Raw genomic sequence first — 57,671 nt, forward strand, 5'->3', positions numbered from 1 at the left:
AGATTGCCAGTATTAATTACACCTCGCGCTTTCGTCAACGGTTCAAAACCGAAGCGCATCTGGCTCTGGAAGCTGAAATCGAAAGCTACTTTACAGACTTGATGGACAGCTTCGCCGTCTCGGAAGGCGATTATTATGATCTGGATATCAATACCTTTCTGGATGCCTTGTTTGAAAAAGCGGAGGCATTGCAATGCTGGGACGCGCTGGAGCGTTACCTGAAAGCCCAAATTCAGTGGCTGGATGAAAACAGCGAAGGGAACGCCTGGTATTTTGATCAGACAACTTATGGCAATTACGCCGCAGAAGCCTTGTTACGCCATGACGCAAGTTATGGTCCGCTTTATGCGCAATACCTGACCTCATTGCGTCTGGCTGTGCCAGAAGAAACTGTGGGTGAATTTCTGCGCGAGATCATCCCTGAGCTGGGGATCAGCGCAGACACTTATCCGATCATTCTTGCCCGTCTGACGTATGCTGAAGGCCAGTGTGGCTGGGAGGATGTTGCACATTGGTGTGAGGTGATTCCAATTCGTGACTGGCTGTATCAGAACAATAAAGTGGGTGATTTCATTGCCGTTGTTCAGGCTGATGCCGAGAGATATTGCCGCAGCGACGCGGATGCCAAAGAGCGTGTTGATGCGGTCAAAGAGATGCTGAACATTGAGGATCCTGCTCAGCAGGCACTCCTGAGAGAACATTCCCAGGCTGAGTTATTACAATCACTGTATCTGCAGCGCGATGAACTTTATCAGCAGGAACTCAGCCGGATTGCCGCGATTGACTCTCCAAAGGCGATGGCAGCAGCGCTGAGCCGCTGGCAGGAAGAGCTTCGTCATCCTGATGCGCGTGTCTCACTGGATCCTCTGTGTTACGACTACGAAAAACGGTTTGAACTGCGATTCATGGGACAGGAGATCCGCCAGTTGGAGCAATCCATGGATAAAAGCCTGCTCGAACAGCTCGATCTGAAAAAGCCGCGTGTTTATGGCGAGGCGATATCGTACTGCCTGTTTGACAAAGCCAAAGCGTTGGGTGCCTGGGAGGTGCTGGAAGCCTATCTGAAAGATCAAATCCGCTGGTATCAGGACAATCAGGTCAGTTCAGCGTTTTACATCGAAGAGCTGCCTTATGGTCATTATGCCGCCGGTATGCTGGCCGAAGCACACAGCCGTTACATTCCGCTCTATGTTGAATACCTGAAAGCCTTGTCTGTCATCACTGAGTACAAAGGGACCGGAGAGCAAATTGATGATCTGTTTGATCACTATTGCCGATACAAAGAGGGGATTCACGGCGGCTTTGAGGTTTTCCTGCCGGTGATACAAGCCAGACTGACTCATGCGCGGGGCGAGTGCTGGGCGGAGAGTGTCCGAGACTGGTATGAGGATTATGGGTTAGCCGAATGGCTGGATAGCAACCGGAAAGCTGCAGAAAAGTTGCGCGAACAGGTTCAATATGAACTGATGCAGCAGGGGTATGATCAGGATGATATCAACAGTACCCTGGCGTTAATCGGCCAATCCGGTTGATGGTAATTCTCCGGGCGAATTGAGCTGTATTACTTCAGATTAGGGCAGATCTTGTTTTCAGCGTTGGACAGAAACAGGATTTGCCCGCTATCAGACATTATCGTCCCCGAATATTCCTGAACAGTTCTTCACTCAGCTCGCGCAAGACACCAGGTGCGGGGCAGGTGTGCGAATAGGCGCGAATGCCGTAAATACCCATCACCAGATAGCGGGCTAATTCTTCCGCGCTGCGATTACCCGCGATTTCTCCATCGCGAATCGCCTGTGCAAATTTGTGGGCGAAGCGTTGTTCCCAATCTTTCAGTTTGTGGCTGATCAGTCGCTCAATTTCTTTATCGTCCTGCGCCAGTTCGCTCAGGGCTTTCTGCAACAGACAATCTTTAATCTGTTCCTGCTCGCATTCGATCACCATTTGTTCCAGATAAGCAGCAATACCCGCCATGGCGGACGGCTGATTCTCAAACAGTGCCTGAAACGCGAGATCACGCTCTTTTTGGTACTGTTCCAGTGCCGCCACCAGCAAGCCGCGCTTATTGGTAAACGCACAATAGATAGACCCCGGATGCAGACCGGTAGCCTGCTTGAGATCCTGCATGCTGGTTTTGCTGTAACCCTTGGCGATAAAGGCATCCATCGCGGAATGTAACACCGTTTCGCGGTCAAATTCGGCGCTGCGCATTAATTTTCTCTTATCCATGTGGCCTGCAGGGATTTTATCCGATCTTGAATGCGCATTCAAAAAATACTTGAACGTCCATTCAAGATCGACTAATTTGAATGAGCATTCAAGAATTACTGACTAGGTGTAGTGACAATGGATAACTTGTTTCAAGCTGTAGCACTGAACGCTTCAATCACGCTGAAAAATCGCCTGCTGATGGCGCCTTTAACCCGCTGTATGGCGGATGATGAGCTGGTGCCGACTCAGGCGATGGCCGATTATTATGCTCGCAGGGCGGATACTGGTTTGATCATTTCTGAAGCGACTATCATCCGTCCGGATGGGCAGGGTTACCCGAATACACCCGGGTTGTACACCCCGGCACAAATTGCGGGCTGGCGTAAGGTGACCGATAAAGTGCATGACAATGGCGGCAAAATTTTTGCTCAGTTATGGCATACCGGGCGTGTTGCACACCCTCATTTCTTCGGCGGCGATGATGTGCTGGCGCCTTCTGCGCTGGGTGTGGAAGGTACAGTACCGCGGATGCGCGAGCTGACTTATGTCGTGCCTAAACCGGCGAGCAAGGAAGAGATCGAAGAGCTGATTGCCGATTACGCCCAGGCGGCGATTAATGCGCTGGAAGCGGGCTTTGATGGTGTCGAGATTCACGGTGCGAATGGCTATCTGATCGATCAGTTCCTGCACTACAGCAGCAACGTGCGAGAAGATGAATTCGGCGGCAGCCCAGAAAACATGGCGCGCTTCCCGCTGGCCGTGGTCGATGCCGTAGTGAAAGCCATTGGCGAAGATCGCACAGCACTGCGCCTGTCACCGGGCGCTTACTTCAATATGGATGCTGATGCCCGCGATCGCGAGGTGTTTGATTATCTTCTGGGTGAGCTGGAATCCCGTAACCTGGCGTTTTTGCATGTGGGCGTGTTCGACGACAGTATGGCATTTGATTATCTGGGCGGCACGGCTTCTGAGTATATGCGCTCACGTTACAGTAAGACGCTGGTTGGCGTGGGTGGTTTTACACCGGAAAGCGGCAGCCAGGCGATTGCCAGTGGTAAGTTCGACTTGCTGGCGATTGGCCGTCCCTTGATTGCCAATCCCGATTATGTCGCCAAAGTCCGAGCCGGCGAAGCACTCACCGAATACTCCGATACCATGCTGGCCGAGCTGGTATAAGCAAAGTTTTACCTTGTTATATAAATCGAACGGAAGGCTTTGCCTTCCGTTTTTTGTTGGGTGAGCAAAAATGACTTTTGAATCTGACCCGTCGCACTTTTTCCATCGGCTGCTTGAATCGGTCACAGGGAGAAGCCGTGCAATGATTGGTAATGTGTATAAAGTGAGTCACGCCAGTCTCCCCCGGTAAGCCACACTCAGTCATGGGTTCTGTAACTGATATAACAAGGATACCAAGATGAGTGTTTTACTGGCTCAAGCAAGACTGTTTTTCGAAGCGTGTGAAACAGGAAAAGGCTGGCAAGTGTGTAAAACCTATTGTCATTCAGATGCGACTTTCTCATCGCAAACAGCGGTGCTTGCTGAGGTGAATTCGCTGCAGGCATATACTGAATGGATGAAAGATCTATTCACGCCGTTACCGGATGGCCGTTATGATCTTAAGTTTTTTGCGGAAGATGAGAAACGGTCATGTGTTGCCGCTTATGCCGTTTTCCATGGCACCAGCAGTGGTCCGGGTGGACCGGTTGATCCGACAGGAAAAACGGTTGAAGCAGACTATGTCTATGTGATGCAATTTGAGGGAAATCTGATTCGGCATATGACGAAAATATGGAACGATGGCATCAGTCTCCAGCAGTTGGGGTGGATGTAATGCTGGTAACGAAAGGCAGTCACCGGCGGTTAAAGGCAACAAAATTGAGGTTCATTAGGGAATGATGACAGTGATAGAAATAAAACGGCCGCAGGATCTGGCGCGTTTACGGCGCCTGGCGTTGGCTGCACAGGGTTTACTTCAGGCTCAGCCTTATGGGCGCGGCCTGACCGGAGCACGCAAAGCGATTCACCACTTAGGCTATGTGCAGATAGACACCATCTCTGTGGTGGAGCGCGCACATCATCATGTCATTCATTCCAGAGTACCTCAGTTTAAACCCGAGATGACCAACCAGATGTTGCTGAACGGCGACATTTTTGAATACTGGTCGCATGCGGCAGCGTTTCTTCCCATGGCTGATTTTCGCTTTTCCCTGCCTTATAAACAGGCCATCAAAAGCGGGCAGATTCACTGGTACCGGGAGCGGGATCAGAAACTGATGGGGGAGTTGCTGGCCCGTATCCGTTCGGATGGCCCGCTTCGCTCCAGAGATGTCGAGACCAAAGCGAAGAAACGAGCAGGCTGGTGGGACTGGAAACCTGCCAAAAAAGCCCTCGAACAGCTGTATATGGAAGGTGACCTGATGGTCAGTAGTCGCGAAGGCTTTCAGAAAACCTACGATTTAACCGAGCGGGTGCTGCCCGCCCACGTGGACACCCAAATGCCAGAGACGGCGGATTTCGCAGCGCATTTGCTGGAGCGTCAGTTGTGCAGCCATGGGTTGATGTCCATGAAAGGACTGACTTATCTGCGCCGAAGCACCGAACTGCGCAAAGCGGTGAAAGATTTAGTGCAGGAAAAGCTGGCGCTGGGCGAGCTGGAACAAGTGAAAGTCAGCAGCGGAGAAATCTTCGTGATGGAAGCCGGCGCACTGGAGCGTCCGGTTCCCCGGCTGAATCAGCGCATGCTGATCCTGTCTCCGTTCGATAATGCAGTCATTCAGCGCGACCGTCTCAAAGCACTGTTTGACTATGACTATCAGATTGAATGCTATGTGCCTGAAGCCAAACGAAAGTATGGCTATTTCTGCCTGCCGCTGCTCTATCGCGGTGAGTTTATTGGGCGGATGGATTGCAAAGCGCACCGCAAGATCAGTCATCTGGAAATTAAATCTCTGCATATCGAAAACCATCGCTTTGATGAAGAACAGCTGATTGCCGCCTTTGCTGTGGCTGTCGCGCAGTTTTGTGATTTCCAAGCGTGTAATACAGTGTCTTTGACTCAGGCTTCTCCCAAACCACTTGAGTCACAGTTACAAAGTGCGCTGAAGGCGCTGAAAGATGAGCAGGAATCCGCAACAGATCGCTGAAAAAGCCACAGGTCGCTGAAAAAGAAGGGCAGCCGCCTGCGTATGAAGATCAGGTTTTTGTCGTTCATAGGCAGGTCGCTGCAAGATGCTCAGGCAAAGGTACTCAGGTAACGATACTCAGGTATAGTTAGCCACAGCACTTTTTGTATTTTTTACCGCTGCCGCAAGAGCAAGGATCGTTGCGGTTGGGTGTCTTTTCAAAGGTGATGGTGGCGGGCTTGTTCAGCAATGTATCCAGCGCAACCGTGTTCTCTGCCTGAGCGGCATCGACAACAATATTGGCCACGATCGCGTGTTCAGCAACGAGCGCCTCAATCTCCGCTTTACGTGCTTCCGTGTTCACTACAACAGAAACGGGCGCTTCTTCAGTGCCTGTTTTGACGTCACGGTTGACGTTATAGCCCGACTGCGCATGATTTTGCATGACATCTCTGCGGCCTTTGAAAAAAAATTTTGACATTGAAACTCATCACTCTTGGTATGACGTAACGGAGCGGCGATTATACGCATAAATGGTCATTGATAAAGCAGTGATCAAACAAACCTGTCAAGAAAACGCTCTTCAGGGAAGGCTGCAAAGGTGGATTGAAAACGTTGATTGAAAACGTGACCTCCTGCTTCAATCTTCGGTCGTTTCTGCTGGCACTCAGGCCGGGGGAAGGCCATCATCGGTATTGAATCAAGAATAAGGAGAGTCAGTTATGTATCAAGGCCAGTGTCATTGCGGCAATGTCCGGTTAACCATTGCGCGACTCACCGAAACCGCCACGCGCTGTAATTGTTCGCTCTGTCACCGTTATGGGGCATTGTGGGGATATCTGACTGAGTCTGAGGTGGCGGTTCAGGTGGGGGAATCCGGTACCGAATATTATGAACATGGTGATAAGTGCATTCATTTTCATCGCTGCAAACGCTGTGGCTGCGTGACTCATTATTCCTCGGCGCCAGCTTCCGGCAGTGATCGGCTCGCAGTAAATTACAGTATGTTTTCAGCCCGGGAGATCAGACCGATTCGTATCCGGTTGTTTGATGGGGCGGATACCTGGCAGTTTATTGACGAGTGAGTGAGCCATAGCGCACTGATCAGGTCAATTGAACGAGCGCCAGCGCATTGAGCCTGATTCAGCAGACTGGCTGATGTGACAGACCGCAATAAAAAGGAAAGTGACTTTACTGTGACTTTCCTTTTTTCTTTTCCGATTGTCTCAAAGGATGGTACTGAAAAGTGAGCCGGAGTGCGGCTCAACCGAATGCTATTGATGGAATTGTTTTAACTTATTGTTTTTATTGTTATTTACTGTCATTTCTGTGACGTATTTTTGAAATAAAACTGTCATCTGACCGGTGTAAATTTCCTGACTCAAATCTGTCATGATTCTGAAAATAATTTGTAACGTGAAACAATAAAAACATGGAGTGTCTGATATGTCAGTTTGCAATTTATTGGAATTTTCAGAGTCTGGTGGCTGCGGATGTAAAATCCCGCCTCAGATGCTGACGAATATTCTGAAAACAACACAACAGAAAAACACCGTTAAAAATAACGATATTTTATTGGGCTTTGAAACCTCTGATGACTGCGCCATTTATAATTTCGGTGGTAAAAAGCTATTATTTTCGACTGACTTTTTTAGTTCAACTGTCAGTTCTCCCTATCTGTTCGGGAAAATAGCTGCAGCCAATGCACTGAGTGATATTTATGCGACCGGCGGCCGTCCTTTAATTGTCAATTCCATCCTGGCTTTTCCACCTGATGATATCCCCATGCCGTACATTGAAAAAATGATTGAGGGCGCCCAGGAAGTGATGGCGGAATGCGGGGCAACTGTGGTCGGTGGCCATACCATTAAAAATGCGCAGCCCTTGTATGGCTTTGCGGTGATTGGTGAAGTTGAGGATGCGCATATCCGGCAAAATAATACCCCCCGAAATCATGATCTGGTGATTATCACCAAACCGCTGGGGATTGGCATTATTTCAAACGCCCTGAAAGTGGGGAGATTGAGCGAAGCAGAGTTACCCGAGTCAACGCTCGAAATCATGAGTCGTGTGAATCGGATTGGTTACACTTTGGCTCAGTATCCTGGTGTCAGTGCGATGACAGATATTACCGGTTTTGGTCTCGCCGGACATTTGAGTGAGCTGGTGGACAACACTGGGTTTAACGTCAGCATTGATGGGGATGCGGTGCCTGTCATTGAAGGTGTGGAAGCTCTGAGCCTGGCGGTGACGAAGAATCCGAGCGGTACTTACAACAATATCAGCCGTTATGCCCGGTTTGTGAAATATGAAGCCGACATCAGCGATGCGCTTCGTCTGATTCTGCACGATCCGCAGACGAACGGCGGATTATTGTTTACCGTCGACGAGGAAACCTATCGGGATCATATTCTGCCGCTGTTTGAAGCGGAACAGTCTGACCATTATGTGATCGGGACAATCAGCGCAGGGCAAGGGCAGATCATCATCAAATGAGTCAGGAAATTATCGTTGGCCTGTTAGGGACCATCACAGGCAGTTTGTCGGGTTTACTGGGTATCGGTGGCGGCATTTTGCTGGCACCTTTACTGATTATTTGCATGCCCTGGCTAAACGGAATCGCACTGCCGATGGTGACCATTACCGGATTGACGGTCGCCCAGAGCTTCTTTGGTTCCGTCAGTGCCCTGTTTCATCACTCAAAATATCAGCAACGGGATAAAAATCTGATTTACCGTTTCGGCGTCCCTATGGGCGTCGCCAGTCTGGCGGTTTCTTTATTCACGTTTCATTTATCCGACCAGGTGATTTTAATCACGTTCTCTGTGCTGGCGATCAGTTCCGTGGTGATCACGACCTTAGGCCCGGAATTCTGGCGAAAGTGGCTGGGCGAAATCCGGTTAGATTCTATGGTATTGCCGATCATGGGTCTGTTGCTGGGGTTTACTTGCGGGATTGTCGGCCAGGGTGGCGGCTTTATTTATCTGCCGGTGATGATTGCTTTCTTCGGCTGCCTGCCCAAACTGGCTATTGCGACAGCGCCTGTGATCGGGATTATCTCTTCTTTTTCATTGTTTTTCGGACGTGCGGCTTCAGACACTCTGGACTGGACGCTCTGTGGTTATCTGGTGGCGGGCATATTCGTCGGCGCAAAGCTCGGTAGCTACCTGTATTTTCGGTTGAACGAAAAGATGCTTGCGCGTTGCGTGAATATTTTCGTGCTGCTGAGTTCTATCAAAATCATGTCGATGGCTATCGGCTGATCCAAACCGATTGGTGGAAAAATGATTAATGCGGATGTAAGCGGGTCTGACTGGATCAAGCCCGAGGTTTTTGATTACCTGAAACAGCAGTTTTCAGAACAACGTTTTGGCAACCCGAACTCAAATCATTTCATCGGAAACAGATTGTTTCAGGAGATTGAGATGGCGAGGGGGACATTGTGCGGGGTATTGTCCTGTGACAGCCACCAGCTGATCTTCAATGGTGGTGCAACCGAAGGGATCAGAAATGTGTTTTTCAGTTTCTTTGAGCACCACAGTTATCAGGATGCAGTGATCCTGCATTCGCCCTATGAACATTCTGCGACGCTGGAAAACATTCGTTACTGTCGTGCGAAAGGTGCTGATTCTATTGTCCTTGCGCATGAACAAAACGGGCTGCTGGATTTGGCCGGGTTACAGGCCGCACTGAAAGCCTGTCAGGGGAAAGCGGTTCTGGTGGCGGTGATGGCCGCGCATAATGAAACGGGGGTGATTCAGGACTATCAGCAGATTGCTGAATTGTGCCATGCATATGATGCGGAATATCTGTGTGATACCACGCAACTGATTGGCAAGCAGTCGTTTGATTTTGAGCGAAGCGAGGTGGATTACGCTGTCGCTTCCGGTCATAAGTTTGGTGCTTTACCCGGCACTGGATTTCTGCTGGTGAAAAATTCCTGGCATTTCAGCCCGCTTTTGCTGGGCGGCGGACAGGAATCCAGCCTGCGGGCGGGCACCCAGAATTATCTGGGCATTGCTTCTATGGCCATTGCTTTGCCGCTCGCGCATCAACGGATGGCGAACCAGGCGGAAGTCACCGCGGTGCAGCGACGCTTTGAACAGGCGCTGAAGCACCACTTTCCCGGAACGGTCATTATCGGAGAAGCGGCACCGCGTGTTCCGGGGCTGACTTTCTGCGCCATTGGTGGCGTCAGCCGGGAAGCTTTGCAGGCGGTTCTGGAAGATGCCCGCATCATGGTGTCGTCCGGCTCGGCTTGCTCAGACCGGAAATCAGCCTTGTCGAAAGTGGCAACCGGGCTGGGGTATAGCGATGATGTGGCAAAAAATACCCTGCGTTTCAGTTTGGGGTACTCCGGGACGGAAGCAATCTACGCCAGTCTGGCAGAAACACTCCGGCGTGTTGAGCCCAAAGCGCTGGTCGCCTGATGTTCATGGATGATGTTTGAGCAAAGCGCCAGCTGAAGATGCTGGCGCTTTTTGTTTTCACTGTTTCAGTACGACAGCGATCATCGTTAAACCCGTGCTGATGGTCGCCCGGCGGCGGGTTTAGAGCCACTACGAGAAGAAGCTCGCCGTCAGAATTAATAAAACTTGTCTCATATCGATTGATGATGCTCCGCCATGCGCCGCTTGCAGGCGCTGAATCCCGGAAGCATTGCCGGTGAGTGGCCGGCGGTGAAAGCGAATCTGCTCAGTAAGCTCAGAAATTAGGGTAGGGCTCGATAGAACAATGGGGGGCGGTTTCAGTCGGTCCGGTAGGTTCAAGTGCGGACATTTCAGTTTTCAGCCACGCCATGAATACCTTTAATCGCGCCAGTCTGGCTGAGTTCGGGTCATAGACCATATAGCGCCTGACCGGATTCGGGTGAGGTAACTGAAAAGGGATCACCAGCTGCCCGGCGTCAAGCTGGCTCTGATATAAATAGGGGACGGCCAGTGTAACGCCATGGCCGTTTAACACCGCCGTCAGTGCCATATCGGTACTGTTGACCCGGGTCCACTTGGCGTGCTGTTTGCTGGCTGGCACACCTGTGTGTTCAAACCAGCTTTGCCAATCGTAGGCGCCGGGGTGTTCCAGGGTAACCAGCCAGGTGGACAGCAGATCTTCGGGGAAACTGAAAGCCAGATCACGGGCAAGTTGCGCAGAACAAACCGGATAGACGGCAGATTGACCGAAGTACTCACAGGACAGGTTGTCCGGTGCGTGTTTTTCCACTTCAGTGCCGAAACGAATCGCCAGATCAATATGTGCTTGCCTGAGATCATCAAATCCCGCGGACGAAACCACGCGAATCTGGATATCAGGATGCAATTCGGAAAAGCGTTGCATCCTTGGCATCAACCAGAGTGTGGTAAAAGCCTGTGTTGAGCTGATGGTGAGCTCCCCTGCAATTTCTTCCTGATGAATTTGGTTCACTCCCTGCGAAATGATCGCCAAAGCTTGTTGCGCGCACTCGAACAGGCTTTGTCCTTGCTGGTTCAGCAGCATGCTTTTGCCTTTCCGGATAAATAATCGGCATCCTAAATGCTGTTCCAGTTGCCGCATTTGCTGGCTGACGGCAGCCTGGGAAATACAGAGCTCATGCGCCGCCAGACTATAGCTGTTGTGTCTGGCTGCGCATTCAAAGGTGACCAGTAGATTGATATTTTTCAGCAAAATAGGGGCGTCTTGTCTGTGTAGGGGCTCAGTATTATAAGTTTTTCTTATATTTAAAGTCGATTTGTATCGTTGGTGTTGAACTGCGTCGGCACACAAAATGGGCATGCAGGGAACAGCCCGGCCCATTCGTGGTTTTCCAGTCAGGAGACAGACATCATGCAAGAATTTAAGCAGTTACATCAGCAAACGACGCCTTTCATCATCGGCAATGTTTGGGATGCTGCCAGTGCCCGTTGTGCTCAGCAGGCCGGTTATCAGGCGTTAGGGACTTCCAGCGCAGCCATCGCGAGTTTACTGGGCTATGAGGATGGTGAACACATCCCGTTTGCTGAGCTCGTTTTTATGGTTCGGCGCATTGCCGCAGTCAGTAAGCTTCCCCTCAGTGTGGATATTGAAGCCGGGTTCAGCCGGAATCCGGACGTGATCGCCCATCATATTCAGCAATTAGCGGCGTTGGGTGTGGTCGGGATTAATCTTGAAGACAGCCGGGTAGACGCAGAACGAACTCTTGTTCCGGCGGAGGAATTTGCGGCGATAGTGTCGGGCGTGAAAGCGATCCTGCAACAACATCAGACAGAGGTCTTTCTCAATGTTCGCTGCGACGCATTTTTACTGGGTTTAGACCATGCTTGCGCCGAAACGGTAAAGCGCGCTCAAATCTATCAGAGGGCAGGTGCTGATGGCTTATTTGTGCCCTGTATAACTGAGGCTGACGATATCAAGGCCGTTGTTGCAGCAAGTCGGCTCCCGGTGAATGTGATGGCAATGCCTGAGTTGCCTGCCTTTGATGAATTAGCGGGCTTGGGGGTGAAACGGATCAGTACCGGTAACTTTGCTCATGATGCGATGCACAGATATCTGCTCAATCTATGGGGTGAGATAAAACAATCGGGATCGTGCGAATCACTGTTCGGTACGGGCACGGCCGGATGAGCGGTTTTGCTGCTGCTGTTGATCCAGTTCAGAATGGGAGCGGAGAGCGCGATCTCGGATGAGGACGTTGAGTTGGTGTGAAACACATTCAGGTTTATGGCTGCCGACCGCATGATGCGGCCGGCGTTTTTGTTAGATGTCAGATCGGCATTTAAGCCTGGTTTGCAGCCTGCTTGTCGGTCAGTGCTTTCATCACTGCGTCTTTATCATTCAGATAAGACTCCAGACCTTCACGGCGCAGATCGCAAGACGGGCAGTTGCCACAGCCGTCACCAATCACACCGTTGTAGCAGGTCAGGGTCTGGTTGCGGATGTAATCCAGCTTCCCGTGCTGATCGGCCAGTGCCCAGGTTTCGGCTTTGTTGAGCCACATCAGCGGCGTTTCAATGCGCAGCGGACGATCCATACCCAGTACCAGGGACTGATTCAGTGACTGCACAAATGCATCGCGGCAATCCGGATAGCCGGAGAAGTCGGTTTCGCACACACCGGTAATGACGGCTTCGGCGCCTATCTGGTAAGCGTAAATGCCTGCCAGCGTCAGGAACAGGATGTTACGACCCGGCACAAACGAATTGGGTAAGCCGTTATCTTGCAGCTCATGAGACACCGGAATATTGTCACGGGTCAGTGAACTGATAGCCAGTTCGTTGAGCAGGCCGACGTCCATTACCTTGTGGGCGGCAACGCCTAAGTCTTTCGCAATGGCCTCTGCCACTTCGATTTCCAGTTTATGGCGCTGACCATAGTCAAAGGTGATGCAATGCACTTCATCATAATTGGCCATAGCCTGAATGAGACAGGTGGTCGAGTCCTGTCCGCCACTGAAAACGACAACGGCTTTGCGCATGGTGTTGCTCCGAATCTGGTTCAAAAAAGAAGGCACATCCTACCCTGAGAGTCAGGATATGCCAAGTGAGCCGTCCCTTCACACATGCTTATCAGGCGTGAAGACTCAGCTGAGTTGTCCTGTCTGTTCGAAGGCAGCCAACTGATCGAGATAGGGCTGAATATTACCGATGTTAGTGGCGACCCAGTCGGCGTCGAAATAGGTATCCAGATAGCGTTCGCCACTGTCGCACAGCAAGGTCACGATTGAACCTTGTTCACCGCGGGCTTTCATGTCGCTGGCGAGTTGCAGCACACCGTACAGGTTGGTGCCGGTAGAGGCGCCGGCTTTGCGGCCCAGCAGTTTTTCCAGCCAGTGAACGGTAGCGATACTTGCCGCATCGGGAATGGTGCGCATCTCATCGACCACATCCGGAATAAAGCTGGGTTCGACACGCGGACGGCCAATCCCTTCAATGCGGCTGCCACGCTCCCCTTTCAGGGCCGGATCCCGGGTGAGGTAGTAATCGTGGAAGACCGAATGCTCAGGATCCACTACACACAGTTGGGTGCCGTGCATCTGATAGCGAATATAGCGGCCGATAGTGGCGGAGGTGCCGCCTGTACCGGCACTCATGACAATCCATGTCGGGACAGGGTGTGCCTCTAACTGCATCTGCTCAAAAATGCTCTTGGCAATATTGTTATTGCCCCGCCAGTCAGTGGCACGTTCCGCATAGGTGAACTGATCCATGTAATGACCGTTCAGTTTTTCAGCCAAACGACGAGATTCGTCATAGATCTGGCAAGGGTCGTCTACAAAATGTGCCTGGCCGCCATAGAATTCAATTTGTTCAATTTTTTTACGGGCAGTCCGGCGCGGTACAACGGCAATAAACGGCAGGCCCAGCAGCCGGGCGAAATAGGCCTCAGAAACTGCAGTGCTGCCTGATGAGGACTCGATGATCGTGGTGTGCTCGCCAATCCAGCCATTGCACAGGCTATAAAGGAAAAGAGACCGGGCCAGACGGTGCTTCAGGCTGCCGGTGGGGTGGGTGCTTTCATCTTTCAGATACAGGTCGATCCCTTCGATGGCCGGAATATCCAGTTTGATGAGATGGGTATCGGCAGAGCGCTGAAAGTCGGCTTCGATTTTTCTGATGGCCTGGTTCACCCAGAGTGGATCGTGACGCATGAAACATCCTTGAAAATGGCTGATTAACTGAGTGAAAGTTTACGCGAACGAGCGGAAATTTCTTTGCTATTATTATTGTTGCTTTGATTAATTATAGAAATTTTTTCTTCATAATGGATTTTTCAGGGAAAAATATGGCCGAAAAAAAGATAGCGGAGATAGATACCACGGATCGATTATTGCTGGATTTGCTGCAAATGGATGCCAGTCTGTCACTCAACGATTTAGCCGACGCGGTTAATCTGACCACCACACCATGCTGGAAACGGCTAAAACGGCTGGAAGAAGCGGGAATCCTGAAACGGCGGGTGGCCTTGCTGGATCCGGTCAAATTAGGCCTGTCATTCATTGCCTTTGTCCAGATAAAAACCAGCGATCATTCACAAGAGTGGTATCACCGTTTTGTTGCGACCGTGAGTGAATTTCCGGAAGTGATGGAGTTCTACCGCATGGCTGGTGAATATGACTACATGATGAAAGTGCAGATGGCAGATATGGCTGCGTTTGACAGTTTTTATAAAAAACTGGTCAACAGTATCAGCGGATTAACCAATGTGACTTCTACCTTTGCGATGGAGCCCCTGAAATACACCACAGCGTTACCTTTATAAATCTCTGATTTGTATTGAAAAAGCACTGTATGAAAACAAATATTCCGTTAACACCGTAAAAATAGGCAGCATCACCTGCTGTTTTGCTGCCATTCCTTACATTTGGGTTGATAATTAGCCTGTCTTTTTGCCAATATGTTGCTCAATTGTCACTTCAGTGTGACGGGCGATTTTATCCTCTCGATCCACCCGAATTTATAATATTTTTCTGTTCTTCCGCTTACTTCTCGTGAGCAGAGCGTGTTTTGCTGGAGGAAACATGCAGGTTTTTTGGCAACTCAGATGGTACTTTCGGCAAGAATGGCGGCGCTATGGCGGCGCAATTGCGATTTTTGTCATCATTGCCTTTTTTGAACTGATCCCGCCCCGGGCCGTGGGTTGGATCGTCGACGGTGTGGTCGAAGGGCAAATGACCATCAACACCATGCTGATGTGGCTGGGCGGACTGGCCGCGATGTGGGGGCTGGTTTATGTGCTGCGGATCGTCTGGCGTCTGTGGTTGTTTGGCAGTGCTGCGAAACTGGGCACTGTGCTCAGAGACAAGCTCTATCGCCATTTTACCCGGCAGGCGCCGAATTTTTTTGAGCGCCACAAAACCGGCGATCTGATGGCCCGCTCAACCAATGATGTCAATGCGTTGGTGATGACCGCCGGCGAAGGCGTACTGACCGCGGCGGACTCGCTGATCACCGGCCTGGCGGTTTTGCTGATCATGACGACCCAGCTCAGCTGGCAGCTGACCATTTTGGCGCTCCTGCCGATGCCCGTGATGGCCTTGCTGGTCTCACGTTTTGGCAGCCAGTTGCATGACAGGTTCAGCGAATCGCAGGCAGCTTTTTCTGCCCTGACAGACACCACCCAGGAGTCGCTGAACGGCGTCAGGATGATCCGCGCCTTTGGTCTGGAGCAACGGCAGCAGGCCGCATTTGAGAAAGTCGTTGACCATGCCGGGGAAAAGAACTTCGGTGTGGTCAAAGTAGATGCCAAGTTTGACCCTGTGATCCAGTTAACTATCGGAATGTCTTTTTTCCTCAGTGTCGGCGGCGGGGCTTATCTGATTCACCAGGGCGAGCTGACTCTGGGCGATCTGACCGCGTTTACCCTCTATCAGGGCTTGATGATCTGGCCAATGCTGGCCATTGCCTGGTTGTTCAATATTCTTGAGCGCGGCTCGGCGGCATGGAAACGCCTGCAGGAGATCCTGGAGCAGGCCCCGACGATTGTCAGTGGCACCCAGGCACTGCCGGACACCCGTCAGGCGCTGGATATTCGGATCGAGGCGTTTTCCTGGCCGCAGCAACGCCAGCCCGCGCTGCAGGCGCTGGCGATCCAACTACCGGCGGGTCAGATGCTGGGGCTGGCCGGACCGGTCGGTTGCGGCAAGTCTACCTTGCTGGCGCTGTTGCTACGCCAGCAGGAACTGAGCCAAGGGAAAATTACCTATGGCGGCGTGTGCATCCGCGACGCGGTACTGGAGCAATGGCGCGGCCGTTTTGCTGTGGTCAGTCAGAGCCCGTTTCTATTTTCCCGCTCGATCGCCGAAAACATTGCGCTCGGCAAGCCGGATGCCAGTCTGGATGCCATACGTCACGCTGCCGGATTAGCCTGTATTGATGAAGACATCATGCTGTTTCCCGAAGGGTATAACACTCTGGTTGGAGAGAAAGGCATCACGCTGTCCGGTGGTCAGAAACAGCGTATCGCGATAGCCCGGGCGCTGCTGCTCAACGCTGAAATTCTGGTGCTGGATGATGCGCTGTCGGCTGTCGATGGCAAAACAGAACACAGGATCTTGCATAATCTGCGCAATCAGCCTCAGCGGCAGACCGTGATTGTCATTGCCCATCGCCTGACCGCGCTGGAGCAGGCTGATGAAATCGTCGTGCTGCAACAAGGCCAGGTGAGCGAGCGCGGAAAACACGCCGCTCTGCTGAGCAACGATGACTGGTACGCCGAGATGTACCGCTACCAGAAACTGGAACAAGCCATTGAGGAGGGGCAATGAAAAGACAGGCAGTTAACCGGGCGGTACTCCAACGGCTGCTCAGATACGCGCTGGACGATAAGCGCAACCTGTTCATTGCGATTGCGCTCTTGTTTGTGGCCTCTCTGGCGGATGTGTCCGGTCCCTGGTTGCTGCAGCGTTTCATCGACCATTACATTGCTGTTGATCAGTTTCCGGTGGCTGATGTGGCGACACTGGTGGCGGCGTATATCGCGCTGATGATTCTGGCGGGTGTGTTTAAGTATGCCCAGTCACTGCGTTTTAATCAGATTGCCATCGGCGTGGTGCAGAAAGTCCGTAAGCAATTGTTTGCCCGGGTGATGAATCAGCCTTTGTCGGCGTTTGATTACATGCCCAGTGGCAAGCTGATTTCCAGACTGACCAATGACACTGAATCCATTAAAGATTTTTATGTTTTCGTCATTGCGACTTTTTTAAAGAACGTCACGCTGATTGTGGTGATGCTCACTGTGATGTTTATCATGAGCTGGCGTCTGACGCTGGTGGTACTGGCGTTGTTGCCGGTTGTGGTGGGCGTGATGGTGGTGTACCAGCACAAAAGTGCCAGTGCTTATCGACGCATGCGCGATTTGCTGGCGGACATCAACTCTTCGATGAGCGAGTCCATTCAGGGGATGAGTCTGATCCAGCTCATGCGACAGGAAAAAGCGTTCAGCGCCTACTTTGCCGGGCTGACCGATCAGCACCTCAAGGCGCAAATCGGCGTGACCAAACTGAACAGCGTACTACTGCGGCCCCTGATTGATTTGCTGTCAGGGATAGCCTTGCTGACGCTGGTGGCGCTGTTTGGTGTGGGTGGCACCGAGCTGATCGGGGTCGGGGTGTTGTATGCATTTCTGAGCTATCTGGGGCGGGTCACCGAGCCGCTGATCGAAATGACACAGCAGTTATCTTTGTTGCAGCAGGCACTGGTAGCCAGCGAGCGCATTTTTGCGCTGATCGATTCACGCCAGCAAGCGTACGGTGAAGATGAAAGGCCACTGACCAGCGGGCATCTGGCGTGCCGACGTCTGAGTTTTAGTTATGACGGCAAGCAAAAGGTGCTGAACAACATCGATATTGAACTGCCGCATCAAGGGTTTCTGGCGCTGGTGGGTCATACCGGCAGCGGCAAAAGTACCCTGGCCTCGCTCATGATGGGGTTTTATCCCAGCTCAGAAGGTGGCGTCGAGTTAGACGGCCGCCCATTGGAAAGCCTGAGCCGATCTGTGCTGCGTCAGGGCATTGCCATGGTCCAGCAGGATCCGCACGTACTGAGTGACACCGTGAGAGAAAATGTCAGCCTGGGTCGGGAGATGACCGATGATCAGATCTGGCATGCCTTAGAGACGGTCGGCCTGGCCGGACAGATAAAGCAGTATGAGTTCGGTTTAGACACTGTGCTGGGGGGCGGAGAAGTGAACCTGTCGGCCGGACAGAAGCAGTTACTGGCGCTGGCACGCGTGCTGGTCGAGCAGCCGAAAGTGCTGATCTTGGATGAAGCGACCGCCAATATAGACTCAGGGACAGAGCAAAAAATTCAGCATACGCTTTCGGTGCTGCGTCAGAACATGAGCATTGTGGTGATTGCGCACCGGCTTTCAACCATCATGGATGCTGATGAGATTGTGGTATTGCACCACGGCGAAGTGATTGAAAGAGGCACGCATTTTAGTTTGCTTTCTGAGCGAAAACAGTACTGGCAAATGTACCAGTTGCAGCAGGCGAGTGATCACCTCCACCATTTGGAAGAAGCATCCACCGAGACAGCAGAAAATTGACATCACCCTGACAAAAATGTACAAGTCATTCACTATAAATGGCTCCCGGGACAATGGTGGCATATCGCCAATCCGGGAGCTTTGCCGTGAGTGAGTACTTATGTGCTGTGAGATGAATGTCTGTCTGATGAATCAGTCTTCACGCTTGCGCATCAAACCTTCCTGCACGGCGGAAGCAACCAATTCGCCGTCACGGTTATAAATCTCCCCCCGGACCAGACCGCGTGAACCGCTGGCTGATGGACTGTCAATGACATACAGCAGCCAGTCGTCCATACGAAACGGGCGGTGGAACCACATGGAGTGATCGATGGTGGCCACCTGCATTTTCGGGGTCAGTAAGGTGACGCCATGGGGTTGCAGGGCAGTGACCAGAAATCCCCAGTCAGAGGCATAAGCCAGCAGATACTGGTGAATGCGAGGATCGTTCAACATTTCACCATTGGCTCTTATCCATAGGTATTGTTTGGCCGCCTCTGATTGAGGATGGAGCGGATTGATCACTGTGACCGGACGCACTTCAATCGGTCGCTCGCAGCCAAAGGTCTCGACAAATTTGCGGGGCAGCTGGTCTGCGATGGCTTTGACATGGTCTTGTTCTGATTTCAGCGATTCGGGTGGTGGCACATCTTCAGGCATCGGAAACTGGTGATTAAAGCCGTCTTCCAGCGCCTGATAAGACGCGGTCAGGTAAAAGATAGGGCGACCGTTCTGAATCGCTTTGACCCGACGGGTGCTGAAGCTTTTGCCGTCACGCAGGTTTTCGACATCGTAGATAATCGGTTTTTGCGGATCGCCCGGCAGCAGGAAGTAGCTGTGGAAGGAATGGACAAACCGGTTCTCCGGCACAGTTTCTTTTGCTGCTGAAAGGGATTGTCCGATGACCTGACCACCATAGACCTGGGGTAAACCAAGATGTTCACTCTGACCGCGGAACAGACCTTGTTCCAGTTGTTCTAAGTGCAACAGATTGAGAAGTTCGTTCAGTTCTTTGCTCATCGGAGCTCCAGTTATAATGCTATTATTAGCCAAATTTTTACAGTTAGTTATCCATAAACTCAAGGTGAAAGGTTCCGAAGTGTTAGAACCATCAGTTTGTGGGAGGAATATCAAGGGCAGGGTACAACGATGAAAAAGATGTTTGCGTTACTAACCTTATTGGTCACGGCTATGGTTATCTCAGCATGTACAAATATGATCAATAAAGATGCAGGTGTCGGAAAAGTTGAAGGTAATCTGACTTATCGTGAGCGTATGGCGCTTCCTGATGATGCGCTGATTACGGTGACCTTGTCAGATGTTTCTCTGATGGATGCGCCCGCGAAAGTGATCAGCCGCCAGTCGTATCTGGCTGCAGGCAAGCAGGTGCCTTTTTCGTTCAGCCTTCAGTATATGGAAGAAGAGATTAAGCCATCTCATACCTATGCTGTGAGCGCTCGAATCGAAGTGAACGGTCAACTGCTGTTCATCACAGACACCGCCAATCATGTGATTACCGATCCGGCCAAAACTACTCAGCTGGATCTGATGCTGGTACGCGTCAGCCAGTAATCTCTGAATCAGAATCCTCAAAGCCCGGCCATCGCCGGGCTTTTTGCATTTGGCCATTCCGGGCTGTTGCTCTTGTTCCTCCCCTTGAAATGGAGAGGGAAGAGATCGGTATTTAATGTCGGGTACTTTGCTCTTGTTCCTCCCTCTCGTGGCGGGGGAGGTCAGGAGGGGGTCTTCAGGGCACCAAGTTTCGGGGGATTTTCTTACCGCTATACCTCCGGAAACCCGTCCCAGCGGTAACGCTTCAAAGAAATCCTGCCCGTAACAGAAACCTCAATGCCATCAGCAATCAGACATTGTCGCTGGCGCAGGAAGTCATCACCCTGCTGTGAGATTTTCCCCTGACTGTTGATCACCCGGAACCAGGGTAGCGTAGAACCTTCCGGCAACTGGCCTAACAGTTTTCCCACATGACGGGCATAACCGGGAAAGCCTGCAAAGCGGGCAATATCACCGTAAGTTGACACTTTGCCAAAAGGAATCTGCGCGATCTGGCTGTAGATTTGATGCTTAAAGTCGTCCATATTGGGATCCTGGGTAACAATTTGTGCAGGGAGGTGCAAATGTTATATACCACAATCCTGGCTGTCATGAGCATGTTACTGACCATTGTCGGGGTCAGCGCCCTCGGGCTCGCACAGCATCATTTAACTGTGCTTGCGGTAGCTATCCCCGCGCTGTGGCTGTTGCCGCAAGGTGGTCTGCCTGCTGTGTTGCTGCTCATGGGCATCGGTATGTTTGGTGCCGTATTGCCTTTTCAGCCACTCGCGCTTTCAGTGAGTCTGCTGATGATGCTGCCTGTCCTGACGATCTCTTTCTCACCCCGGGGAAACTGGCAGGTTGCGGCGTTACTCTTTGCTGTGGTGATCGCCATGGATGCCGGCTTGCTGGCCTTGCAGGGCGAAGCAAAGCTGGCGGGGCAGGCTGGTTACACCTTGCTGCAGGTGCTGGCGGTGTGTTTCATCTGGCTTGCCGCCCGTTACTGGCAACCGGTTCGAGCGAATTATGGCTGGCCATTACTGCTGGCGGTGCCTTTATGGCTTGGTGGGCTGGCATCGGCCGCATTGGTTGTCCTGTGTATCATCGGGGTCATCGTCGCACTTCAGACCCTCTATCAGCAGAATCAGCTGGTTTGGGTATCCAGACTCAATTGGGTCTTGCCGGCGATCGCGTTTGCTACCTTAGTGGTGATCCCTGAATTTGATGTGCCTAATCCTGTTTTAGTTGCCTGGCTGCTGGTACTGGGCAGTGCCTCACTGGCCGAATACTTACTGAACGAATTCGAAAGCAGTTAAAGGAAAACCGGCAGATGGGCAATATTCCAGCAGTCAGTAACACGCGCCCTGGCAATGCCTTGCATTGTCTTTGGGGTTAGTGGATAATCCCTCCCGTTCTCGCAATGACCTGAACGGTTAACCGTGAGAGATCGAATCTATGGAGGCCCCCATTGGTCCTCCCGCAACACTAACTCGTGAACCCGGTCAGGCCTGGAAGGGAGCAGCCGCAGCGAGCGACGTGTGTGCCGGGATGTGGCTGGTGGGGGTCTCCACCCATCTGGTGTTTGTCAATTTCCTGCTTCAAAAGTGACTTCTTGATTCTTTGAATTTCTCTGTGTTGCGATGTCCGCAGTCTGTTTATTTGTGTGTCTGTATATCTGTTCAAGCTAATCATCGATGCATGGTTTGTCTTTGGTAACGGTGCGGTAACCTGTTATTGGCCCCTTTTGAATTTTTCAGGTCCAGAAGAGCCGTTCCACAGGACTATTATTCCAGATGCAGCCAATGCCTACTCATGCCTTGTGTAATCCGGTAGCGCTATGGCCGTTGCCGGAGTTTACGCTTGATGTCGCGGGTAACCCAACCTCCATTGCTTCGGCAGCTTCTTTATTGCTGTAACTTGAGCAAGCACCAAACATAGCAGTTCTAATCAGGTGGCTAAATTAGCTATGCCACTACATCTTTGCTCCCCTCAAAGGTGTTTTTTATAAGCATTAAGTTTCATTTTTTATTATTTAACCGAATTGAAGGCGTCTCAATTATTAATTGGGTAGAGGTCCAAAAATAGGTTTAAGCTATAAATCTGGGCTTCTGAGGGGGGAGTGGGCATGTCCATACCACACAATAGTTCTAGGCGTAGGTTCATTAAACAATGCGTGATTGGTGGCGTTACCATTTATAGTGCTCCAATGTTGCTAAGCAGTGTCCATGCCTCGGAAAACAACCAGATAGAAAAATTTCGGGCGAACTGGAAAAAAGATAACAAACCACATTTTCGGTTCGATGCCATTGAAAAGGTCACGGGGCAAAAAATCTACGGTCGGGATTACCGTGCTGTTGATATGCCAGGCTGGCCTGATGAGCAGCATCACGCCTTGATCATCCGCGCCTCCATCGCAAACCGTGTTTATCAGGGGTTTGATATTTCTTTCCTGCCAAGCGACATGCAGCCTTATAAGGTCATTACTGCTGAAGATCTTAAAGCGCATCATATTGATTGGATTGAAGAGTTTGGCGGCAATATGTTGCTTGAAAAGGGGCGTACACCAGATTATCTCGGTCATGAAATTGCGGTGCTTTTATTTGATTCGTTTGACGCCTTCAATAAGGCAAAAAACCGCATTCAGTTCAATAAAGATGTGGTGCAGTATGGTGAAAAAACACCTTTGGTGGCCGCATCCCGAGATCCTTACGCTTCCTGGCGTATCATCCGTGAGCAAGGTCTGTCGGGGCAAAATGATCGTTACAGCGCATTACAAGACGGCTTGTTTTTTCCTGATTATGTAAAGCACAGACCCGTATGGCCGGATGCGGAAAACAGCCCGGATGATAACGGTAAGCGCGGCATGTTCTATGCGCAGCAGTTACACAATGATATGGCTGATCAGGATGAGTGGTTTGTTCTGAATCGTACCTATCATACTCAGTCGATTGAGCCGATGGCATTCGAGCCCGAATCCTACAATGGCTGGTATGACAAAACGTCTAAGACCATGCACATCGTAATCTCAAGCCAGTCAGCACAACATTTTTACTATGAAGCAGGAAAAGCCATCGCCAAAAGTTCACTGGCCAGTGATATTCAAAACGTGGTGGTGCATACGCCCTATATTGGTGGCGGTTTTGGCTCAAAGGACCACACCCATTTTCCTTATTACGGCATCCTGGCCTCGCTCTTTGCGAAAGCCCCGGTACGTTTGGCAAACGACAGATTCGAGCAGTTTCAATACGGTCTGAAACGCCACCCATTTAAGATGGTGAACCAACTGGCCTTTGATAAAAAGACCAAGAAAATTGCTGGATTGGTTTCTGATATGGAAGTGGACGGTGGTGGCCGGATTAATTTCTCGCCTTCAGTGACTATGGTTGGTGCCAGCGCGCTTCAGGGGATCTACTACATTCCACGTAATGATATCGCCGCGGTATGTTACCCGTCACAAACGCCTCACGCGGGGTCGATGCGCGGCTATGGCACATTACAGTCGATGTCAGCAATGGAAATGATGTTGAATGAAGCAGCAGCCGAGTTAGACATCGATCCGATAGAACTGCGTAAAATCAACGCCCTCAGGCCGGGAGAGAGAAATACACAAGGCGCACGCCCGAATGGTGATATGCGTTATGTTGAGATGCTGGAACTGGCTGAGAAGCATCCGACCTGGGTGAACCGGCAGTCGGCGAAGAAAGCGTTTGAGGCCAAAAATCCGGGTAAACTTTACGGTGTTGGCTTTGGTATCGTCTCTAAAGATTATGGGACGGGCGCAGCTGCACCTTCATCCAGCGTTGAGCTGACCCCAGAAGGTAAGATCATCGTGAAGACCTGTTCTGTGGAAATGGGGACAGGTATTGATACATCGCAAGGCTCGCTGGTGTCTAAGTATTTAGGGACCGTTGCTGATGAAGTGCAAATGGCGGTCACGGAAGAATTTGATGCCATGGAACTGTTCGCCACCGATAATCCGTATATCACTTCACAGGAACGTCAGGATCAAATGTCGAAAAATCCGCGCTGGACGCCCGTCGTTTCTATGTCAACAGCGGCCAGTATGTCGAGCTTCTATCAGGCCCAGACCACAGAGAATGCAGCGCGTATCTTGTTTGAACACTCCTTGTTCCCTGCAGCGGTCGAGATTTGGAAGAAGCGTTATTTTAACGGCGAATTAGCCACCCCGGATTTTATCGATATTACAGAGGCACATTGGAATAAGGACGGCCTGACGATCAAAGGTTACCCGCCCATTGATTTAGTGACTCTGGCAAAAAAAGCACACCTCGATGGCATGATCACCGCTGTCATGACTCATGCGTTTAACCGCTGGGCCTGGGCAACGGCTGAGTTCGAAATCAATGGAGAAACTAAGCGCTACCCCTTAGACGCGATAGCCGTCAAACGCGGCATTGGCGCCCGGAATGTGGCAACGAACCGCTTTGGGTATCAGGTGATTGAACGCAAGAGTGTCGATTACCCCAGTACTCAGCTGAACAATGCCATGGTGACCTATTACGCCCCTTGCGCCACCTTAGCTGAAATCTCGGTAGAAAAAGCCTCGGGTAACGTGGAAATCTTATCGACCCACACTTGGTTAGAGCCGGGTAAAGTACTGGTTGAGCAGCTCGTTGAAGGTCAAGTCGAAGGCGGCCTGACGATGGGGGTGGGTCATGCGCTGTATGAATACCTGCCAAATGATGAAAACGGTGCAGGCAATGGTACGTGGAACCTGAACCGTTATCAGGTGCCGCTGGCTAAACATAATGGTGTGTGGCACCTCACACACACCATGCTGCCGCCGTTATCTGAGTCAGATCCTGCCAAAGGTATTGCGGAAGTGGTCATGATCCCTGTGGTGCCTGCATTGATAGAAGCGATTTATCAGGCCACCCATATCCGCTTTTACCATACCCCGGTCAGGCCACAAGATATTATCGAGGCAATGAAGTCATGAGTATGATCAGTTTAACTATCAACAATCAGTTGTACGGTCCGCTGGAGGTTGATCCTGAAGTGAAAATGACCGACTTTCTGCATGAGTTCTTAAACTTAACCGGCACCAAATTCGGCTGCGGCCAGGGGGTCTGTCAGGCTTGTACCATTATCGTGGATAATGACGATGGGACCAGTGACACAGTGCGAACCTGCATTACGAACGCTGTGGTCTTTAATGGCAAGAAGCTGCGTACAATTGAAGGCCACGCGACAACCAATCAAGCCGGAGAAATTATTGCACTGCATCCGGTACAAGAAGCTTTTGTGACGAATTTTTCCTTCCAGTGTGGCTGGTGTACATCGGGCTTTACCAATAAAACCGTGGCTTTAATTGAGAAACTGAAACGCAATCCGATTCCCAAAGATCAGGTTCAACAAGTCATTGAGGCTGAGCTCAAAGATCATATTTGCCGCTGTACTGGCTATGTGAAGTATTACAAAGCGGTGAAAGCGCTGATCTTAGCGACTGAAGGAGCGACGGTATAATGCAGAAATTGGTCACTCTTGCTCTGTTATTCGCCATCAGCCGGGTGGCCGTGGCCGATACGGACACCGAACTTATCAAAAAAGGCAAATACTTATCAGAGATGGCTGACTGCTATGCCTGCCATACCGCGGAGGGGGGAGAACCGTACGCGGGCGGATTAGCATTTAAAACCCCGTTTGGCACCATTTATTCAACCAATATCACCTCAGACAAACAGCATGGTATTGGCGACTACAATTTTGAACAGTTCGATAAGGCTGTGCGTTTGGGTGTTGCTCCGAAAGGTAATTTATATCCGGCCATGCCTTATACCTCTTTCGATAAGATCACCCATGAAGACATGCAAGCGCTGTACGCGTACTTCATGGACATCAAGCCCTCACCGCAGCCAAATCCGGATAATGATGTGATGTTTCCGGCGAATATCCGTATGGGATTGAAAGTATGGAATTTTTTCAATCACAGCCCGCAAAAGTATGTGATGGATAACAGCAAAAGTGAAGTCTGGAACCGAGGGAACTATATCCTTAACAGCTTTGGGCACTGCGGTGAATGCCATACTCCCCGGGATATGACTTTTGCTATGGAAGAAGACAAACATTATCAGGGGGCCATGATAGGCAATGTATGGGCACCGGATATCACGTCAAAAACGTTGGTTCAACAAGGCTGGAGTACTCAAGATGTGAAAGATCTGCTCCGTTCCGGTTCTTCCCGCAAGGGTACCGTTGTGGGTGAGATGTATACTGCCATTTATCACAGCTTGAGTAAGTTTGATGATCAGGACTTACAAGCCGCGGCGGTCTATTTACTCGATAGTGATGCAGAGGTGGCAGGTAAAGATCTGGTTTCAAATACAGAGGCTAACCAGGGTGAAGGTTACCAGCTTTACATGGGGTACTGCGCAGGTTGTCACGGCATCGAAGGAAAAGGTAAGCCCAATTTTGCCCCGGGCCTGGCGGGCAATGGCTCTCTGGCTCATGACAATAGTATCAATTTGTTAGTGGCGACGTTGTACGGCATCAAACCCCAGCATTACTCCACTTTAGTGTCGTTTGATGATATGCCTGCCTATGGGGATAAGCTCAGTGATGCCGAGCTGACAGAGCTGGTGAACTATCTCAAGGCAGCCTTTACCGACTCGCCTGTTCGTTACTCCGTGGCACAAATGAGCTCTCTGCGCAAAGAAGTCGAGGAGAATCAGAAACAAGCAACCCACTGATATGAGTTTGTTGAAATGCTGAGTTATGCCCCGACGCTCTTATCCTTTCGGTTGATTCGGCACTTATTTGAGTTGATTTCAGAAAGGGACGACGTTTGATTTCAATGTACCGAGTTTAAATACTTTTGGGAGCAAGCATGTCTAATCATTTGTTGTCTTTGCTGACCCAATGGCGTGATCTGAAAGACGAAGCAAACTGGGTTCTGGGTACCGTATATAAAACGGAAGGGCCGGCTTACCGTAAATCAGGGGCCATGATGTTGTTCAGTGATGCAGGACATCAGCTGGGCATGCTGAGTGGGGGCTGCCTCGAATCAGATATCCATCTGCACGCCCGGAAAGCAATCGTCAGTCAGCGAGCTGTCACACTGACCTATGATGGCAGCGATGAAGACGATGTGGCGTTTCAGCTCGGCATCGGTTGCGGCGGAACTGTGTACATTCTTTTGCAGCCGTTGACAGAGCGCAATCAATACCTCGGGCTGCTGCAGGTTGTCGATGCACTGCACGACTATCGCAAAGGTTATTATTTTCAAAAAATCTCCAATAAAGACATTGTTGCCCGTTTCATGGCAGAGCCGATGCACAGTGATCACCCTAGTTTACGCGCTCAGCTACTTGTACAGGACGATGGTCTGTGGCTGTGCACCCCGATTAAAGCCCCGCTGCATTTGCTGATAGTCGGCGGCGGTATTGATGCCAGACCGGTTGCTCAGCTGGCGCATCAACTCGGATGGCGCGTCAGCTTATGGGATCCAAGGCCAGCGAATGGCCGCCGGGAATATTTCCCGCATCTGGCGCAGCGACTGAGCGGAGAGGCCCGTGAACTCAGTGATTATTGTCTGACACATCATGTGTCGGCGGCAGTCTTGATGAGCCACAATGCAACGTTAGATGCCGAGGCACTGGCGGCACTGGCGGCACTGGCCGGGGCTGAGCTCAAGTATCTTGCACTTTTGGGGCCGGTGAACCGCCGTGAACGCGTGATTGAACTGTCTGGCATCGATACAGGCAAGTTGCCGGTACCGCTATCAGGACCCGCCGGGCTGGATGTGGGGGCTGAACTGCCTGAAACGATCGCGCTGTCGATTCTTGCTGAGTGCCAGGCTGTCATCACGCATACCAGTGCCCGATCGCTAAGCGGGATATCAACAACTGGCGAGATGAGACGGCATGGAATTTAAGAGATGCAGATCGCTGTAATGATCATGGCTGCCGGAGAGGGAAAGCGCTTTGGTGGCTGTAAACTGCTGAGCGAGCTGGATGCCAGCCACAGCATATTGTCTCATGCCGTTGAGATGGCCACGGCCAGCCAGATAGGGCCGGTGTTTGTGGTCACCGGCCGGTGGCATAACGAGATTGCAAAAGCACAGAGGCTGGGGCTTCTGGCTCAGGTACCTTTGTATTACTGTCCTCAGTGGACGCAAGGATTAGGCAGTTCAATTGCTCATGGAACCCAAATACTAGCCGCTGATTTCGACGCAATGATGATCACTCTTGCCGATCAGGTGGCACTGAGCAGTCAAGACTTTAAACAATTTGCGATATCCGCCACCCCTGAACACATCGTTTGTGCAAGATATAACAACAGGCGCGGGGTGCCTGCACTCTTTCCTGCCAGCTGTTTTTCACAGCTAACACAATGTGCCGGAGAACACGGTGCCCGTCATCTGTTGCGCAGTCATTCCTTCCCGGTACATGAAATTCTACTGCCCCACGCCGCGTATGACATTGATACGCAGGAAGCACTCGCTGACTGGCGGCATCGCTTGCAACGTTAAGCCTCTGTCACACCGCTGTTAAGACGCGGATTGTAAATCGCCACATTCAACGACGAAGAGAGGCGGTGAAGCCTCGGCTCTTGCTGTGAGTTTTTACGCTTTTTTTACGCGAACTCTCAGGGGCCATTTGCTAGAGTGTCCGCACTGATTGTTTACTGACTCCGTACTATGTTTACTGATTGGCGAAGCAGCCATTTTCTGTTTTCTTTCATTGCGTTGGCGAGTGCGCTCATGGCTTCGTGGCTGATTGATCGGGCGCTGGGTTCTACGATAGCCGTTCTGCTGATTTTACAACTTGCCGTTGTGGTCGTGGCCTTGCAATGCACTTCGCGTTTTGCCTATGGCTTTGCGGTGATAGAAGCAATGAGTTTCAATTTCTTATTTACCACACCGCGTTATTCACTGCAGATGTTCCATGCGGAAGATATGATTAATCTGGTTGTTTTTATTATTGTGGCACTGACAACCAGCCAGCTTGCAGAGCATTATCGCCGCCAGCAGGATGAGCTAAAGAAAACCAAATTGCGCAACAGTATTTTGCTCTCGGTGTCCCATGATCTTCGCACGCCGCTGGCGACGATTATTGGCACACTCACCACGCTCAACGAATACCTGCCCAAACTCAGCGAGGGTGAAAAAAGGGAGTTGCTCAACAGCGCTACCGCAGAAAGCCATCGCTTACATCAGTATATCGAGAACCTTCTGCAAGCAACTAAGCTGCAGCATGGTGCGCTGAAAATCACCCGTAATGACGAGTCTCTGGCTGATATTGTTCATCAGGTGGTTGCACGATTACCCGATGCCCAAAGCAGGGGCAGGGTGCAGGTACAAGGTCAGGTATCGCGCGTTTTGGTAAGCGGTGTGCTCATTGAACAAGCCTTGTTTAATGTATTGGATAATGCGTTACGTTTTTCACCTGCGCATCAACCTGTCATTGTCACACTCTTTCAGGAACCCGATGTTATCCGGATTGATATTCAGGACAGCGGCGACGGCATTGCGGCTAAAGATGCGGAGCAGATTTTCGATCTCTTTTATTCAAACTCAGGCAAGAAAACGGCAGATTCAGGCACAGGCATAGGTTTAGCGGTCGCAAAAGGCATTATTACCGCGCATCAGGGTCATATTGAGTCTGTGCCTGTGTCAGAAGGCTGCCTGATCCGAATCCGCTTACCGAACGATCAGCCCACAAGCAGCCCTTAAGGTGAAAAATCATGAGCTATAAAATTTTAGTGGTGGATGATGAACCTCAGATTCACACCTTTATCCGCATATCCCTTGCCGCTGAGGGATTTGACTATCTGGGGGCCGATACTCTTCAGTCGGCAACAGCGTGTTTTGAGGCGCATGCTCCCCATGTGGTCGTTCTGGATCTCGGTCTGCCTGATGGCGATGGCGCGGCTTTTCTGGCCCGTCTCCGCACATCTCATAAAACCCCGGTACTGATTCTGACAGCCCGGGATCAGGAAGAAGAAAAGATCCGTTTACTTGAAGCCGGCGCCAACGATTATCTGAGCAAACCCTTTGGTATCAAGGAGCTGATCGCGCGCATTAAAGTGCTGGTCAGAGATTTGGTCGATGACCAGGTGACCAATGATGAAATGATCTGCGGCAGGCTGAAAATAGTAAAAAGTACCCATCAATGCTGGTTAGACGGTCATGAAATACCGTTAACAAAGAAAGAGTTTGCCTTTATTGAGCAGCTTATTCAGCAACCGGGCAAGCTGGTGAAACAATCGTCTCTGCTCGATGTTATCTGGGGAGCGACCCATCGTGATGACACGCATTATTTGCGTATTTTAGTCAGCCAGCTGCGCAAAAAACTCAATGACAGTGCAGACGAGCAGCAGTTGATTAAAACGGAATCCGGGCTCGGTTATCGGTTGGTTTCTGGCCCGTCAGATAGCGGTTAACCCCTGATTTATCCGCCGTATCGCGTTCTTTACGGGACTGGCGAGTTTTTTCCCTCATTGTTGGAATAAATAACTAAGGTATTGTAATGGCACATTTTACAGTCATTGGCTTAGGACGCTTTGGCGTGTCCGCCAGCCTGGAATTGATTCATCTCGGGCATACAGTAACAGGGGTAGACAGAGACCCGAAAATTGTCGAGAAGTATATCGAAGAGCTCACGCAAGCTGTGATTTGCGATTCTACCGATGAAAGCGCGTTAAGGGAGCTGGATCTGACCAGCAGCGAAGCTGTGCTGGTGGCTATTGGTCAGGACATGCAATCGAGCCTGCTGTGCACGCTGGCGCTGAAAAATCTCGGGGTAAAGGAAATCTGGGTCAAAGCGAGTACCAAAGCGCACCATACGATTGTGTCGAAACTGGGCGTGCAACGCATTATTCATCCGGAAGAAGAAATGGGGATCCGCGTTGCACAGTCGCTCAATTATCCCATGGTCAATAACTACCTGGCGATCGGGCATGGGTTATACGTGGTGGAAATTCATGTGAAACCCGCGCTGCATGATGTGCCGGTTTCCCGGGTATTAGGCGATGCGAGAGGCAGTGTGCAGGCTGTGTTGGTGAAGCGGGAGCAGGAGGTGTTCACCAGCATTAACACGAACTTTGCACTCAAAGAACACGACATACTTTTACTCTGCGGCACTCGGGCAGAACTGAAGTATATCGCGCCAAGGTTGGTGTAGCATGGTATTGTGGCATCCCTCCGTCTCTCCCATCGAGCGTCGCCCCAAGGCCGGTAAAAAGCTGCTGGGCGCACCGCCTTTCATCCTGAGTGCCAGCTTTATGCTGTTAATTCTTATTGGTGCCGGGCTGCTGAAGCTGCCGATTGCGACTCACGAGCCTATCAGCTGGGTGCAAAGCCTGTTTACGGCAACCTCGGCGGTAACGGTCACCGGACTGGTAGTGGTTGATACCGGCACTGTGTTTACGCCATTTGGCCAAACTGTGATTGCCCTGCTTATTCAGTGCGGAGGGCTTGGTTTAATGACCTTTGCGGTTGTAACCCTGATTGCACTGGGGGGAAAAATCGGCTTTTTAGAGCGTACTGTCGCCCGGGAAGCCTTTAATCAGACCGATTCATCGACACTGGCTGCCACGGCGAAATCGGTACTGGGGTTTGCCCTGATCGTCGAGCTGATAGGTATCACTGTGCTCACCCTGTACTGGCGGGAGGAACTGGGCTGGCAAACGAGCCTGTTTCACGGTTTTTTCTATACCATCAGCGCCTTCAATAATGCCGGATTTGCGTTAAGCGCAGACAGTTTAATGCCCTATGTGGATGATCCTGTTGTGAATATCACGATAACCGGCCTGTTCATTATTGGCGGTCTGGGGTTTTCGGTCTGGATGGATCTCAGGCGCAATCGCTGCTGGTCGCGCCTGACGGTGTACAGCCGGATGATGATATCAGGTACAGTCATCATTAACCTGGTGGCATTAATCGCCATTTATCTGATTGAGTACGACAACCCGAATACCCTGGCCCCTTTGAGTGAATCCGGCAAGTGGCTGGCATCCTGGTTTCAGGCGGTGACGCCGCGCACGGCGGGTTTCAATACACTGGCGATTGACCAGCTGGAAGATGCAACTACCGCAATCATGTTAGTGCTGATGTTCATTGGTGGCGGCTCTCTGAGTACCGCGAGCGGGATAAAAGTGGTGACCTTTATCGTGCTTATTTTAGCCACCTACGCCTATTTACGGCGCGATGAAGCGGTGGATGTCTTTAAACGCGAGATCACCAAAGAAACCATCAGCAAGGCGCTGGCGCTGACGTTAATCTCTGCCGGCGTAACCTGGCTGGCCATTTTTGCCCTGTTACTGAGTGAAAACGCGCCCATGCTGGATATCGTCTTCGAAGCGGTGTCTGCGCTGGGCACTGTGGGCCTGTCGAGAGGACTCACCGGTAATCTTTCCGCCGCGGGGGAGTTTATCATTATCTTTATGATGTATATGGGCAGGTTAGGACCGCTGACACTGGCGTACTTTTTAGCCAGCCCCAGAAAGAAAAAAATTCGCTACGCTGAAACCAAACTGGCGATTGGCTAGTGTGGGCTGGTTGAGTGAATGCTTGTTTCTCCGTTGGCATCACAGTCGCCGAGAAGTCTGACGCCATGGTCGGCAACTCTGAGGATATTCATAGTGTTGGATGAATAAAAAGTGGGTGAGATAAAAATAACCTGATGATTTCCCTGATTTGATGACAGTGTGTGACGAGGTTATAAATACGATGTATGAACAATGTCATTTATTTCTTTAAAGGGGCGAAAAAGTGGCATTGTTTTTATAATAACAATGCCGTTTTTATATCCAATATATACTACTGGCATCGTGTTGAAGTTTAAATGTCATTCGGCGCTGTTTAATTTTATTTGATATTAAAAATCAACATCTTAATATCATTATGCAGTGTTAAATATTAAAAGACTGCATGCATATGCATTTGGGTTTAATTCCCCGTTCAGCTTGAAAGATGGGCGAAAACCAACCAACCTTATTCATAGTATGCTGTTTTGCTAAATTTTAAGGCAACGATAATGCCTGCACCCAATGATCCTTCTTCCAGTGAATCGTTTTATGGACTAAAAGCCCGAGCGCCTGAAAACCTTGGTCGCAGTATGAAAAAAAGTGCGAGTAAAATCCGGCGCTTTTTTCCTGTGAGTAATATGCGTAGTGCTGTGATTTTCATGCTGATAGTCGTTACTTTAATCAGTTTATGGCAGGCTATTTACACTGTCCCCAGTGACTCTATCGCTGTTGTTCAACGCTTTGGCAAGTTTTATTCAGAAATACAACCCGGTTTACATTTCAAATTACCACTCGGTATAGATGCAGCAACAGTCGTTCCTGTTAAACGCCAGCTAAAACAAGAGTTTGGGTTTATCACGCTTGGTGCAACTGATCCTTATCAGAATCCGTCTGAACAAGATCGCGAGTTAGAAACTCAGATGGTTACCGGCGATTTAAACGCAGCATTAGTGGAATGGGTCGTTCAATACCGTATTGCCGATCCGGTGAAATTTTTATTTGAAGTTCGCGCCCCCACTGCCACCTTGCGTGATGTTTCAGAATCAGTCATGCGAGAAGTGGTTGGTGATCGCACCGTTGATGAAGTTATCACTATTGGCCGACAAGAGATTGAATCTGAAGCGCTCGTGAAAATGCAGGCACTTGCAACAAAGTACGTAATGGGAATCAATATTGATCAGGTGCAACTGAAAAATATTAACCCGCCTAAACCCGTTCAGGAGTCATTTAATGAAGTCAATCAGGCACAGCAAGAAAAAGAAAAGCTCATCAACGAAGCGCGACGCGACTACAACAAAGTGATCCCGCTGGCGGAAGGTGAGAAAGATCAGCGCATTCGTGAAGCAGATGGATACCGACTAAAAAGAATTAATGAGGCAGAAGGGGATGTGGCTCGGTTTAATGCTTTGCTTACTCAATATGTTAAAGCGCCAGGAGTGACTCGATGGCGAATATACCTTGAAACCATGCAGGTCATTTTGCCCGGGATTCATTCCAAAATCATCATAGATGAACAAACACACAGTATCTTGCCATTTCTGGATCTTAAAGCCGAAACAATACAGCAAGGCAAGCAGCCATGAAAAAATTTGTTCCAGTGATTGTTATTGTGGTACTCGCTTTATTCATGCTGACATTGCGTGGGACCCTTTATACAGTCAGTGAAGTGGAGCAGGTTATCATTACCCAATTCGGTAAACCTGTTGGCCAGCCTATTACGCAGGCCGGCCTCAAGACTAAAATACCTTTTATTCAGGAGGTTAATGCGATAGATAAGCGCGTTTTAGAATGGGATGGCAACCCTTCAGATATGCCGACTAAGGATAAACTCTATATTTCGGTCGACTTGTTTGCACGTTGGCGGATCACAGAGCCTTTACAGTTTTTCCTTCGTCTGCGTGATGAACGCAGCGCTCAGTCCCGGCTGGATGACATTCTTGGTAGTGAAACGCGCAACGCGGTGGCCAAACATGAACTGATTGAAATCATCCGAACGACCAAAGGTCGGCAGCCATTAAGGGATGCATTGTTGGCAGATGCGGTACGAGATTCAACAATGGGCAATTTGGTGCCAATTCATAAGGGACGCCAGATTATTGAAGATGAAATCTTTACTGCGGCTGCTGATAAAGTGCGTGTATTTGGTATCGAATTATTGGATATCCGCTTCAAACGAATCAACTACAACGCAAGTGTCAGACCCAAAATCTATGAAAGAATGATCAGTGAACGCCGCCAGATTGCTGAACGCTTTTTATCTGAAGGATACGGTGAAGCGGCCAGAATCCGAGGTAATCGCGTGCGTGATTTGAATAAGATTCAATCAGAAGCCTATCGTCAGGTGGAAGAGATTAGGGGCTTGGCTGATGCCAAGGCCGCTGAGATTTATGCTCAGGCATACAACCAAAGTCCTCTGGCCGCGAATTTGTATGAGTTCACCCGGACTCTGCAAGCCTACAAGGCCATCATGACCGAAAATACCACGCTGATACTGTCCACTGAAAGTGACTTATTTAAGTTTCTGAAGCGGATATCCCCACCTGTCAGTGAGCAAATCACACCGGAAGGGCCATGAAAAAATCAGCGTTTCGTCCTCATGAAAGAGGGCATCCTACGCAATTACCTAAAGAATATGTTGATTGGATAACCCAGCCCATCACCCGTTTTCTGCGAACTGAGGCCGCTGCCGGGGCTATTTTGCTATTTTTTACCCTTGTGGCTTTGGCACTATCGAATTCTCCCTGGGCGGAAACATTTTTATCGTTCTGGGATGTACCTATCGGAATATCAATAGGGTCGGTGGCGTTTACCCGGTCGCTGCAGGCCTGGATCAATGATGCACTGATGACATTGTTTTTCTTCCTGGTTGCACTGGAACTTAAACGTGAAATTGTGTTGGGAGAATTAAATACGCCGCGTTTGGCAATGCTCTCTATTTCAGGAGCCCTTGGAGGCATGCTGGTGCCGGCATTGATCTATCTGGCTTTTCAACTGGGCCAGCCAGGGCAAGAGGGATGGGGAATCGTCATGGCGACAGATACGGCATTTGTTATTGCTTGCCTTATTTTACTTGGTCCTCGTGTCCCGAAAAGTTTGCGGGTATTTATGCTGTCTTTGGCCATCATTGATGACATTGGTGCCATTGTGGTTGTTGCTGTCGGTTACGGGGAAAACATTAATTTTTATTATGTTGGTCTGGCAGTGATCGGATTTATAACAGTTAAGGCCATGACCCTTCTCGGCGTTCGGAGTATCGCCTTGTATTCGTTGATAGGTGGACTGATCTGGCTCGCGGTGGACATGTCAGGTGTACATCCCACGGTAACCGGTGTGATTCTTGGGCTGATGACGCCGACAGGTCGTTGGATCAATGAAAAGCGTTTGTTAACTATCATGGAATGTGTTGTGCCGCCATCTTTGCCAAAACAACACGGTGTGAAAAATCTCGATCGCCAAGTTCTGAAAACCGCAGAAGCGGCAGCACGCGAAGCACTCTCGCCTCTGGAGCGCTTGGAAATGTTACTCCATCCTTGGGTAGGTTTTGTCATCATGCCTCTGTTTGCTTTTGCAAATGCAGGTGTTTCTTTTTCTTTTTCTGAATCATCCGGCTCTTTGTATATGGCTATATTTTTCGGACTCGTAATAGGGAAACCCATAGGTATTCTTTTATTCTGCAGGCTGGCGATCCTGATGAAACTGGCTGTCCGGCCGCCTGATTTACCCTGGCTCTATCTGGTGGCGGGGGGGATGCTTGCCGGCATCGGGTTTACCATGTCGTTGTTTATTGCCCATTTGGCTTTAACTCCGGCACTCGCTGGCGTTGCAAAACTGGGTATTTTATCCGCCTCATTAGTTTCGGCCCTGACAGGAATTATCCTGCTCAGTGTGTTGTTAAGGCGAGATGCTTTGCGCATGAAAGAGAAAGCGTAACCTTTTTACTCAGCTCAATGTGTATCCCTTCGTGAATGCACAGGACCTTCTCTTCTCTGATGGAAATTCGATGGCAACAGATCTAATTTTATATTGAGGAGGAAAGGTCATGGTCATGGGAAATGCGAGGTCTGATGATGCAGGCCCGCCCGAGCATAGCGCAGGCCTTAGGGTAGGCAAGGAATTGCTTGACGCGACCAGGCCTTATACTGAAGAGTCGCCGGCAATAAGTTGGTGGTATGTCAGCTCTACCTTTGTGTTAATGCTAACAGCATTGGCGGCAGCAGGAATAGTGTCGGCGTGGCCCCTCCGGCTGGTCTTTTCTGTTTTGGGAGCGTTGCTCATTGTTCGCTCTTTCATCACCTTCCATGATTATCTGCACGGTGCAATTCTCCGTCGTTCACGTATCGCTTTCTGGCTCTTTCATGCTTTTGGAGCCTTTGTATTAACACCGCCCCGGTCATGGCTTGAAAGCCATAATTATCATCATGGTCATGTAGGGCAAATATCGAGCATCAGTGCGGGGGCATTTCCCATTATATCCACCCAAATGTGGCACACCTCAACGCGTTGGCAACGGCTGGCCTATCGAGTCCAACGACACCCGGTGGTAGTGTTGTTGAGTTATCCTATTGTATTTGCTATCAACATTACGCTTATCCCATTGTTACGCTCTCCGGCTAATCATCTGGATTCGCTTATAGCCCTCGTTGTTCACTTCGGACTCATTGCCTTGCTGTGGGTACTGGGTGGATTCAACCTGGTCTTTTTTGTCATCCTGTTGCCTATGACGATTGCCTCTGCGATTGGATGCTATCTGTTTTTTGCGCAGCACAGTTTTCGACGCATGCAGATTGTGTCTCCGGAGGCCTGGAATTATTACAGAGCGGCAATCGAATCTTCCAGTTTTTTGCGTATGAACCGGATTATGCAATGGTTTACCGGCAATATCGGCTATCACCATATTCATCATCTGAACGTTCGCATTCCTTTCTACCGATTACCTGAAGTAATGGCAGCGATTCCTGAATTGCAAACCCCTATAGTGACAACGCTTTCCCCCAGAGATATTGCAGACTGCTTTCGCTCGGCCTTATGGGATGAAGAAAAACAACGCATGGTTTCTTATCGTGAAGCGAGCACAAGCAAAGAAGACGCAGCCAGGTAAGGTTCGTGTCGTTAAAGGTGCGCTTTAATGGCATAGTCTCATCGTTGAATTTGCTATAGCGATCGTCGTCGCAGGCCCGTGACGGATAGCACATCAGATCGATTTCTTGCTTTCGCAGGGAAAACATCATCGCAGTCACTGTCGGCTATTCAGTTGTTGTTTCGGCAGGTACAGGCTGGTGAAGATGGATAAATTTCGCCAAAATTTTCTGCAAGTTGCTCATTTATCGCCATAATTAGACCAAGCAATCATAAAAAACGGCAACAAATTTTTCGGATCGACCGGGGTAAGGAGACCAAATGAAACATCAGGTGTTGGGAATCAGTTTGACGGCGATATTGACGATTCAGCTGTCGGGGTGTGGTGTGTTGTTACACCCGGAGCGAAAAGGCCAACGGGGCGGTCAGGTAGATCCGGCCATTGCGGTTTTGGATGCGGCGGGCTTGCTTTTGTTTGTTGTGCCCGGACTGATCGCTTTTGGGGTGGATTTGTATTACGGCACCATTTATCTGCCAGGAACAGCGAAAACCTTAAACGAAGAAGAACTGAACATGCTCAAGACACAGGATGGACAGATCCAGCCAGAGCAACTCGCCAGATTGGTTTCAGAGCAAACCGGTCAGCACATTCAACCTGAAGCAATGGTGTCTTATTCGGTCGGCTCCGTTGATGAGCTCAAATTCATGCTGACAGAGGTCCAGATTCATAAGAAGACGGCTTCATAGACAGGGAGTCGTGTGATTGACGTTGCGACATCATGCTCAATCATCTGCGATCTGATGCCGTATTCATGTTCAGAATCGTTGTCTATCCTTCCGTTGGCATCCAGGTTTTGACAGCTCGTTTTTGACATGGTCTACGAAAAGTGCGACCGAACGAGCCGGACTGCCTGGATGCCATACCATATGAATATCCCACTGTGTGTTTTCCTGAAACGGGATTAATTGGATGGCATCGTAAATACCGAGAATTGATTTCTTCGGTAAAATTGCAACACCTGTATTGGATAAAATTAAAGTGATAATCGTTTGTAAGTCTGCAGAAATATTTGTGATCTTGTATGTTCTGCCTTTTAATAAAGCCATTGTGTGTAAGTTGATCTGAGACTTGCTGTGATTACTCATCATCAGCAGATTATATTTCTGTAAATAGCCGTCAATGTTGTCATCGATATACTGATTTTTTGAAACGGCCAGAACAAATTCATCCTTTGACACCGGAATACTATTAAGCGTCTGAGAGATTGGCTTTCTCATAAATCCAATGTCTAATGCACCTGAAAGCAATTGTTCCTCTTGCTCCTGAGAGCAGATATCACTCAGAGAAATCAATATTTTATCGTGATTTTTCTGGAACTCACGAATCAGAACAGGCAGGAAGTCATTACTGGACTTGCCAAACGCAATTGATAAAGGTGACAGGTTGTTCCTGGAAATACTGGCAATGAATTCATCTGTTTTTTGAAGATGTCGGTTTAAAGCGGTGATTTCATCAATCACAAGTTTTCCTGCCTCGGAGAGAGTCACTCCCTGATTGTCTCTGATAAACATTTCAATCTCATAGGCATCTTCAAAGTTTTTAATTTGTTTGGATAGTGCAGGTTGTGAAATACAAAGTATTTGTGAGGCAATTCTGAAGTTTTTCACTCTGGCCAGAATTTCAATCGAGCGTAAATATTTTGGATTCACCTTCATAACTTTAAGTTATCGCCATAAAATTAATATCACTAGGCACTATAGCATAAATGGCGATAATTCTGATATCGAATGTTGATGGATGGTTTTTGTATGAAATTTTGTGTGCTGGTAAAAGAAGATGTATTGGTTTTTGAAGCCCTCAATGCAGAAAGCTCATCGGATATTATTCTGAGTTTATTCAGGCAGGGGTTTGTATTAGCGCCGGTATTCATTGAGGCAAACAACGCAGAAAATGCCCGTGCCAGTTTTATGAGCCGGTTTGAATGGCATGAAATTGCAGCGGCATTTCAGCAGAAAAAAATATTGGCTTGTTAGTTTTATTTTGATAAATGTCTGGAATCATCAAAAAGTGGCAAACATTACGGTGAATCGCTGCGGTGAATAGCTTGCGCCAACAGTAAAGAAGAAATCCCTGTGCTTCCTGTCGGATTGACTGACAGCGGAGCACAGGGAAAACAAGGTGAAGTGCTGACGAACTATTTTACGGCAGCATTCAAAATGGCATACGCCGCTTTGATGCGTTCGGCGTTGGGGTAATTTTTGTTGGCCAGAATCACGATACCGGTTCGTTCGGCAGGGATATACGCCACATAAGCGCCGAATCCGCCGGTTGAGCCGGTTTTATTCACCCAGATCTGTGCCGGAAGTGGCTTGGGGGAATCAATTGTCTGAATCGGCATCGGGTTGAGAATCATCTCGGTGGCGTTGCCTGCCAGCAGGGTGTCCAGCGACACCGGATACGGATACATTTCCCAGCCCAGTCCCTGGGTCAGCGGACCGGCCTGATAATACCCGATTCTGGTATTGGTCAGTGCTTGCGACATGGCATGGCTCACCTGCGCCGTCCCGACGTTTGCTTCGATATAGCGCACCATATCGGCAGCCGTTGATTTAATGCCATAAGCTTCGGCGTCCAGTACGCCGGGAGTCACCCGAACCGCCTCGCCAGCGGCGTTGTAGCCGAAGGCGTAGTCAGCCTGCTTGGAAGCGTGGACTTTCACAAAGGTCTGAGTCATGCCAAGCGCTGGCAAGATCTGGCTTTCCATCAGCGTCGCGTAGGACTCTCCCAGACTCATTGCCGCAATATGGCCAAAGAGACCAATGCTCGGATTTGAATATTGCCTGCGGGTTCCGGCCGGAAATGCGGGCTGCCAGTGACGGTAGTAGTCCAGCATGGCCGCGTGATCTGTCACCGGGTCCGGAAACTGCAGCGGTAATCCGCCTGCGGTATAGGTAGCCAGCTGGATTAAGGCGGTATCGCCGATGGCACTGCCTTTCAGTTCGGGCAGGTATGCCGATGCCTGATCGTCAAACGACAGCTTGCCCTGACGCTGGGCATCACTGGCCAGCGTTGCGGCAAAGGTTTTACTGACTGAACCCAGTTCAAAAATCGTGTGTTCTGTGACGGGGAGACCATGCTGGACATCGGCCAGACCATAGCTGTAGTAATGTGCTTTGCCACGGATGGTGATGCCGAAAGCCATGCCCGGAATCTGATAAGCAGCCATGAGTCTTGCTGCCTGCTGATCAACGACTTGTCTGATCGGGTCGGTCGCGGTTTGACTGTGGACCGGTGCTGCGACAGAGAACAGGCACAGGGCAGATAAAATCAATGTTCTGGTGTTGCAGAGGATAGGTTTCATGGTGACTTCTGACTCGGTTAAACGTGAATGATTTTGTTCGGAACCCCGGGGTGATGGGCGGATATTAAAGTGAGTTCATTTGAGGCACAATCTGTGAAATCTAAGATGAGCCATCAGAAAATCTAGGGTCTGAAGATGAATGTTACCCACTTACCGTTGAATGCGATGCGTGCCTTCCTGGTGTCGGCAAAACATCTGAATTTTACCAAGGCGGCGGTCGAACTGTGTGTCACTCAGGCTGCTGTCAGTCAGCAGGTCAAAATGCTTGAAGCGCAGTTGGGCGTGTCTTTATTTATCCGTCAGTCCAGAGGACTCAATTTAACGGAAGAGGGGAGCATACTGCTGCCTGTGGTGAAAGGGGCGTTTGAAAACCTGTCTGAAGCGATGGACATGCTGATGCAGGGAATTCGCAGAGAAGTCGTTTCTGTGGGGGTTGTCGGCACGTTTGCAGTGAACTGGCTGCTGCCTCGTCTGGCAGATTTTCAGGCGCGTTATCCCCTGATTGACCTGCGTATCTCAACCCATAACAACAAAGCAGACCCGGTAGCAGAAGGTTTGGATTATCTGATCCGTTTCGGGAAAGGCAGCTGGCATGCCACGGAGGCGACTGAGCTTTTTCCCGCGCCGTTGACTGTATTGTGCCCGCCGGGAATCGGCCTGGCACTGTCCTCACCGAGAGATGTGCTGAACTACACCTTATTGCGATCCTATCAACCCGATGAGTGGTCACTGTGGCTGAATGAAGCCAAAGTGGCAGTGCCAAAAGCGAAACTGAGCGCTATCGTGTTTGATTCCTCCATCGCCATGGTCGAAGCGGCCATGCAAGGCTACGGGATCGCGTTGGCGCCCTCTGTCATGTTTGAAAGGTTGTTGACGGAAGAAAAGCTGGTGCAGCCGTTTGATATTTATCTGCATAAGGGATCTTACTGGCTCACCAAGCTGCATGCGCAGAAAGAGAGCCAGGCTCAGATTCATTTTAAACACTGGTTACTCGCACAGGCTGGTGCGGGGGATGGCGCCTTGGAATGAAATGCGAAGTTCGCGGACATAGTCTTCAGTGAATTCACTGAAGGGGATGCTTGTTATCGTGAAGGCGGCGATTCATCGTCGCCATACAACCCGTGCATCACCGCAATCACATTTTTCATCGCAAATCGCAGTGCTTCAGGCTGGATCACCTGAACTTCCGGGCCGAATCTCAGCATTTCCACCACCGCCTGTTCGGTTTTTCCTGAGGGTAAGGTGACGCTTGTCCAGCCCGTATCATCGGTTTGTCCAATCTGCGTGTGTTGCCGGACATAAGGCGGACTCAGGCTGCTTAGCATTTTCAGCCCTTTGGCGGTGAGTTTGATCTCGGCGGTATTGGGGTAGAGTTCAGCTTCCATCTGGCGATTGCTTTGCTGCCAGTAGGCGGGTAAGTCAAAGTGTGTCTCTGATTCAAAACACTGATTCAGGATGTTCAGATCCCGGATGCGGGCGACCCGGTACGTTTTGAACTGGCCCTCAGACTGAGCCACCAGATACCAGCTGCCTGCTTTTAATACCATGCCCAGCGGATTGACGACCCGCTGGCTGCTGCCACGCCAGCTTTGATAATGAAACGAGACTGGGTTTTTCTGCCAGATTGCGCTGAACAGCTGCGGCAGGTCGCCAACCGTTTCTTTTTCGGTAAACCAGCCCGGGGTATCGAGTAAAAAACAGGACTGAAAACGTTCGGCATGCGTGCGAAGGCTGGTCGGAATGGCGGCCAGTAACTTGAGTCTGGCTTCCGACATCGCGGGCTCAAGTCCCAATTCCTGCACCGGGCCGGACAAACCGAGCATGAACAGGGTTTCGATTTCCTGTTTTGAGAAACCATTGAGTTGTGTCCGGTAGCCTTCCAGCAGCCGGTAGCCGCCATGGACGCCCTGTTCGCTGTACACCGGAATGCCCAGCGCACTCAGGCTGTCGATATCACGGTAGATACTGCGCACCGAAACCTGACAGTCGCGGGCGAGCTCTGTGGCGCTGACCCGATCGCGCGATTGCAGGGTCATCAGAATGGTCAGAAGCCGGCTGGCGCGCATCAGTTTTTCCTCTGTTAAAGAAAGCAATCACAAAGAGACAGAATCGTGTTGAAACCTGACAAAATCTGACAGGTATGGCCAATATAGTGACCCGGACTGATAACAACAACAGGAAATCACCATGTCCGATAAAGCAATGGGTCACGAACTAATCTTGTTTCATTCACCGCATACGCGCTCGTCCAGCGTACTGATCTTGCTCAATGAGCTGGATGTGCCTTTTCAACTGAATGTGCTGAATATGCTGATGGGGGAAAACAGACAACCCGATTATCTCGCGATCAATCCGCTGGGTAAGGTGCCGGCTTTGCTTGATAACGGTGCCTTAATCACTGACCAGGTGGCTATCTATCTGCACCTAGCCGATTTATTTTCCTCCGGTGAGCTGGCGCCCGGTCTGAGTGATCCGCTACGTGGTCCCTACTTGCGCTGGATGCTTTTTTACTCCGCCTGCTTTGAACCTGCTGTCTGCGACAAAGCCATGGGGTGGGTGCCCAGTGCGCAAAAGATCAGCCCTTACGGAGACTATGACACAGTGATCCAAGTACTCATTGAGCAACTCAGCGCAGGCCCTTATTTGCTGGGCGAGCGTTTCACGGCGGCAGATCTGTTATGGGCAACCGCGTTGAAATATTGCACGGCATTTGGATCGGTTGAGCCAGATCCCGTGATTACTCAGTATCTGGCGCGGGTCACCTCGCGGTCCTGCTTTGCGTATGCCGAAGCTCTGGATACCCGACTGGCGGTTGAGCATGAGGACGAGCGGTTGGCGCAGAAGGCTGCAAACTAAATTGACTTACGGTGCTTAAGCCAATAGGCTCTTCATATTCGAAATTTCATATATGAAAAACATGTGTGACGCATTAACTTTTTACAAATCTCTAGCCGAGGAAACTCGGCTTAAGTCATTGTTATTGCTGGTGTCTAAAGAAGAGTTATGTGTGTGCGACCTGATGTCTTCGCTGGATCTGAGCCAGCCTAAAGTTTCTCGCCATCTGGCAGAACTCAGGAAGAATGGTCTGGTCAGCGATCAACGTCGTGGCAAATGGGTGTACTACCGGCTCAATGACGGACTGCCTGCATGGATGCAAGAGGTGCTGAACTACACACTGAAAAACAATCCGGAACTGATTGTCAGAGAGCTGAGCAAACTTGGAGACAATCAGTGTGTCAATGAGAAAAGCGCAATGCCTGAATGGCAGCAATCGTCACGTATTTAACGGATATCAGGAATGAAAAACATGACAAATTCACAAGCCTGCGCGGATGTGGCTGTATCCCAGAAGATGAGTTTTCTGGACCGGTATTTAACTGTCTGGATTTTTTTAGCCATGGCGGCAGGTGTTGCTCTGGGCGTGGCTTTTCCTGAGGTGGGGCAATGGAATGAATCGATGTCAGTGGGAAGCACCAACATTCCGCTGGCGATCGGCTTGATTCTGATGATGTACCCGCCGCTGGCGAAGGTGAACTACAGCTTGCTGGGTGAGGTGACCCGGGATAAGCGTGCCATCACTCTGTCGCTGATCATGAACTGGGTTATCGGCCCGATTCTGATGTTTTCACTTGCGGTGATCTTCCTGCGCGATCAGCCAGGATACATGGTTGGACTGATTTTGATTGGTCTGGCGCGTTGCATTGCTATGGTGCTGGTATGGAACGATATCAGTGGTGGGAACAAAGAGTACGGAGCCACTCTGGTTGCCCTGAACAGTGCCTTCCAGATTTTAACCTATAGCTTGATGGCCTGGTTCTTTATTACTGTACTGCCACCCATGTTCGGGCTGCAGGGATTTGCGGTGGATATTACCATTATCGATATTGCTGAGAGCGTATTGATTTATCTTGGCATCCCCTTCCTTGCGGGCTTTCTGAGCCGCAAATGGCTGGTCGCTGCCAAAGGCGAGGATTGGTACAACCAAGTCTTTATTCCGCGAATTTCGCCGATCACCCTCATCGCTCTGCTGGCGACCATAGTGCTGATGTTCAGCCTGAAAGGCGAAATGCTCATTGAGCTACCTATGGATGTGGTACGGGTAGCGATACCGCTGGTGATTTATTTCTTGATCATGTTTTTTGCCAGCTTCTTTATCGGCAAGAAAATGGGCTTACCTTACGATCAGAATACCTCGATTGCTTTCACCTCATCTGGCAATAATTTTGAACTGGCCATTGCGGTGTCGATTGCGGTTTTTGGTCTGAATTCTGATCAGGCTTTTGTTGGTGTGATTGGCCCGCTGGTGGAAGTGCCGGTTCTGATTGCTCTGGTGAATGTGGCGCTGAAAATGAAGCGTAAGTATTCTCAGGTCTAGTCTGTTTGTATACATCGGGCTCGCGCAGGTCGTCAGTAACGGCATGCTGTCGGGCCAGTACCTGACAGTCGCAGGCGAGTTCCGTCGTACGGAGTGGCTCGCAGATTGTCAGCAATAGGAATGCCATCGAATTCTAACGTTTCGACAGCAGTAATAAATGGAAATATGGGCGTGCTTTTCATAGATTTGAACATTCCATCACTTTGATTTAGTTATCGCAAAAGTGAATATAAAACATCTTGTGTATCAATAAGCCTATGTTTAAGATAAATTTTATTTTCCGATTGAATTAAGTATGTTTTACCAAACCGACAGACTCAAAAAACCAATTCGGGCTATTAAGTACACCTACCAAAACGGTATTAAAGAGCCTGTTCATGACCATCAGGTTGTTCAGGTTTTACACATACTGGAAGGGGTAATTCGAGTCTATGCCAAAGATAATTGTTGGGTCATTCCTCCATCTCGGGGCCTACTGATTCCAGCAGGGGTACCTCACAGCTTAGTCGCGGTGGGCCAAGTTGAAGTACGAACTCTTTTCATAGATCCCTTAGCACGTGCTGATCTTGGTAATGAGTTAGGTATATTTCAAGTTAACCCGCTGCTCAGAGAGCTGATTAATGCAGCTTCTGATTTCTCGGATAATCTTACAACAGGTTCACGCGAAGAACGTATCAACGAACTTATTCTTGATGAGTTGCGCTTAATTCACCTCACCGACTTTAATGTACCCATGCCTTCATCAAAAGTACTTAAATCTTTCTGTAAACGTGTGACCGCTCATTTAGAGCGCCCCTGGGAACTAGCCGATGTTGCGCTCTCACTGAATGTGTCGGCACGAACTATTTCCCGTAAATTCCACTTAGAGACTGGTTTAAGCTTTGGAGAATGGCTCAGACGTTTTAGGATACTTAAAAGTATGGAGTTACTGGCCAGTGGCTATTCTGTTATGGATGCAGCAGTAGCTGTTGGTTACGATAGCCACAGTGCTTTCAGCACAATGTTTAAGAAGCGTATTGGTATTTCACCAAACTCATTCGTTGCCTTCCCAAGCCTGGTTCAAGAAAGTGACGTATCACTGAACACAGAACAATCGTCAATTGGATAAGTGCAACAAGCAAGCCTTATCCCTTTCTCGATACTATGCGTGTCTAATACGTCGGTACAGCCTCCTCGAGTATTCCCTTCCACCCTAACCACACATGCGCCGCACAAACCATTCCTACATACTGAGTTGATGTAAGCACCAGCATCCTCGGCCAACTCCAGTATTGATTTTTCGCCATTTGCTTTATCACAAAGGACTTCATTATCTAGCTGAACTTTTACTCGAATTTCTTGCCCCAAAGGAGTTTGACTCATAAGTGAAAAATGCTCTGTGACAATATCACTCGGCTCAACTTTCAGCGCTAGAAGGTGATTGGTTATATCAGCAACATAGTTTCCTGAACCACTAATAAATGCTTTGAATCGCCCAATATCTGGGCACTGAGAATGTATTACCTTTTTTTGCAGCCGATAGGTATCAACATTAGAGCAGTTTGAATGTTGAGTGTAATTTATATGTAAATATGAATTTTCCATTTTTTGCACCAGTTCAGTGAATTCACTTTTGAAAATAAAATCGTCAACTGAACTGAAGCTTAAGAAAATGTGCAGTGGTTGTTTAAAGTTGTTTGTGTGTAAAAATTGTAGCATTGGCAATAAAGGGGTTACCCCACTGCCAGCACCAAATACAACCAATGGATGCTCCAGATGGGATTGAGTTATGATGAAGTCTCCTAATGGTTGGGAGATCCAGGGCGGGAGCATACTTTGCTCACTTTATAGCCCGAAGAAAACTCTTGTCCGATAATCATCGCTCCAAGCAGCCTTTTTCAGTTTTACTTTTTGGCTTGGGGCGCCACAGTCACACTGTTTTAGCATGTTCATTACAAAACGCCTGAATAGCGCTATATTTTCAACCGCACCATCTAGGGTTATTCGTGAGCTATCTTCTTTTAAAACAACATCTAACACATAATGCTGGCTGTTCTCTATACGCCAATGCTGACGAATATAATGCCCGAGAAGCTTATGCTTTGGTGACAATGAACTCACGTAATAAGACGTTTCGACGCTACCTTTACCTTTGATAACACGATGCCGCTCCACGGCGATGATACTTCGAACCGTCGGCCACTTTTCTTTCAAATCGTCGGGTAAATTGGCCTTCAGCTGAAAAACATACCGCTCTTCTTTACGACCATGTTGCTCTTGAACAATTTCTGTAACAACTTGCTCTTTTTGTGCGTCGAATACCGCCTGAAACTGAGAAACAACGGCTTCACGAAGCTTTGGCTGGTTGTTTTTCACTTGAACGACAATGTGCGCTTTTTTCTCTGAAATTTTTTCGAGAGTTTCGCGCTGACAATGCAAAGCGTCGAGCGTGATGATACTTCCTTTTACATTAATTATATCAAGTAGTTGCCTCACAACACTGATTTCACCATTTTTGCTTTCAGTTGGCTTTTGGCTAAGGACTAAACCACGTTCAGTATCGTAGGCAGTGACGAGCTGTAAGGCGTTTTTCTTATCGCCACGATAGGCACCACGCAGTACCTTGCCATCAAAAGCGATGACTGGCTTGTTTTGAGTCGTTCGCTGGTCATTAATCCAAAGAGCGAGTGCTTCAAGTAATGACTCTGCCACCACCGAACGTAATATGCGAGCAATGGTATGTCGGCGCGGGATACCATGTGTAAACGGGCGGTACTTTCGCAACCAGTGAAGCTTCTCATCACCATAAGTTTCAATGTCTTGCCAGCCTTCACAACCTGATGTGATGGCACTGATAACAAGGAAGATGACATCAACAAGATCATGCTTTCGATTAATGTCAGAGCGGTTTTCTGTCACCACAGAAAGATATTCAATAAGGTTCAATTTCGTAGGCTAGTTAAGAGTTTACGTTTATTAGATCATAGTTTTTAACAAAGTGCGATCCCGCCCTGGGGTCAACGTCGAGTGATTCAGCCCATATTTCTCTCAATTCGGTTTGCAATTTAGTCCAAACTTCATCTTTGGTGGTACCAAACGATCGCACTTTGAATTCTGCAAGTTTTTTACGGTCCACTTTACCGTTGGCCGTGTAAGGAAATTCTTGGAGCTCTTTGATTAATACTGGCATCATATAATCAGGTAAGCATTCGCCCAACTTAACGCGTAATTGGTCGGTAGAAACATTAGATTTCGGACCTTTAACAAAAGCTCTGATCTGTTTTTTATCGTCAGCTATAACTACACACCCTGTGTAAAGGTCTAATCGAAGAATCGTGTTTTCTATCTCACCGAGCTCAACTCGAAATCCTCGAATTTTAAGCTGATTGTCCCGACGACCAATAAAGTTAATGTCACCATTATTGTCCCAAAAGCAAATATCACCCGTCCGATACGTTATGCCTGCTTTTGAATTCGATTCAATCGGGGCAAATCGTTCATTAGTTTGATTAATATCTCGTACATACCCTGGTCCAACTCCTTTCCCTGCTATATACAATTCACCTTGTTCGAGAGTCTGGCAAGGCTCGCCTTTTTCATTAATTAGGTAAACCTGAGTATTATTGATTGGCTGTCCAATGACTTTGTTATTGCAGCCTTGCTCTAGTCGTTTAAAGGTAGCCAGCACAGTACATTCAGTAGGCCCATATATATTGACCAAATTTGTCTGTCCGGACCAATGATCGATCGCTGCACTGTCGCAGACATCGCCTCCGGTGATGATGTATTCCATAGATGGCCATGAATACTGCGGCATTGCCGATAACATTGCTGGTGGTATGAAACAGTGTGTGACTGACTCTTCCAAGATTAAATTGTTTAGTTGTTCGAAGTCATGTCGCTGTTCTGATGAAGGTACAATAAGTGTCCCCCCAGTTGTAAATGTAGGGAAGATATCTAATAGAGATGCGTCGAAGGAAATTGTTGTGAACTGAAGACAACGAGAATCATATGATAGATTCGTTTCTGTGATATACCAGTGACAGAAATGAACCACATTCTGATGAGTCAGTTGCACTCCTTTTGGAACACCCGTTGAACCTGACGTATAGATCACCACAGCATTTTGACTTGTGTTTTCTTCGTATTTAAACGGTGTCGCTGTTGTTCCAATATTTGTATTTTGCTCTATGGCGTCTATTGAAGTAGCTCGCGTTTCTGTCTCAAAATTTAACTTCCCAATTAATAATTGTGGTTTGGAGCCTTTCAATATGTTCTTAATTCGGTCTTCAGGGTACTCGGGGTCGATAGGCACATAACAAGCATTTATTTTTAACACTGCCAGAATCGTTGCATATAATTCGATTGACTTTGGTAATGCGATTGCTATTACTTGTTGTTCTGCACAACTACCTGAACGCAGGAGGTTTTGAATATTTGACGCATATCTTTCAACCTTACCTTCCAGCTCTTTGTAAGAGATCGAGGTATCACCAAATTTGACCGCTGCCTTTTGGGGGAACAACCTAACCGTATTTTCAAAAGCTTCGTATAAACCTTGATAATACTTTCCGTTCTCGATCGTCTCATTTGACTTGTGCCAAAATTTTAATTCATGAAGGTCAACCTCTGAATAGTGCACTAATTCATCACTAGGAATTGTGTTATCTTTGGTTAAACCTTGTGACAAGCGTGTTAGCGTCAAAGAAACACACTGTTCTACAACTGTACAAATTTCTTTGTGAATATCTGCCCCATTATGTGTGAATCCGTACTTTATGACTGACTTAGTAATTAGCACCAACTGCCCGTCAAATGGTGCTAATGTAGAAACAATGTATTGTTCATTATCACTCTCATGAGCCACGCTAATATACACTGACGACCTTGAACCTAAATCGATGTCATCAGGTTGGTAACGCTTAAGAATGAAATCGACCTTCATTGAGTCTTCAATTTCAGAAACAGTTTCGTCGGGTTTTGATGAAATAATGTTATGACCAAGCTCGTAAATAAGATTGGTTAGTTCATGCGAGCAAGGACACTTGCTATCAAGTGCAATAGAATAAAGTTTCATTGTCTTTCCATGATCTATGAATATTGGGCGAGAAGATTTCGGGTCGGTGCGTGCTCAAAAATGCCTGACGCAATTAGGAATCGGCGGATATTTGCAACCATAGGGTGCTGTCCAGTAATAGGGTACCCACTGTAACCCTCCCTACTTTAATGGCAGCCTAAATTAGAGTTTTTCCTGCTTTCGTACCTTGCTAAGTATTCCCACGGGGTCAGATCATCCAGGGCATCATGAGGGCGTTCATCGTTATATTCCTTCATCCATTGTTCGGTTAACTCTCGAACTTCACTCAGCGTTTTAAAAACGTACATATCGAGAAGTTCTGTGCGATAGGTTCGATTAAAGCGCTCAATATATGAGTTCTCAGTGGGTTTTCCTGGTCGAATAAATTCAAGTTCAACTCGATTTTCTTCGGCCCATTCGGCTAACGCTGTGGAGATAAATTCTGGACCATTATCCATCCTGAGTTTGCCGGGCATCCCGCGCCACGCTGTGATACGCTCCAAAACCCGGATGACTCTTGGGGCTGGTAAATTTAAGTCCACTTCGATGGCTAACACTTCGCGGTTAAAATCATCGACAACATTAAACGTACGAAAACGTCTGCCGCAAGCCAGAGCGTCACTCATAAAATCAATCGACCAACAGCCGTTCACCCCGTCAGGACGTGCCAGCGGGACTGGCTCCCGTTTCGGTAACCGCTTTTTTCCTTTGCGCCTCATATTGAGCTTGAGTGAGCAGTAAACACGGTAAACGCGCTTGTGGTTCCATGGATATCCCCAGCGTCTGAGAACTTTAAATAACTTGCCAAAACCATAAGCAGGATATCGCTCTACGGCTTCTTGCAACTTGGCGATGACCTCATCATCTCGATGAGGGTCTGGTTGATATCGATAGACAGAATCACTGATGCCAACTGCGCGGCAGGCCATTCTGAGACTGACCCGAAATTGCTGACGAACATACTCCACGAGTTCGCGTTTAACCGCTGGCTTTACAGCTTTTTTTCCAGAATATCTTTCACAATACGATGCTCAAGGCTGAGGTCAGCGAACATCTGCTTGAGTCGGCGATTTTCATCTTCAAGCTCTTTCAGCCGCTTCACATCGGACGCTTCCATACCACCATATTTCGATTTCCAGTTGTAATAGGTAGCGTCAGAGATACCGTATTCACGACAGACTTCGTTGACCTTACGGCCAGCCTCCACTTCCTTCAGGATCTTCACGATCTGTGTTTCTGTGTAGCGTGATTTTTTCATCATGCGTTCTCCGTTTATTTCAGTGTAAACGGAAAAGCTCTAATTACTAGCGACATGTTTTTCGGGGAGGGTTACACCACCAACAAGGTTTTCAAGTACTTTAGCTTTAACGACATCTGGAAGGGATAGTTGGTTGATCAACGCTGTATCAAATTCTTTCTGGATATCATTTGTAAGATATTCTTCAAGAAATTTTGGCAATGCAGACCCAATAGCCAATCGAGATGATTCATCAATCTCGGCCCAGTAAATCTTGACTAGCTCTGTCCAAAACTTTGAGTGGCGACCTTCGTCTGCAAGATGATCTGCCATAATACCCTTAATTGAGCGCTTAACACTGTCGTCACTAGCAAAAGCAGCAACGTCAGAAGTTACAGTGTTCTCAGAGATGGCCACAGCAATCAGTTCAACACCGGCTTTATGGTTAGCGTCATCTAATGAGGCGATTGCTTTCGGGATTGCTCGACTAAGCTCAATTTCATTAAATACCTGAAAGGGCTTTGAACCAGTTTGTTGTTCCATCTGATTCTGGAAATCCATTGCAACAAATGCGTGGTAGTCTTCATCAATAACAACTGACATTGCGTCATATCTAGCCTCGAATGAGAACTCGAAAGGAAAACGGCCTTTAGCAATATCTAGTGCCGTTTTGTTAACGATTTCAGTCTCAAAAATTACAATATCATTGATATATTTGTATAGGCTTTGAAGCAAAATCGTATTTTGTACCTCTAAACCCAACTTCTCAATTACCGGATCAAAGCACAATGGCTGTCTTTCCTTTGGGTAAAATGAAAGTTCATCATCCTCAATAATACGTCTTGGTCTTGTCCGGATTGTCGCTCGTTGTTCCCATGAATTTGCGTGTGATTGATAAGCCATTTTATGTTCCCTTTCAACTGCGTTTTTCGTTTATTTGTTTAGTAATAGTGAATTTCTAGAAGGACACACCCGTCGTCGCTTTTGAACGGTCCATGATGAGTACCTGCTGGTCTTATAAAGTATTCACTACTGTGTATTTATGCTTTAGTTCTAAGGTGTCTTTATTGAGAAGAATTTGGTCACCCGAAACCAGATATACCTCTTCATGGTAATCATGAAGAAATACTTCCTTGGTCCCAGCACCAGGGTTAAAGCGAACAAAGCGTGTTCTTATCCCAGTTTTCTTTTCAGTATCTAGGGTGTCTTCGATAATGATCTGTTCGATGCCAGGGTCAAAACCAGTCGGGATAGTCCAATTTTCTGAAGGGATATTTAAAATTTTTTCCATAATTTCCAAACTCAGTGTGTATTAAAAAGAAGGCCTTGCTTAGTCGAGCCAATTAAAGGATTCGTACTGATCCAAAAATGAAGAAACCGCATTTAGAGTCGCCTGCAGAAGAGCTTTTAATGAGTCACTATTAATTGAGACGCCAAAGTAACTTACCTGTAAATTGGATTGGATCTCAACGTAAGTGACGGCTCTACTTTCAGTACTAAGCCCCAGCGTATGCTCAGAATAACCTTTGATATTTATATCGATATCGAAGGCTTGTTTTATGCCATTAACCAAAGCACTCATGATTCCAGAACCAAGCCCTTCAACATCAACTCTGCGCCCCTTGTGATTTAAAGTTGAAATGATACATAGCTCACCCGATTCAGACTTGCTTTCATAATCTATAAGTTGAAGATCTGGTTTATCTAAAACGCCATATGACTCTCGAAATAGCCGCCAAATTTCATTCAGGTTCATTTCGCAACCCGAGTGATTAGTAAATGATTTAACCTTTTCGCTGAAGTCGATTTGTAGTGGCCTAGGAAGCTTCAATCCGTGGTTCTGCTCTATGAGCCAAGCTGCACCACTTTTGCCTGATTGGTTATTTACCCGAATTACCTCTTCATAAGCACAACCAATATCAATGGGATCAATTGGTAGATATGGGACATCCCAAGTGACTTGCCCCGTTTCAAACCGCTTTGCAAACCCTTTTTTAATAGCATCCTGATGTGAACCTGAAAATGCCGTAAAGACCAACTCACCCGCATATGGGTGCCTAGGATGTACCGGAATTCGATTACAATATTCAGCTACTTCCACGGTTTTCTTGATATTTTCAAACTTAATGTTTGGGTTAACACCTTGGCTATATAGGTTCATGGCCAGTGTTACTAAATCAACATTCCCTGTTCTTTCACCATTGCCGAACAAACAGCCTTCAATTCTCTGAGCGCCACCAAGAACACCAAGTTCAGCTGTAGCAACGCCAGTACCGCGGTCATTGTGTGGGTGGATACTGATAGTTACATTATTGAGATCGCTAAAATTTCTAATGAATAGTTCGATCTGGTCGGCAAACACGTTCGGTGTGTTGACTTCAACCGTAGTCGGTAGGTTTAGTATTAATTGTCTGGATTCATTAGGGCACCATAAGTCTTTTACTGCTTCACAGATCTCTAAGGCAAATTCAAGCTCTGTAAAGCAAAAGGTTTCCGGAGAGTATTCCAAACACCATGTAGTTTCCGGTTGTTCCTCACATAGCTGCTTAATCAATTCAACAGCGTCTAAAGCAAGCTGAATGGTTTTTTCTTTTGAATTTTGAAAAACCACATCCCTAAATACGGGAGCGGTGGCATTGTAGACATGAACAATTGCCTGTTTTGCTCCTCTCAAAGAATCCATCGTCATTCGAATCAGATCCGGACGTGCCTGAGTAATTACTTGAACCCAAACATCATCAGGTATGTGGTCCTTTTCTATTAGCTTACGGACGAATTGAAACTCAGTATCTGACGCAGAAGGAAACGCGACCTCGATTTCTTTGAAACCACATTGCACAAGATGGTCGAAATACATAAGTTTTCTATCGTGATCCATAGGGTTAGCCAGGGCCTGATTTCCATCCCGTAGGTCGGTTGAGCACCAACGAGGTGCTGCTTCAAGTCGCTTGCTAGGCCATACTCGTTCCGGATTAGATACAATAGATGCTGGTGTATATTTTTGAGATGGTTCAGAAATCATGTTTGCTACCTCGTTTAGTTCAGTTTCATTTTAAAGTTGAGAACTGAATTTGCTTTCGCGTGAGGGACATGAACTTTGTCTTAATAGACAAGCTTCTTTTATAAAACTTGAACTATCCTAGAAGTATCGACATCGATTTTTAGTTTGGTCTCTTACTACTGTCCACTTCTTTAAGACCTCAGCAGCAATGCTGGGGTTTTCTTCAATCTGGGAGACCAAATTTAGGGGGGGTAGCTCCAATTGGCAGAGCAGCGGATCCCAAAACGCATGCCTGAACTGCCATTGGTGTCGGAAGTCTGAGTGATGCCAGACAATCAAGCGGAAGCAGGGTTCTCCTGATTGTCTGGCACAGGTCTTTGCAGAGATTCAATCCCAGTCAATGTGATTGCTGAGCAATCTCCGACGTGGTGTATTTATCCACGATCCCTTGCAGCCTTTCTTTAATCTGCTGATTCTGCTCTACATCAATCTGCTGCTGGAGCTGCATCAGGGTATTGCTGTCCAGCGCGCGGTAACTCAGAGAATTGGCGGCGACTTCAAGGGTGGTGACATTTGCATCATCTTTGAGAGTCTGCAACAAATAGTCGGTGGCATCCGAGCCGGGAACAAACCGCAGGGCATGGGTAGCCCGCTGACGAATGTCAGCATTGGTTTGTTCGGTATACGTTTGCAAATCCCCAAAGCTCAGGTATTGCCCCATATTGCCCAGCACCGTCAGATGATGAAGGGTGGCCGAGGTATCGGGTGCAGTCTTGAGTTCCCGCAATTGTTCAGAGACATAAGCGTTGGCCGTTGTGCTGTCTTCCACGCCCATGCGCTGAACCATGGCGCTTTTCGCCAGATCGACATTGGCTGTCATCGACTCCGCTAACTGGCTGTTGCCGACCATATTCGAGAAGCGTTCAAACGTTTGTGTATTGCCCTGCGGTGACAGTGCCAGCGATGCCATGATTGAGGCTGCTGCCTGTTTCTCGTTCATCCGGGCATTCAGTGTGGTCAGCATAGCCTCCTGTGAAGCGCGGCTGGCGACTGTACTCAGTGCACTCAGGTACAGACTGAACCCTGGTTCATGAGTGCCAAATTTCGCCAAATCATCCGTTAGCAGATCCAGATCGCCGGGATAGGTGCGGGCAAAGTTTTGCAGCAGGGCGCTCAGCTGACTTTCTGCTTTGACTCTCTCGAGGCCATCCAGAGACAGCATGGCATCATAAAGATCTTTGATTTCCTGATAGGCCTCTTCGGCAGAGGTGCTGGCACCCTGAGTTGCCTGCTCTGAGTGTTGTTGTTCATCGCTCGCTTCGTCCAAAGTGCCGGCACCTTGGCTTACTTTGCCTCCGGTGGAGAGAAACACCTCAGCGGCGGTTAACTCGATCTGACGCTGCGACTGGACCTGTTGGATCAGGGCGAGTTCAGTCTGGCTGATGTCCTCAGACCATGATGTCAGGTTCAGAATCAAGCGATTGTTATTGCTTGCCAGCGGCTGACCGTTAAGCAGGTGCTCGACGCTTTCATCAACCGACAACGATTGCAGCATACGATGTTGCTGATCCCAGCGGGCCTGGTGACTGAACGAGTAGATGGGCCTGAGTTTGTTTTCCAGTCCACGGGCCTGATCTCCACTCACTTGATCATAGACGGCTTTTTCCAGCTCACGGCGTTTAAATAACGCGTAACTGTCGGTTGCCGGCGTCGGTGCTGTGTCCGGCTGCAGGCTGTAGAAAGCAGTGAACTCGCCGTTGTAGTCTTTTTCTGAACGTTGCCATTGTGTGTTGGCGCTGAGTGTTTCAGGAACAATGTGCTGCATCATGAAGGCAATAGTTTCCATGGACTTCAGCGACGGATGGGGCTGTGACAAATAGACTTCCAGGATCTCTCCTTCAGGGGAGCTGATGAACTCTATCCCTTGCTGTACCTGCTGGCGCAGAGCTGCCACTATCTCTGGATTGGCCTGCTGATTGACGGCGGCGGTAATGTCCGGCGCCGGCATTCTGATCAGTTTATAGATGTGATCATCCCGGGTTTGCCGGTACTGGAGCATGTCGCCGCTGATATCGAATCGGATTGTTTGCTCAACCGTGGTGCCAGGGGCTGAAAAAGCGATATCGGCACTGTATTGCAGCGCAAAGACTTGTTTGGCAAATGCCTCAGAGGCGGTGTTCTTACTGTGTGAAGACGCTGTGCCTGTGTGCTGAAAAGCCGGAGGATGACTGTTCGGGTTGGCTGGCGTAGCGGTTGGCTGGGCTGAGGCAGAACCGGATTCATGGTCAGGTACGGCGGAAGCGGGCGATCCCGAAAGACGAAACAGCGCGGCGCCGGCGGCTATGCAGCTGACCAGCACCAGAATAAAAAGTAATTTGTTCTTCATAGACTATTGACTCATGACACAGAGATGCTCCCCGCATTCTGGATGCGGGGAGGAAGGGCGCTGAGATTACTGAACGGGCAGGAAAGTGTTTCCTTGCGCTAACGTTTTCTCAAAGGTGTAGCCAGGCCATTCATAAATGGTCAGTTTGTACTTGTCGTTCACTGAGCCGTAGATATTGCCACCGGCCAGGTTGGCGGTGTTGGTAATGCCGTAACCAAATGCAAAGCCGTTCTGCGGCGCATCCCAGCGGCCATAGGTTTCAAAGGCCAGATCATCTGAGATAATAGACACTTCACCACCGAGAGAGATTTTATTCAGCAAAATGCGGGCGGAGGCTTCAGTGAATCCTGTCACATCGGCGCTTGGCACGGCTTTGGCGGTCAGTGCCAGGTTGTCGTAACCCGCTTCCAGTGCCACGTTGAGCTTGGTTCTTACACCGACACCAACATCCAGAATGACAGGTCCCAGTGGAATACCCGCATACAGGCCAAGATCCGGAATCGGCAGGATCGGCAGATCTTTCTTCAGGGATGGCCCTTCTTCAGCAGACATAGTGTATTCCTGAGAAAGGATATCGGTACCCATGACATTGACGCGTCCGTCAACGCCGAATTGCGCCGTATTGGTGGCAGTGGCACCCGCAGTGACAGAGGCAACCTGAATATCATTGTTCAGTAGCTTGCCATCAATACCGGCAACACCTTCGACACGCAGGCAGCTGCTGCGGCCTTGCACGTTCAGATAGCCTTTAATGGTGGAAGAGGCCAGATCCTGTGAGGAGTCATCCACATCTTTGGTGTAGGAGCCGC

The 57,671-nt window shown here is 49.0% G+C and carries 54 protein-coding genes and 1 other RNA gene (2 of these 55 cut by a window edge); 36 read left to right on the top strand and 19 right to left on the bottom strand.

Annotated features, from left to right (window positions below; genetic code table 11):
• Positions 1-1,532: the 3' portion of a hypothetical protein gene (locus LN341_RS04600; protein WP_234204140.1), read on the top strand. The gene continues 2,098 nt to the left of window position 1, outside the view; the window shows 1,532 of its 3,630 coding nt (coding positions 2,099-3,630); the start codon falls outside the window, past its left edge; it ends in the stop codon at positions 1,530-1,532.
• A 97-nt stretch (positions 1,533-1,629) separates the two neighbouring features.
• Here LN341_RS04600 and LN341_RS04605 read toward each other — a convergent pair whose 3' ends face one another.
• Complete coding sequence (locus LN341_RS04605) at positions 1,630-2,211, bottom strand: TetR/AcrR family transcriptional regulator (protein ID WP_046219483.1); 582 nt, start codon at positions 2,209-2,211, stop codon at positions 1,630-1,632.
• Between the two features lie 135 nt (positions 2,212-2,346).
• Here LN341_RS04605 and LN341_RS04610 point away from each other — a divergent pair, with 135 nt between their 5' ends.
• From LN341_RS04610 to LN341_RS04620, 3 genes are all read left to right on the top strand, one after another.
• On the top strand, positions 2,347-3,387 hold the full coding sequence (locus tag LN341_RS04610) for an alkene reductase (RefSeq protein ID WP_234204141.1): 1,041 nt from the start codon (positions 2,347-2,349) through the stop codon (positions 3,385-3,387).
• A 238-nt stretch (positions 3,388-3,625) separates the two neighbouring features.
• Positions 3,626-4,042: an ester cyclase gene (locus LN341_RS04615; RefSeq protein WP_234204142.1), complete on the top strand. Its 417-nt coding sequence runs from the start codon at positions 3,626-3,628 to the stop codon at positions 4,040-4,042.
• Between the two features lie 61 nt (positions 4,043-4,103).
• Positions 4,104-5,354 carry a winged helix-turn-helix domain-containing protein gene (locus LN341_RS04620; RefSeq protein ID WP_234204143.1) on the top strand — a complete coding sequence of 417 codons (1,251 nt, stop codon included), beginning with the start codon at positions 4,104-4,106 and terminating at the stop codon, positions 5,352-5,354.
• A gap of 127 nt (positions 5,355-5,481) precedes the next feature.
• Here LN341_RS04620 and LN341_RS04625 read toward each other — a convergent pair whose 3' ends face one another.
• On the bottom strand, positions 5,482-5,814 hold the full coding sequence (locus tag LN341_RS04625; protein WP_234204144.1) for a PBPRA1643 family SWIM/SEC-C metal-binding motif protein: 333 nt from the start codon (positions 5,812-5,814) through the stop codon (positions 5,482-5,484).
• Between the two features lie 241 nt (positions 5,815-6,055).
• Here LN341_RS04625 and LN341_RS04630 point away from each other — a divergent pair, with 241 nt between their 5' ends.
• The 4 genes from LN341_RS04630 (at position 6,056) to LN341_RS04645 (ending at position 9,763) form a co-directional block, all read left to right on the top strand.
• Entirely contained in the window at positions 6,056-6,418 is a 363-nt protein-coding gene (locus tag LN341_RS04630; protein ID WP_234204145.1) for a GFA family protein, read from the top strand.
• Between the two features lie 361 nt (positions 6,419-6,779).
• Positions 6,780-7,829: a selenide, water dikinase SelD gene (gene selD, locus LN341_RS04635; protein WP_234204146.1), complete on the top strand. Its 1,050-nt coding sequence runs from the start codon at positions 6,780-6,782 to the stop codon at positions 7,827-7,829.
• Positions 7,826-8,596: a sulfite exporter TauE/SafE family protein gene (locus LN341_RS04640; protein ID WP_234204147.1), complete on the top strand. Its 771-nt coding sequence runs from the start codon at positions 7,826-7,828 to the stop codon at positions 8,594-8,596. The genes selD and LN341_RS04640 overlap by 4 nt, the downstream gene beginning before the upstream one ends.
• A 21-nt stretch (positions 8,597-8,617) precedes the next feature.
• Positions 8,618-9,763 carry a cysteine desulfurase family protein gene (locus LN341_RS04645; protein WP_234204148.1) on the top strand — a complete coding sequence of 382 codons (1,146 nt, stop codon included), beginning with the start codon at positions 8,618-8,620 and terminating at the stop codon, positions 9,761-9,763.
• Positions 9,764-10,037: 274 nt separating this feature from the next.
• On the opposite strand, the gene LN341_RS04650 is transcribed toward LN341_RS04645, so the two are convergent.
• Positions 10,038-10,994 carry a LysR substrate-binding domain-containing protein gene (locus tag LN341_RS04650; RefSeq protein WP_234204149.1) on the bottom strand — a complete coding sequence of 319 codons (957 nt, stop codon included), beginning with the start codon at positions 10,992-10,994 and terminating at the stop codon, positions 10,038-10,040.
• A 159-nt stretch (positions 10,995-11,153) separates the two neighbouring features.
• Between LN341_RS04650 and LN341_RS04655 the strand changes: the two genes are divergently transcribed.
• On the top strand, positions 11,154-11,930 hold the full coding sequence (locus LN341_RS04655; protein ID WP_046219475.1) for an isocitrate lyase/phosphoenolpyruvate mutase family protein: 777 nt from the start codon (positions 11,154-11,156) through the stop codon (positions 11,928-11,930).
• A 151-nt stretch (positions 11,931-12,081) separates the two neighbouring features.
• On the opposite strand, the gene queC is transcribed toward LN341_RS04655, so the two are convergent.
• Positions 12,082-12,780 carry a 7-cyano-7-deazaguanine synthase QueC gene (gene queC / locus LN341_RS04660; RefSeq protein WP_046219627.1) on the bottom strand — a complete coding sequence of 233 codons (699 nt, stop codon included), beginning with the start codon at positions 12,778-12,780 and terminating at the stop codon, positions 12,082-12,084.
• 105 nt (positions 12,781-12,885) lie between these two features.
• Positions 12,886-13,953, bottom strand: coding sequence for a PLP-dependent cysteine synthase family protein (locus tag LN341_RS04665; RefSeq protein ID WP_234204150.1), 1,068 nt, complete (start codon positions 13,951-13,953; stop codon positions 12,886-12,888).
• Positions 13,954-14,087: 134 nt separating this feature from the next.
• Here LN341_RS04665 and LN341_RS04670 point away from each other — a divergent pair, with 134 nt between their 5' ends.
• The 3 genes from LN341_RS04670 to LN341_RS04680 all read left to right on the top strand — a co-directional run bounded on the left by LN341_RS04670 (position 14,088) and on the right by LN341_RS04680 (position 18,350).
• Complete coding sequence (locus tag LN341_RS04670; protein WP_234204151.1) at positions 14,088-14,564, top strand: Lrp/AsnC family transcriptional regulator; 477 nt, start codon at positions 14,088-14,090, stop codon at positions 14,562-14,564.
• Between the two features lie 259 nt (positions 14,565-14,823).
• Positions 14,824-16,569, top strand: a complete 1,746-nt coding sequence (locus LN341_RS04675; protein WP_234204152.1) for an ABC transporter transmembrane domain-containing protein — start codon at positions 14,824-14,826, stop codon at positions 16,567-16,569.
• Entirely contained in the window at positions 16,566-18,350 is a 1,785-nt protein-coding gene (locus LN341_RS04680; RefSeq protein WP_234204153.1) for a SmdB family multidrug efflux ABC transporter permease/ATP-binding protein, read from the top strand. Before LN341_RS04675 ends, LN341_RS04680 begins: the two co-directional genes overlap by 4 nt.
• A 132-nt stretch (positions 18,351-18,482) precedes the next feature.
• On the opposite strand, the gene tesB is transcribed toward LN341_RS04680, so the two are convergent.
• Complete coding sequence (gene tesB, locus LN341_RS04685; protein ID WP_234204154.1) at positions 18,483-19,349, bottom strand: acyl-CoA thioesterase II; 867 nt, start codon at positions 19,347-19,349, stop codon at positions 18,483-18,485.
• Positions 19,350-19,478: 129 nt separating this feature from the next.
• On the opposite strand from tesB, the gene LN341_RS04690 reads away from it, so the two are divergent.
• Complete coding sequence (locus tag LN341_RS04690) at positions 19,479-19,901, top strand: YbaY family lipoprotein (RefSeq protein WP_046219470.1); 423 nt, start codon at positions 19,479-19,481, stop codon at positions 19,899-19,901.
• A 209-nt stretch (positions 19,902-20,110) separates the two neighbouring features.
• On the opposite strand, the gene LN341_RS04695 is transcribed toward LN341_RS04690, so the two are convergent.
• Positions 20,111-20,425 (bottom strand): MGMT family protein, encoded by a 315-nt coding sequence (locus LN341_RS04695; RefSeq protein WP_234204155.1) that lies wholly within the window; start codon positions 20,423-20,425, stop codon positions 20,111-20,113.
• 39 nt (positions 20,426-20,464) lie between these two features.
• On the opposite strand from LN341_RS04695, the gene LN341_RS04700 reads away from it, so the two are divergent.
• The 17 genes from LN341_RS04700 to LN341_RS04775 all read left to right on the top strand — a co-directional run bounded on the left by LN341_RS04700 (position 20,465) and on the right by LN341_RS04775 (position 38,192).
• Positions 20,465-21,196, top strand: coding sequence for a hypothetical protein (locus LN341_RS04700; protein ID WP_234204156.1), 732 nt, complete (start codon positions 20,465-20,467; stop codon positions 21,194-21,196).
• Between the two features lie 150 nt (positions 21,197-21,346).
• Positions 21,347-21,443: signal recognition particle sRNA small type (gene ffs / locus LN341_RS04705), an RNA gene on the top strand.
• Between the two features lie 230 nt (positions 21,444-21,673).
• On the top strand, positions 21,674-21,796 hold the full coding sequence (locus LN341_RS21760; RefSeq protein WP_255783065.1) for a hypothetical protein: 123 nt from the start codon (positions 21,674-21,676) through the stop codon (positions 21,794-21,796).
• A gap of 290 nt (positions 21,797-22,086) precedes the next feature.
• Positions 22,087-24,840, top strand: a complete 2,754-nt coding sequence (locus LN341_RS04710) for a xanthine dehydrogenase family protein molybdopterin-binding subunit (protein ID WP_234204157.1) — start codon at positions 22,087-22,089, stop codon at positions 24,838-24,840.
• Positions 24,837-25,367, top strand: coding sequence for a (2Fe-2S)-binding protein (locus LN341_RS04715; protein ID WP_234204158.1), 531 nt, complete (start codon positions 24,837-24,839; stop codon positions 25,365-25,367). The genes LN341_RS04710 and LN341_RS04715 overlap by 4 nt, the downstream gene beginning before the upstream one ends.
• On the top strand, positions 25,367-26,590 hold the full coding sequence (locus LN341_RS04720) for a cytochrome c (protein ID WP_234204159.1): 1,224 nt from the start codon (positions 25,367-25,369) through the stop codon (positions 26,588-26,590). Before LN341_RS04715 ends, LN341_RS04720 begins: the two co-directional genes overlap by 1 nt.
• A gap of 137 nt (positions 26,591-26,727) precedes the next feature.
• Positions 26,728-27,774: an XdhC family protein gene (locus LN341_RS04725; protein WP_234204160.1), complete on the top strand. Its 1,047-nt coding sequence runs from the start codon at positions 26,728-26,730 to the stop codon at positions 27,772-27,774.
• A 3-nt stretch (positions 27,775-27,777) separates the two neighbouring features.
• The gene (locus LN341_RS04730; protein ID WP_234204161.1) at positions 27,778-28,371 is read left to right on the top strand and encodes an NTP transferase domain-containing protein; all 594 of its coding nucleotides are present in this window, start codon (positions 27,778-27,780) and stop codon (positions 28,369-28,371) included.
• A 168-nt stretch (positions 28,372-28,539) separates the two neighbouring features.
• Positions 28,540-29,574, top strand: coding sequence for an ATP-binding protein (locus tag LN341_RS04735; RefSeq protein ID WP_234204162.1), 1,035 nt, complete (start codon positions 28,540-28,542; stop codon positions 29,572-29,574).
• A gap of 11 nt (positions 29,575-29,585) precedes the next feature.
• Positions 29,586-30,284, top strand: coding sequence for a response regulator transcription factor (locus LN341_RS04740; protein ID WP_234204163.1), 699 nt, complete (start codon positions 29,586-29,588; stop codon positions 30,282-30,284).
• Between the two features lie 86 nt (positions 30,285-30,370).
• Complete coding sequence (locus tag LN341_RS04745; RefSeq protein WP_234204164.1) at positions 30,371-31,024, top strand: TrkA family potassium uptake protein; 654 nt, start codon at positions 30,371-30,373, stop codon at positions 31,022-31,024.
• A 1-nt stretch (position 31,025) separates the two neighbouring features.
• A complete protein-coding gene (locus LN341_RS04750; protein WP_234204165.1) occupies positions 31,026-32,390 on the top strand; it encodes a TrkH family potassium uptake protein in 1,365 nt (454 codons plus the stop codon).
• 488 nt (positions 32,391-32,878) lie between these two features.
• Positions 32,879-33,952, top strand: a complete 1,074-nt coding sequence (gene hflK, locus LN341_RS04755) for an FtsH protease activity modulator HflK (RefSeq protein WP_234204166.1) — start codon at positions 32,879-32,881, stop codon at positions 33,950-33,952.
• Positions 33,949-34,944 (top strand): protease modulator HflC, encoded by a 996-nt coding sequence (hflC, locus tag LN341_RS04760; RefSeq protein ID WP_120510348.1) that lies wholly within the window; start codon positions 33,949-33,951, stop codon positions 34,942-34,944. Before hflK ends, hflC begins: the two co-directional genes overlap by 4 nt.
• Positions 34,941-36,299, top strand: a complete 1,359-nt coding sequence (gene nhaA, locus LN341_RS04765; protein WP_234204167.1) for a Na+/H+ antiporter NhaA — start codon at positions 34,941-34,943, stop codon at positions 36,297-36,299. Before hflC ends, nhaA begins: the two co-directional genes overlap by 4 nt.
• A 109-nt stretch (positions 36,300-36,408) precedes the next feature.
• On the top strand, positions 36,409-37,467 hold the full coding sequence (locus LN341_RS04770) for a fatty acid desaturase (protein ID WP_234204168.1): 1,059 nt from the start codon (positions 36,409-36,411) through the stop codon (positions 37,465-37,467).
• Between the two features lie 299 nt (positions 37,468-37,766).
• A complete protein-coding gene (locus LN341_RS04775) occupies positions 37,767-38,192 on the top strand; it encodes a hypothetical protein (protein ID WP_234204169.1) in 426 nt (141 codons plus the stop codon).
• A 69-nt stretch (positions 38,193-38,261) separates the two neighbouring features.
• Here LN341_RS04775 and LN341_RS04780 read toward each other — a convergent pair whose 3' ends face one another.
• Positions 38,262-39,155 (bottom strand): LysR family transcriptional regulator, encoded by an 894-nt coding sequence (locus LN341_RS04780; protein WP_234204170.1) that lies wholly within the window; start codon positions 39,153-39,155, stop codon positions 38,262-38,264.
• Between the two features lie 78 nt (positions 39,156-39,233).
• On the opposite strand from LN341_RS04780, the gene LN341_RS04785 reads away from it, so the two are divergent.
• Positions 39,234-39,479, top strand: coding sequence for a hypothetical protein (locus LN341_RS04785; RefSeq protein WP_234204171.1), 246 nt, complete (start codon positions 39,234-39,236; stop codon positions 39,477-39,479).
• 161 nt (positions 39,480-39,640) lie between these two features.
• Here the strand turns inward: LN341_RS04785 and ampC are convergent, their stop codons facing one another.
• The gene (ampC, locus tag LN341_RS04790; protein WP_234204172.1) at positions 39,641-40,807 is read right to left on the bottom strand and encodes a class C beta-lactamase; all 1,167 of its coding nucleotides are present in this window, start codon (positions 40,805-40,807) and stop codon (positions 39,641-39,643) included.
• Positions 40,808-40,942: 135 nt separating this feature from the next.
• On the opposite strand from ampC, the gene LN341_RS04795 reads away from it, so the two are divergent.
• The gene (locus LN341_RS04795; protein ID WP_234204173.1) at positions 40,943-41,836 is read left to right on the top strand and encodes a LysR family transcriptional regulator; all 894 of its coding nucleotides are present in this window, start codon (positions 40,943-40,945) and stop codon (positions 41,834-41,836) included.
• Positions 41,837-41,889: 53 nt separating this feature from the next.
• Here the strand turns inward: LN341_RS04795 and LN341_RS04800 are convergent, their stop codons facing one another.
• Positions 41,890-42,873, bottom strand: a complete 984-nt coding sequence (locus LN341_RS04800; RefSeq protein ID WP_234204174.1) for a YafY family protein — start codon at positions 42,871-42,873, stop codon at positions 41,890-41,892.
• 121 nt (positions 42,874-42,994) lie between these two features.
• Between LN341_RS04800 and LN341_RS04805 the strand changes: the two genes are divergently transcribed.
• From LN341_RS04805 to LN341_RS04820, 4 genes are all read left to right on the top strand, one after another.
• A complete protein-coding gene (locus LN341_RS04805) occupies positions 42,995-43,663 on the top strand; it encodes a glutathione S-transferase family protein (protein WP_234204175.1) in 669 nt (222 codons plus the stop codon).
• 61 nt (positions 43,664-43,724) lie between these two features.
• On the top strand, positions 43,725-44,093 hold the full coding sequence (locus tag LN341_RS04810; protein WP_234204176.1) for a metalloregulator ArsR/SmtB family transcription factor: 369 nt from the start codon (positions 43,725-43,727) through the stop codon (positions 44,091-44,093).
• Positions 44,094-44,114: 21 nt separating this feature from the next.
• The gene (gene arsB / locus LN341_RS04815; RefSeq protein ID WP_234204177.1) at positions 44,115-45,182 is read left to right on the top strand and encodes an ACR3 family arsenite efflux transporter; all 1,068 of its coding nucleotides are present in this window, start codon (positions 44,115-44,117) and stop codon (positions 45,180-45,182) included.
• Between the two features lie 295 nt (positions 45,183-45,477).
• Positions 45,478-46,290: a helix-turn-helix transcriptional regulator gene (locus LN341_RS04820; protein WP_234204178.1), complete on the top strand. Its 813-nt coding sequence runs from the start codon at positions 45,478-45,480 to the stop codon at positions 46,288-46,290.
• Here LN341_RS04820 and LN341_RS04825 read toward each other — a convergent pair.
• From LN341_RS04825 to LN341_RS04865, 9 genes are all read right to left on the bottom strand, one after another.
• Entirely contained in the window at positions 46,242-46,925 is a 684-nt protein-coding gene (locus LN341_RS04825; protein WP_234204179.1) for a 2Fe-2S iron-sulfur cluster-binding protein, read from the bottom strand. The two genes, LN341_RS04820 and LN341_RS04825, sit on opposite strands and share 49 nt — an antisense overlap.
• Positions 46,926-47,006: 81 nt before the next feature.
• Positions 47,007-48,107, bottom strand: a complete 1,101-nt coding sequence (locus LN341_RS04830) for an ISAs1 family transposase (RefSeq protein ID WP_234204133.1) — start codon at positions 48,105-48,107, stop codon at positions 47,007-47,009.
• Positions 48,108-48,120: 13 nt separating this feature from the next.
• The gene (locus tag LN341_RS04835; protein WP_234204180.1) at positions 48,121-50,238 is read right to left on the bottom strand and encodes an amino acid adenylation domain-containing protein; all 2,118 of its coding nucleotides are present in this window, start codon (positions 50,236-50,238) and stop codon (positions 48,121-48,123) included.
• A gap of 146 nt (positions 50,239-50,384) precedes the next feature.
• Positions 50,385-51,496 (bottom strand): IS3 family transposase gene (locus LN341_RS04840; RefSeq protein WP_234204911.1). Its coding sequence is split into 2 segments (ribosomal slippage): positions 50,385-51,244 and positions 51,244-51,496, totalling 1,113 coding nucleotides; the frame shifts between segments, so codons are not numbered across the junction.
• 39 nt (positions 51,497-51,535) lie between these two features.
• Entirely contained in the window at positions 51,536-52,378 is an 843-nt protein-coding gene (locus LN341_RS04845) for a diiron oxygenase (RefSeq protein WP_234204181.1), read from the bottom strand.
• 112 nt (positions 52,379-52,490) lie between these two features.
• The gene (locus LN341_RS04850) at positions 52,491-52,766 is read right to left on the bottom strand and encodes a hypothetical protein (protein WP_234204182.1); all 276 of its coding nucleotides are present in this window, start codon (positions 52,764-52,766) and stop codon (positions 52,491-52,493) included.
• 39 nt (positions 52,767-52,805) lie between these two features.
• Positions 52,806-54,497, bottom strand: a complete 1,692-nt coding sequence (gene leuA, locus LN341_RS04855; RefSeq protein ID WP_234204183.1) for a 2-isopropylmalate synthase — start codon at positions 54,495-54,497, stop codon at positions 52,806-52,808.
• Between the two features lie 376 nt (positions 54,498-54,873).
• Positions 54,874-56,862, bottom strand: a complete 1,989-nt coding sequence (locus LN341_RS04860) for a hypothetical protein (RefSeq protein WP_234204184.1) — start codon at positions 56,860-56,862, stop codon at positions 54,874-54,876.
• Positions 56,863-56,928: 66 nt separating this feature from the next.
• Positions 56,929-57,671: the 3' portion of a hypothetical protein gene (locus LN341_RS04865; RefSeq protein ID WP_120510359.1), read on the bottom strand. It continues 124 nt past the right edge of the window; only the last 743 of its 867 coding nucleotides appear in the window; its start codon lies beyond the right edge, outside the window; the stop codon is at positions 56,929-56,931.

The organism is Photobacterium sp. TLY01, assembly GCF_021432065.1.
In the GTDB taxonomy this organism is placed as follows: domain Bacteria; phylum Pseudomonadota; class Gammaproteobacteria; order Enterobacterales; family Vibrionaceae; genus Photobacterium; species Photobacterium halotolerans_A.

Excerpts from the sequence above, each read along its gene's own strand:
- hflC (WP_120510348.1), top strand. The coding sequence starts at position 33,949 with ATGAAAAAATTTGTTCCAGTGATTGTTATTGTGGTACTCGCTTTATTC.
- tesB (WP_234204154.1), bottom strand. The coding sequence starts at position 19,349 with ATGAGCAAAGAACTGAACGAACTTCTCAATCTGTTGCACTTAGAACAA.
- LN341_RS04640 (WP_234204147.1), top strand. The coding sequence starts at position 7,826 with ATGAGTCAGGAAATTATCGTTGGCCTGTTAGGGACCATCACAGGCAGT.
- LN341_RS04775 (WP_234204169.1), top strand. The coding sequence starts at position 37,767 with ATGAAACATCAGGTGTTGGGAATCAGTTTGACGGCGATATTGACGATT.
- LN341_RS04690 (WP_046219470.1), top strand. The coding sequence starts at position 19,479 with ATGAAAAAGATGTTTGCGTTACTAACCTTATTGGTCACGGCTATGGTT.
- LN341_RS04810 (WP_234204176.1), top strand. The coding sequence starts at position 43,725 with ATGTGTGACGCATTAACTTTTTACAAATCTCTAGCCGAGGAAACTCGG.
- LN341_RS04625 (WP_234204144.1), bottom strand. The coding sequence starts at position 5,814 with ATGTCAAAATTTTTTTTCAAAGGCCGCAGAGATGTCATGCAAAATCAT.
- nhaA (WP_234204167.1), top strand. The coding sequence starts at position 34,941 with ATGAAAAAATCAGCGTTTCGTCCTCATGAAAGAGGGCATCCTACGCAA.
- LN341_RS04845 (WP_234204181.1), bottom strand. The coding sequence starts at position 52,378 with ATGGCTTATCAATCACACGCAAATTCATGGGAACAACGAGCGACAATC.
- hflK (WP_234204166.1), top strand. The coding sequence starts at position 32,879 with ATGCCTGCACCCAATGATCCTTCTTCCAGTGAATCGTTTTATGGACTA.
- LN341_RS04710 (WP_234204157.1), top strand. The coding sequence starts at position 22,087 with ATGTTGCTAAGCAGTGTCCATGCCTCGGAAAACAACCAGATAGAAAAA.
- LN341_RS04605 (WP_046219483.1), bottom strand. The coding sequence starts at position 2,211 with ATGCGCAGCGCCGAATTTGACCGCGAAACGGTGTTACATTCCGCGATG.
- LN341_RS04655 (WP_046219475.1), top strand. The coding sequence starts at position 11,154 with ATGCAAGAATTTAAGCAGTTACATCAGCAAACGACGCCTTTCATCATC.
- ampC (WP_234204172.1), bottom strand. The coding sequence starts at position 40,807 with ATGAAACCTATCCTCTGCAACACCAGAACATTGATTTTATCTGCCCTG.
- LN341_RS04615 (WP_234204142.1), top strand. The coding sequence starts at position 3,626 with ATGAGTGTTTTACTGGCTCAAGCAAGACTGTTTTTCGAAGCGTGTGAA.
- LN341_RS04795 (WP_234204173.1), top strand. The coding sequence starts at position 40,943 with ATGAATGTTACCCACTTACCGTTGAATGCGATGCGTGCCTTCCTGGTG.
- selD (WP_234204146.1), top strand. The coding sequence starts at position 6,780 with ATGTCAGTTTGCAATTTATTGGAATTTTCAGAGTCTGGTGGCTGCGGA.
- LN341_RS04860 (WP_234204184.1), bottom strand. The coding sequence starts at position 56,862 with ATGAAGAACAAATTACTTTTTATTCTGGTGCTGGTCAGCTGCATAGCC.
- LN341_RS04630 (WP_234204145.1), top strand. The coding sequence starts at position 6,056 with ATGTATCAAGGCCAGTGTCATTGCGGCAATGTCCGGTTAACCATTGCG.
- LN341_RS04665 (WP_234204150.1), bottom strand. The coding sequence starts at position 13,953 with ATGCGTCACGATCCACTCTGGGTGAACCAGGCCATCAGAAAAATCGAA.
- LN341_RS04800 (WP_234204174.1), bottom strand. The coding sequence starts at position 42,873 with ATGCGCGCCAGCCGGCTTCTGACCATTCTGATGACCCTGCAATCGCGC.
- LN341_RS04675 (WP_234204152.1), top strand. The coding sequence starts at position 14,824 with ATGCAGGTTTTTTGGCAACTCAGATGGTACTTTCGGCAAGAATGGCGG.
- LN341_RS04725 (WP_234204160.1), top strand. The coding sequence starts at position 26,728 with ATGTCTAATCATTTGTTGTCTTTGCTGACCCAATGGCGTGATCTGAAA.
- LN341_RS04680 (WP_234204153.1), top strand. The coding sequence starts at position 16,566 with ATGAAAAGACAGGCAGTTAACCGGGCGGTACTCCAACGGCTGCTCAGA.
- LN341_RS04785 (WP_234204171.1), top strand. The coding sequence starts at position 39,234 with ATGTTGATGGATGGTTTTTGTATGAAATTTTGTGTGCTGGTAAAAGAA.
- LN341_RS04850 (WP_234204182.1), bottom strand. The coding sequence starts at position 52,766 with ATGGAAAAAATTTTAAATATCCCTTCAGAAAATTGGACTATCCCGACT.
- LN341_RS04835 (WP_234204180.1), bottom strand. The coding sequence starts at position 50,238 with ATGAAACTTTATTCTATTGCACTTGATAGCAAGTGTCCTTGCTCGCAT.
- LN341_RS21760 (WP_255783065.1), top strand. The coding sequence starts at position 21,674 with ATGCAGCCAATGCCTACTCATGCCTTGTGTAATCCGGTAGCGCTATGG.
- LN341_RS04715 (WP_234204158.1), top strand. The coding sequence starts at position 24,837 with ATGAGTATGATCAGTTTAACTATCAACAATCAGTTGTACGGTCCGCTG.
- queC (WP_046219627.1), bottom strand. The coding sequence starts at position 12,780 with ATGCGCAAAGCCGTTGTCGTTTTCAGTGGCGGACAGGACTCGACCACC.
- leuA (WP_234204183.1), bottom strand. The coding sequence starts at position 54,497 with ATGATTTCTGAACCATCTCAAAAATATACACCAGCATCTATTGTATCT.
- LN341_RS04805 (WP_234204175.1), top strand. The coding sequence starts at position 42,995 with ATGTCCGATAAAGCAATGGGTCACGAACTAATCTTGTTTCATTCACCG.
- LN341_RS04740 (WP_234204163.1), top strand. The coding sequence starts at position 29,586 with ATGAGCTATAAAATTTTAGTGGTGGATGATGAACCTCAGATTCACACC.
- LN341_RS04735 (WP_234204162.1), top strand. The coding sequence starts at position 28,540 with ATGTTTACTGATTGGCGAAGCAGCCATTTTCTGTTTTCTTTCATTGCG.
- LN341_RS04820 (WP_234204178.1), top strand. The coding sequence starts at position 45,478 with ATGTTTTACCAAACCGACAGACTCAAAAAACCAATTCGGGCTATTAAG.
- LN341_RS04695 (WP_234204155.1), bottom strand. The coding sequence starts at position 20,425 with ATGGACGACTTTAAGCATCAAATCTACAGCCAGATCGCGCAGATTCCT.
- LN341_RS04750 (WP_234204165.1), top strand. The coding sequence starts at position 31,026 with ATGGTATTGTGGCATCCCTCCGTCTCTCCCATCGAGCGTCGCCCCAAG.
- LN341_RS04700 (WP_234204156.1), top strand. The coding sequence starts at position 20,465 with ATGTTATATACCACAATCCTGGCTGTCATGAGCATGTTACTGACCATT.
- LN341_RS04620 (WP_234204143.1), top strand. The coding sequence starts at position 4,104 with ATGATGACAGTGATAGAAATAAAACGGCCGCAGGATCTGGCGCGTTTA.
- arsB (WP_234204177.1), top strand. The coding sequence starts at position 44,115 with ATGACAAATTCACAAGCCTGCGCGGATGTGGCTGTATCCCAGAAGATG.
- LN341_RS04720 (WP_234204159.1), top strand. The coding sequence starts at position 25,367 with ATGCAGAAATTGGTCACTCTTGCTCTGTTATTCGCCATCAGCCGGGTG.
- LN341_RS04745 (WP_234204164.1), top strand. The coding sequence starts at position 30,371 with ATGGCACATTTTACAGTCATTGGCTTAGGACGCTTTGGCGTGTCCGCC.
- LN341_RS04645 (WP_234204148.1), top strand. The coding sequence starts at position 8,618 with ATGATTAATGCGGATGTAAGCGGGTCTGACTGGATCAAGCCCGAGGTT.
- LN341_RS04730 (WP_234204161.1), top strand. The coding sequence starts at position 27,778 with ATGCAGATCGCTGTAATGATCATGGCTGCCGGAGAGGGAAAGCGCTTT.
- LN341_RS04610 (WP_234204141.1), top strand. The coding sequence starts at position 2,347 with ATGGATAACTTGTTTCAAGCTGTAGCACTGAACGCTTCAATCACGCTG.
- LN341_RS04770 (WP_234204168.1), top strand. The coding sequence starts at position 36,409 with ATGGTCATGGGAAATGCGAGGTCTGATGATGCAGGCCCGCCCGAGCAT.
- LN341_RS04670 (WP_234204151.1), top strand. The coding sequence starts at position 14,088 with ATGGCCGAAAAAAAGATAGCGGAGATAGATACCACGGATCGATTATTG.